Source organism: Ruegeria sp. BHSC037, from assembly GCF_059613045.1.
In genome coordinates, this window is the sequence record NZ_JBXWRT010000012.1 from 1 (window position 1) to 53,602 (window position 53,602).

General features: G+C 64.2%; 58 protein-coding genes (1 of these 58 cut by a window edge). 34 read left to right on the forward strand and 24 right to left on the reverse strand.

Going from position 1 to position 53,602, the window contains the following annotated elements; translation table 11 throughout:
• The 3 genes from AC2FMN_RS12520 to AC2FMN_RS12530 all read left to right on the forward strand — a co-directional run.
• Window positions 1–328, forward strand: a 328-nt coding sequence (locus tag AC2FMN_RS12520) for a metal ABC transporter permease (protein WP_496688532.1), incomplete at its 5' end; no start/stop codon positions are given.
• A 283-nt stretch (window positions 329–611) separates the two neighbouring features.
• On the forward strand, window positions 612–2,474 hold the full coding sequence (gene mutL / locus AC2FMN_RS12525) for a DNA mismatch repair endonuclease MutL (protein ID WP_496688534.1): 1,863 nt from the start codon (window positions 612–614) through the stop codon (window positions 2,472–2,474).
• 57 nt (window positions 2,475–2,531) lie between these two features.
• Window positions 2,532–3,770 (forward strand): DNA recombination protein RmuC, encoded by a 1,239-nt coding sequence (locus tag AC2FMN_RS12530; protein WP_496680618.1) that lies wholly within the window; start codon window positions 2,532–2,534, stop codon window positions 3,768–3,770.
• A gap of 3 nt (window positions 3,771–3,773) precedes the next feature.
• On the opposite strand, the gene AC2FMN_RS12535 is transcribed toward AC2FMN_RS12530, so the two are convergent.
• Genes AC2FMN_RS12535 through AC2FMN_RS12545 form a run of 3 tightly spaced genes read right to left on the reverse strand, consistent with a single transcriptional unit; the run spans window position 3,774 to window position 5,552 of the window.
• Entirely contained in the window at window positions 3,774–4,178 is a 405-nt protein-coding gene (locus tag AC2FMN_RS12535; RefSeq protein ID WP_496688536.1) for a hypothetical protein, read from the reverse strand.
• Between the two features lie 56 nt (window positions 4,179–4,234).
• Entirely contained in the window at window positions 4,235–4,885 is a 651-nt protein-coding gene (locus AC2FMN_RS12540) for a ChrR family anti-sigma-E factor (protein ID WP_496688538.1), read from the reverse strand.
• Window positions 4,886–4,895: 10 nt separating this feature from the next.
• Window positions 4,896–5,552: a sigma-70 family RNA polymerase sigma factor gene (locus AC2FMN_RS12545; protein WP_496680623.1), complete on the reverse strand. Its 657-nt coding sequence runs from the start codon at window positions 5,550–5,552 to the stop codon at window positions 4,896–4,898.
• A gap of 138 nt (window positions 5,553–5,690) precedes the next feature.
• On the opposite strand from AC2FMN_RS12545, the gene AC2FMN_RS12550 reads away from it, so the two are divergent.
• The 5 genes from AC2FMN_RS12550 (at window position 5,691) to AC2FMN_RS12570 (ending at window position 8,631) form a co-directional block, all read left to right on the forward strand.
• On the forward strand, window positions 5,691–6,461 hold the full coding sequence (locus AC2FMN_RS12550; RefSeq protein WP_496688540.1) for a DUF1365 domain-containing protein: 771 nt from the start codon (window positions 5,691–5,693) through the stop codon (window positions 6,459–6,461).
• Between the two features lie 86 nt (window positions 6,462–6,547).
• Window positions 6,548–6,865, forward strand: coding sequence for a DUF3775 domain-containing protein (locus AC2FMN_RS12555; protein ID WP_496680628.1), 318 nt, complete (start codon window positions 6,548–6,550; stop codon window positions 6,863–6,865).
• Window positions 6,866–6,971: 106 nt separating this feature from the next.
• Window positions 6,972–8,024, forward strand: a complete 1,053-nt coding sequence (locus AC2FMN_RS12560; RefSeq protein WP_496688541.1) for a hypothetical protein — start codon at window positions 6,972–6,974, stop codon at window positions 8,022–8,024.
• A gap of 128 nt (window positions 8,025–8,152) precedes the next feature.
• Window positions 8,153–8,386 (forward strand): hypothetical protein, encoded by a 234-nt coding sequence (locus AC2FMN_RS12565; RefSeq protein ID WP_496688543.1) that lies wholly within the window; start codon window positions 8,153–8,155, stop codon window positions 8,384–8,386.
• Between the two features lie 41 nt (window positions 8,387–8,427).
• The gene (locus AC2FMN_RS12570) at window positions 8,428–8,631 is read left to right on the forward strand and encodes a hypothetical protein (RefSeq protein WP_496680635.1); all 204 of its coding nucleotides are present in this window, start codon (window positions 8,428–8,430) and stop codon (window positions 8,629–8,631) included.
• A gap of 81 nt (window positions 8,632–8,712) precedes the next feature.
• Here AC2FMN_RS12570 and AC2FMN_RS12575 read toward each other — a convergent pair whose 3' ends face one another.
• The 4 genes from AC2FMN_RS12575 to AC2FMN_RS12590 are packed head-to-tail and all read right to left on the reverse strand — an operon-like array spanning window position 8,713 to window position 12,219.
• Window positions 8,713–9,855, reverse strand: coding sequence for a saccharopine dehydrogenase family protein (locus AC2FMN_RS12575; protein WP_496688544.1), 1,143 nt, complete (start codon window positions 9,853–9,855; stop codon window positions 8,713–8,715).
• Window positions 9,856–9,858: 3 nt separating this feature from the next.
• Window positions 9,859–10,914 (reverse strand): saccharopine dehydrogenase, encoded by a 1,056-nt coding sequence (locus tag AC2FMN_RS12580; protein WP_496688546.1) that lies wholly within the window; start codon window positions 10,912–10,914, stop codon window positions 9,859–9,861.
• Between the two features lie 12 nt (window positions 10,915–10,926).
• Window positions 10,927–11,544, reverse strand: coding sequence for a glutathione S-transferase family protein (locus AC2FMN_RS12585; protein ID WP_496680641.1), 618 nt, complete (start codon window positions 11,542–11,544; stop codon window positions 10,927–10,929).
• A gap of 24 nt (window positions 11,545–11,568) precedes the next feature.
• Window positions 11,569–12,219, reverse strand: coding sequence for a histidine phosphatase family protein (locus AC2FMN_RS12590; RefSeq protein WP_496680644.1), 651 nt, complete (start codon window positions 12,217–12,219; stop codon window positions 11,569–11,571).
• Between the two features lie 366 nt (window positions 12,220–12,585).
• Here AC2FMN_RS12590 and gcvT point away from each other — a divergent pair, with 366 nt between their 5' ends.
• The 3 genes from gcvT (at window position 12,586) to gcvP (ending at window position 17,066) form a co-directional block, all read left to right on the forward strand.
• Window positions 12,586–13,683 (forward strand): glycine cleavage system aminomethyltransferase GcvT, encoded by a 1,098-nt coding sequence (gene gcvT, locus AC2FMN_RS12595; protein ID WP_496688548.1) that lies wholly within the window; start codon window positions 12,586–12,588, stop codon window positions 13,681–13,683.
• An 18-nt stretch (window positions 13,684–13,701) separates the two neighbouring features.
• Window positions 13,702–14,067 carry a glycine cleavage system protein GcvH gene (gcvH, locus tag AC2FMN_RS12600; RefSeq protein WP_496680648.1) on the forward strand — a complete coding sequence of 122 codons (366 nt, stop codon included), beginning with the start codon at window positions 13,702–13,704 and terminating at the stop codon, window positions 14,065–14,067.
• 143 nt (window positions 14,068–14,210) lie between these two features.
• Window positions 14,211–17,066 carry an aminomethyl-transferring glycine dehydrogenase gene (gcvP, locus tag AC2FMN_RS12605; RefSeq protein ID WP_496688550.1) on the forward strand — a complete coding sequence of 952 codons (2,856 nt, stop codon included), beginning with the start codon at window positions 14,211–14,213 and terminating at the stop codon, window positions 17,064–17,066.
• A 40-nt stretch (window positions 17,067–17,106) separates the two neighbouring features.
• Here the strand turns inward: gcvP and AC2FMN_RS12610 are convergent, their stop codons facing one another.
• Window positions 17,107–18,387, reverse strand: a complete 1,281-nt coding sequence (locus AC2FMN_RS12610) for a cytochrome-c peroxidase (protein ID WP_496688552.1) — start codon at window positions 18,385–18,387, stop codon at window positions 17,107–17,109.
• Between the two features lie 6 nt (window positions 18,388–18,393).
• Here AC2FMN_RS12610 and AC2FMN_RS12615 point away from each other — a divergent pair, with 6 nt between their 5' ends.
• Window positions 18,394–18,864, forward strand: coding sequence for a tetratricopeptide repeat protein (locus tag AC2FMN_RS12615; protein WP_496680654.1), 471 nt, complete (start codon window positions 18,394–18,396; stop codon window positions 18,862–18,864).
• Window positions 18,865–18,904: 40 nt separating this feature from the next.
• On the opposite strand, the gene AC2FMN_RS12620 is transcribed toward AC2FMN_RS12615, so the two are convergent.
• Genes AC2FMN_RS12620 through AC2FMN_RS12645 form a run of 6 tightly spaced genes read right to left on the reverse strand, consistent with a single transcriptional unit; the run spans window position 18,905 to window position 24,481 of the window.
• On the reverse strand, window positions 18,905–19,966 hold the full coding sequence (locus tag AC2FMN_RS12620) for a TRAP transporter substrate-binding protein (RefSeq protein ID WP_496680656.1): 1,062 nt from the start codon (window positions 19,964–19,966) through the stop codon (window positions 18,905–18,907).
• A gap of 25 nt (window positions 19,967–19,991) precedes the next feature.
• Window positions 19,992–21,281 carry a TRAP transporter large permease gene (locus AC2FMN_RS12625; RefSeq protein ID WP_093964183.1) on the reverse strand — a complete coding sequence of 430 codons (1,290 nt, stop codon included), beginning with the start codon at window positions 21,279–21,281 and terminating at the stop codon, window positions 19,992–19,994.
• Window positions 21,282–21,869, reverse strand: a complete 588-nt coding sequence (locus AC2FMN_RS12630) for a TRAP transporter small permease (protein WP_496680659.1) — start codon at window positions 21,867–21,869, stop codon at window positions 21,282–21,284.
• Window positions 21,870–21,921: 52 nt separating this feature from the next.
• Entirely contained in the window at window positions 21,922–22,437 is a 516-nt protein-coding gene (locus tag AC2FMN_RS12635) for a flavin reductase family protein (RefSeq protein WP_496688554.1), read from the reverse strand.
• Window positions 22,437–23,327: an aldo/keto reductase gene (locus tag AC2FMN_RS12640; protein ID WP_496688556.1), complete on the reverse strand. Its 891-nt coding sequence runs from the start codon at window positions 23,325–23,327 to the stop codon at window positions 22,437–22,439. The genes AC2FMN_RS12635 and AC2FMN_RS12640 overlap by 1 nt, the downstream gene beginning before the upstream one ends.
• A complete protein-coding gene (locus AC2FMN_RS12645) occupies window positions 23,327–24,481 on the reverse strand; it encodes an LLM class flavin-dependent oxidoreductase (RefSeq protein ID WP_496688558.1) in 1,155 nt (384 codons plus the stop codon). Before AC2FMN_RS12645 ends, AC2FMN_RS12640 begins: the two co-directional genes overlap by 1 nt.
• Before the next feature lie 104 nt (window positions 24,482–24,585).
• On the opposite strand from AC2FMN_RS12645, the gene AC2FMN_RS12650 reads away from it, so the two are divergent.
• From AC2FMN_RS12650 to serA, 4 genes are all read left to right on the forward strand, one after another.
• The gene (locus AC2FMN_RS12650; RefSeq protein WP_496688560.1) at window positions 24,586–25,296 is read left to right on the forward strand and encodes a GntR family transcriptional regulator; all 711 of its coding nucleotides are present in this window, start codon (window positions 24,586–24,588) and stop codon (window positions 25,294–25,296) included.
• Window positions 25,297–25,309: 13 nt separating this feature from the next.
• Window positions 25,310–26,410 carry a Gfo/Idh/MocA family protein gene (locus AC2FMN_RS12655; RefSeq protein WP_496688562.1) on the forward strand — a complete coding sequence of 367 codons (1,101 nt, stop codon included), beginning with the start codon at window positions 25,310–25,312 and terminating at the stop codon, window positions 26,408–26,410.
• Between the two features lie 182 nt (window positions 26,411–26,592).
• Entirely contained in the window at window positions 26,593–27,747 is a 1,155-nt protein-coding gene (locus AC2FMN_RS12660) for a phosphoserine transaminase (RefSeq protein ID WP_496688564.1), read from the forward strand.
• Between the two features lie 68 nt (window positions 27,748–27,815).
• Complete coding sequence (gene serA, locus AC2FMN_RS12665) at window positions 27,816–29,411, forward strand: phosphoglycerate dehydrogenase (protein WP_496680671.1); 1,596 nt, start codon at window positions 27,816–27,818, stop codon at window positions 29,409–29,411.
• A gap of 480 nt (window positions 29,412–29,891) precedes the next feature.
• Here the strand turns inward: serA and AC2FMN_RS12670 are convergent, their stop codons facing one another.
• Window positions 29,892–30,044 (reverse strand): hypothetical protein, encoded by a 153-nt coding sequence (locus tag AC2FMN_RS12670; RefSeq protein ID WP_496688566.1) that lies wholly within the window; start codon window positions 30,042–30,044, stop codon window positions 29,892–29,894.
• On the opposite strand from AC2FMN_RS12670, the gene AC2FMN_RS12675 reads away from it, so the two are divergent.
• Window positions 30,043–30,198, forward strand: coding sequence for a hypothetical protein (locus AC2FMN_RS12675; protein ID WP_496688568.1), 156 nt, complete (start codon window positions 30,043–30,045; stop codon window positions 30,196–30,198). The two genes, AC2FMN_RS12670 and AC2FMN_RS12675, sit on opposite strands and share 2 nt — an antisense overlap.
• Here AC2FMN_RS12675 and AC2FMN_RS12680 read toward each other — a convergent pair whose 3' ends face one another.
• The 3 genes from AC2FMN_RS12680 to AC2FMN_RS12690 all read right to left on the reverse strand — a co-directional run bounded on the left by AC2FMN_RS12680 (window position 30,199) and on the right by AC2FMN_RS12690 (window position 33,899).
• Window positions 30,199–31,716 carry a malonate--CoA ligase gene (locus tag AC2FMN_RS12680; RefSeq protein ID WP_496688569.1) on the reverse strand — a complete coding sequence of 506 codons (1,518 nt, stop codon included), beginning with the start codon at window positions 31,714–31,716 and terminating at the stop codon, window positions 30,199–30,201.
• An 88-nt stretch (window positions 31,717–31,804) separates the two neighbouring features.
• Entirely contained in the window at window positions 31,805–32,509 is a 705-nt protein-coding gene (gene hutC, locus AC2FMN_RS12685; protein ID WP_496688571.1) for a histidine utilization transcriptional repressor HutC, read from the reverse strand.
• Window positions 32,510–32,537: 28 nt separating this feature from the next.
• A complete protein-coding gene (locus AC2FMN_RS12690; protein WP_496688572.1) occupies window positions 32,538–33,899 on the reverse strand; it encodes a formimidoylglutamate deiminase in 1,362 nt (453 codons plus the stop codon).
• Between the two features lie 81 nt (window positions 33,900–33,980).
• Here AC2FMN_RS12690 and hutI point away from each other — a divergent pair, with 81 nt between their 5' ends.
• From hutI to AC2FMN_RS12730, 8 genes are all read left to right on the forward strand, one after another.
• A complete protein-coding gene (hutI, locus tag AC2FMN_RS12695) occupies window positions 33,981–35,186 on the forward strand; it encodes an imidazolonepropionase (protein ID WP_496688574.1) in 1,206 nt (401 codons plus the stop codon).
• Window positions 35,183–36,721 carry a histidine ammonia-lyase gene (hutH, locus tag AC2FMN_RS12700; protein WP_496688576.1) on the forward strand — a complete coding sequence of 513 codons (1,539 nt, stop codon included), beginning with the start codon at window positions 35,183–35,185 and terminating at the stop codon, window positions 36,719–36,721. Before hutI ends, hutH begins: the two co-directional genes overlap by 4 nt.
• On the forward strand, window positions 36,718–37,533 hold the full coding sequence (gene hutG / locus AC2FMN_RS12705; protein WP_496688578.1) for an N-formylglutamate deformylase: 816 nt from the start codon (window positions 36,718–36,720) through the stop codon (window positions 37,531–37,533). Before hutH ends, hutG begins: the two co-directional genes overlap by 4 nt.
• Window positions 37,530–39,212 carry a urocanate hydratase gene (hutU, locus tag AC2FMN_RS12710; RefSeq protein ID WP_496688580.1) on the forward strand — a complete coding sequence of 561 codons (1,683 nt, stop codon included), beginning with the start codon at window positions 37,530–37,532 and terminating at the stop codon, window positions 39,210–39,212. Before hutG ends, hutU begins: the two co-directional genes overlap by 4 nt.
• A gap of 72 nt (window positions 39,213–39,284) precedes the next feature.
• Window positions 39,285–40,163: a phosphoserine phosphatase SerB gene (gene serB, locus AC2FMN_RS12715; protein WP_496688582.1), complete on the forward strand. Its 879-nt coding sequence runs from the start codon at window positions 39,285–39,287 to the stop codon at window positions 40,161–40,163.
• A 50-nt stretch (window positions 40,164–40,213) separates the two neighbouring features.
• Entirely contained in the window at window positions 40,214–40,543 is a 330-nt protein-coding gene (locus tag AC2FMN_RS12720; protein ID WP_496688584.1) for an ArsR/SmtB family transcription factor, read from the forward strand.
• Window positions 40,531–40,968 (forward strand): SRPBCC family protein, encoded by a 438-nt coding sequence (locus tag AC2FMN_RS12725; RefSeq protein ID WP_496688585.1) that lies wholly within the window; start codon window positions 40,531–40,533, stop codon window positions 40,966–40,968. The genes AC2FMN_RS12720 and AC2FMN_RS12725 overlap by 13 nt, the downstream gene beginning before the upstream one ends.
• Window positions 40,969–40,987: 19 nt before the next feature.
• Window positions 40,988–41,308 carry a YciI family protein gene (locus AC2FMN_RS12730; protein ID WP_496688587.1) on the forward strand — a complete coding sequence of 107 codons (321 nt, stop codon included), beginning with the start codon at window positions 40,988–40,990 and terminating at the stop codon, window positions 41,306–41,308.
• A 3-nt stretch (window positions 41,309–41,311) separates the two neighbouring features.
• Here AC2FMN_RS12730 and AC2FMN_RS12735 read toward each other — a convergent pair whose 3' ends face one another.
• Window positions 41,312–42,310: an asparaginase gene (locus AC2FMN_RS12735; protein ID WP_496688589.1), complete on the reverse strand. Its 999-nt coding sequence runs from the start codon at window positions 42,308–42,310 to the stop codon at window positions 41,312–41,314.
• Window positions 42,311–42,489: 179 nt separating this feature from the next.
• Between AC2FMN_RS12735 and AC2FMN_RS12740 the strand changes: the two genes are divergently transcribed.
• The 5 genes from AC2FMN_RS12740 to AC2FMN_RS12760 all read left to right on the forward strand — a co-directional run bounded on the left by AC2FMN_RS12740 (window position 42,490) and on the right by AC2FMN_RS12760 (window position 45,921).
• Window positions 42,490–43,026, forward strand: coding sequence for an invasion associated locus B family protein (locus AC2FMN_RS12740; RefSeq protein ID WP_496680697.1), 537 nt, complete (start codon window positions 42,490–42,492; stop codon window positions 43,024–43,026).
• Between the two features lie 157 nt (window positions 43,027–43,183).
• Window positions 43,184–43,351 (forward strand): hypothetical protein, encoded by a 168-nt coding sequence (locus tag AC2FMN_RS12745; RefSeq protein WP_496680700.1) that lies wholly within the window; start codon window positions 43,184–43,186, stop codon window positions 43,349–43,351.
• A 139-nt stretch (window positions 43,352–43,490) separates the two neighbouring features.
• Window positions 43,491–43,811 (forward strand): lysozyme inhibitor LprI family protein, encoded by a 321-nt coding sequence (locus AC2FMN_RS12750; RefSeq protein WP_496688590.1) that lies wholly within the window; start codon window positions 43,491–43,493, stop codon window positions 43,809–43,811.
• A gap of 84 nt (window positions 43,812–43,895) precedes the next feature.
• Window positions 43,896–45,083, forward strand: a complete 1,188-nt coding sequence (rlmN, locus tag AC2FMN_RS12755; protein ID WP_496688591.1) for a dual-specificity RNA methyltransferase RlmN — start codon at window positions 43,896–43,898, stop codon at window positions 45,081–45,083.
• Between the two features lie 217 nt (window positions 45,084–45,300).
• The gene (locus tag AC2FMN_RS12760) at window positions 45,301–45,921 is read left to right on the forward strand and encodes a cytochrome P460 family protein (RefSeq protein WP_496688592.1); all 621 of its coding nucleotides are present in this window, start codon (window positions 45,301–45,303) and stop codon (window positions 45,919–45,921) included.
• Here AC2FMN_RS12760 and AC2FMN_RS12765 read toward each other — a convergent pair.
• The 3 genes from AC2FMN_RS12765 to AC2FMN_RS12775 form a co-directional block, all read right to left on the reverse strand.
• Window positions 45,903–47,582 (reverse strand): U32 family peptidase, encoded by a 1,680-nt coding sequence (locus AC2FMN_RS12765; protein WP_496688593.1) that lies wholly within the window; start codon window positions 47,580–47,582, stop codon window positions 45,903–45,905. The genes AC2FMN_RS12760 and AC2FMN_RS12765 overlap by 19 nt on opposite strands.
• An 84-nt stretch (window positions 47,583–47,666) precedes the next feature.
• Window positions 47,667–48,011: a hypothetical protein gene (locus AC2FMN_RS12770; protein ID WP_496688594.1), complete on the reverse strand. Its 345-nt coding sequence runs from the start codon at window positions 48,009–48,011 to the stop codon at window positions 47,667–47,669.
• Window positions 48,008–48,937 carry a DnaJ C-terminal domain-containing protein gene (locus AC2FMN_RS12775; RefSeq protein WP_496688596.1) on the reverse strand — a complete coding sequence of 310 codons (930 nt, stop codon included), beginning with the start codon at window positions 48,935–48,937 and terminating at the stop codon, window positions 48,008–48,010. Before AC2FMN_RS12775 ends, AC2FMN_RS12770 begins: the two co-directional genes overlap by 4 nt.
• Window positions 48,938–49,116: 179 nt before the next feature.
• Here AC2FMN_RS12775 and AC2FMN_RS12780 point away from each other — a divergent pair, with 179 nt between their 5' ends.
• Window positions 49,117–49,500, forward strand: a complete 384-nt coding sequence (locus AC2FMN_RS12780; RefSeq protein WP_496688597.1) for a hypothetical protein — start codon at window positions 49,117–49,119, stop codon at window positions 49,498–49,500.
• 3 nt (window positions 49,501–49,503) lie between these two features.
• Here AC2FMN_RS12780 and AC2FMN_RS12785 read toward each other — a convergent pair whose 3' ends face one another.
• A complete protein-coding gene (locus AC2FMN_RS12785; RefSeq protein WP_496688598.1) occupies window positions 49,504–50,610 on the reverse strand; it encodes a cystathionine gamma-lyase in 1,107 nt (368 codons plus the stop codon).
• Between the two features lie 3 nt (window positions 50,611–50,613).
• Window positions 50,614–51,456 (reverse strand): LOG family protein, encoded by an 843-nt coding sequence (locus AC2FMN_RS12790; RefSeq protein WP_496680717.1) that lies wholly within the window; start codon window positions 51,454–51,456, stop codon window positions 50,614–50,616.
• A 79-nt stretch (window positions 51,457–51,535) separates the two neighbouring features.
• On the opposite strand from AC2FMN_RS12790, the gene AC2FMN_RS12795 reads away from it, so the two are divergent.
• From AC2FMN_RS12795 to dapD, 3 genes are all read left to right on the forward strand, one after another.
• Entirely contained in the window at window positions 51,536–52,453 is a 918-nt protein-coding gene (locus AC2FMN_RS12795; protein ID WP_496688600.1) for a threonine/serine dehydratase, read from the forward strand.
• 45 nt (window positions 52,454–52,498) lie between these two features.
• Window positions 52,499–53,098, forward strand: a complete 600-nt coding sequence (locus AC2FMN_RS12800) for a GntR family transcriptional regulator (protein WP_496680721.1) — start codon at window positions 52,499–52,501, stop codon at window positions 53,096–53,098.
• Window positions 53,099–53,217: 119 nt separating this feature from the next.
• Window positions 53,218–53,602: the 5' portion of a 2,3,4,5-tetrahydropyridine-2,6-dicarboxylate N-succinyltransferase gene (gene dapD, locus AC2FMN_RS12805; protein ID WP_170364205.1), read on the forward strand. 443 nt of this gene lie beyond the right edge of the window; 385 of the gene's 828 nt are visible here — the first part of the coding sequence; it begins with the start codon at window positions 53,218–53,220; its stop codon lies off the right edge, out of view.

Sequence of the window (53,602 nt, forward strand, 5' to 3'; positions counted from 1 at the left end):
TGCGTTGGTGCTGGTCGCGGCGATCTCAGCGGTGGCTGCGTTCGACGCGGTTGGCTCGATCATCGTGATCGCGATGTTCATCTGCCCGCCTGCCGCTGCCCGGATGATGACCAACCGGCTCGAGGCCCAGATCGGCTGGAGCGTCCTGTTCGCGGTGCTGTCGGCCGTGATCGGCTATGTTCTGGCGGGCTATGGGCCGCTGTGGCTGGGCTGGGCCGATGCGGTCAGTGCCGCCGGCATGATCGCCACGGTCTCGGGCGTCATCCTGGCCCTGGCCGCCGCTTGCGGGCCATGCCGCGGGCGGGCGGGGGTGCCAGGCACCAGTTGATTCCGCAGGTTTTCGCCGCCGGGACCCGCACTGCTTCGGCCAAACTTCGCCGAGACCGGGCGGGGCGGAAATCAGGACGCGCTTTGAGCGGCACATCGTGCTACATCCCCAGCCATTGCAAAATGCACGACCACCACTCACCTCGGGTCGTTCGGGCAGTCGCGATGATACAGGCAACCTGTCGAGCTTGCCGGTTTCGATGGCCCGGACGATCCGACCCCCCTCTCCTGAACCTGTCCAAACCTGTGGCAGAATCGCGTGCGATTGTGCTAAGTCTAGCGGTATGGCGCAGGCAAACCCCAATATCAGCGAAAATCGCCCCGTGATCCGGCAACTCGACGAAGCCGCGATCAACCGCATCGCCGCCGGTGAAGTGGTCGAACGCCCGGCCTCGGCCGTCAAGGAACTGGTGGAAAACGCGATCGACGCCGGAGCGACCCGGATCGGCATCGACATCGCCGATGGCGGCAAGACCTTGATTCGCGTCACCGACGACGGGTGCGGCATCGCGCCCGAGGATCTGCCGCTGGCCCTGTCGCGCCACGCGACCTCCAAGATCGACGGGTCGGACCTGCTCAACATCCACACCTTCGGGTTCCGGGGCGAGGCGCTGCCCTCGCTGGGCGCGGTGGGGCGTCTGACCATAACCAGCCGCGCGCCGGGGGCCGAGGCGGCCCAGATCCGCGTGGCCGGCGGCAAGATGGAAGGCGTCAAGCCTGCCGCCCTGCGCGCGGGCACCGTAGTCGAGCTGCGCGACCTGTTCTATGCCACGCCCGCGCGGCTGAAATTCATGCGCACCGACCGGGCCGAAGCGCAGGCGATCTCGGACACGGTCAAGCGGCTGGCCATGGCGGAACCCTCCATCACCTTCACCCTGCGCGATGTCTCGGGCGGGGGCGAGGGGCGCGTGGTGTTTCGCGCCGACCGCGAGAACGGAGACCTGTTCGACGCGCTGCACGCCCGTCTGGCCCGCATTCTGGGGCGCGAGTTTGCCGAGAATGCCTTGCAGATAGACGCTACCCGCGAGGGGATCCGGCTGTACGGATATGCCGCGCTGCCCACCTATTCGCGCGGGGCCGCCGTGGCGCAGTTCCTGTTCGTCAACGGCCGACCGGTGCGCGACAAGATGCTGACCGGGGCGCTGCGGGCGGCCTATTTCGATTTCCTCAGCCGCGACCGGCACCCGGCGGCGGCCCTGTTCATCGACTGCGAGCCCACGCTGGTTGACGTGAACGTGCACCCCGCGAAATCCGAGGTGCGGTTCCGCGATCCCGGTGTGGCGCGCGGGCTGATCGTCTCGAGCCTGCGGCACGCGCTGGCCGAGGCGGGGCACCGCGCCTCGACCACCGTGGCCAATGCGACGCTTGGCGCGATGCGGCCGGAACCGGCCCTGACGGCGCCCGCGCGGGTCTATCAGATGGACCGGCCGTCGCCTGCGGCGCGGTCGGTGGCCTATCAGGCGCAGGCGCCCGGATTTGCCGATCTGGCCAAAGCCTACAGCGGTAGCGTGGTCGAGCCCGTGGCCGAACCCGCCTCTGCACAGCCCGACCAGACGCCACCCGAACATCTGCCCCTGGGGGCCGCGCGCGGGCAGGTGCATGAAAACTACATCATCGCCCAGACCGCCGACGGTATGGTGATCGTGGACCAACACGCCGCGCATGAACGGCTGGTCTATGAGAAACTGAAGAAACAGATGGCTGAGAACGGCGTGGCCGCGCAGGCGCTGCTGATCCCCGAGATCGTCGAACTTTCCGAGGGCGACTGCGCCCGCCTGCTCGCGGTGGCCGATGACCTGTCGCGCCTGGGCCTGACCATCGAACCCTTCGGCGGCGGCGCGGTGGCGGTGCGCGAGACCCCGGCCATTCTGGGCGAGGTCAACGCGCGGGCGATGATCCTGGATATTCTGGACGAATTGGCCGATCAGGGCGAAAGCCAGACGGTGCAGGCGCGGATCGAGGCGATCCTCAGCCGCGTGGCCTGTCATGGCTCGGTCCGCTCGGGCCGCCGGATGCGCGCCGAAGAGATGAACGCCCTGTTGCGCGAGATGGAGGCCACGCCCCATTCGGGCCAGTGCAACCACGGGCGACCGACTTACGTGGAACTGAAGCTGGGCGATATCGAACGGTTGTTCGGACGCAGTTGATCCGGCCGCCGGTCGGCGATAGAAAAGAAGAAACAAAACAAGAACACGCAGGTTGAGATGATCGAGATTGCAGGCACCCGATATTCGCTGGAAGACCCCATGGTGATGGCCGCGCTGATCGGGGCGGGGGTGGTTCTGCTGATCCTCGTCCTGCTGTTTCTGGCCCTGCGCGCGGCCAACCGCTCGGCCCGGATGGCCGAGCCACTGGCGCAGCAGCTGGCCTATCTGGGCCAGCATGTGCAGCAGTTGGGGCAGGGGCAGGAGCAACTGCGCGGCGGGTTGCAGCATGTCTCGGACACGCAGGCCAATGCGCAGGTGCAGGTGATCCAGACGGTCGAGGCACGCCTGTCGGCGGTGCAGCAGCACATGAACGACCGGCTGGCCGACAACGCCATGAAATCCGCCCGCGCGCTGGCCGAAATGCAGGAGCGGATGAAGGAAACCTTGCACGGCACCTCGAAACAGACCGCGACCTCGCTGACCCAGCTGCAAGAGCGTCTGGCCGCCATCGACAAGGCGCAGGACAATATCACCAAGCTGTCGGGCGACGTGCTGTCGCTGCAGGACATCCTGTCGAACAAGCAGACCCGCGGCGCCTTCGGCGAGATCCAGTTGAACGACATCGTGTCCAAGGCGCTGCCCTCGGACAGCTATGTACTGCAGGCAACCCTGTCGAACGGCAAACGCGCCGACTGTCTGATCCGCCTGCCCAACCCGCCAGGGCCCATCGTGATCGACAGCAAGTTCCCGCTGGAAGCCTATGAGGCGCTGGTAGGCGCGGGCAGTGACATGGAGTTGAAGGCGGCGGTGCAGATGTTCCGCAGCACGGTGCGCAAGCACATCACAGACATCTCGACCAAGTACATTCTGGACGGTGAAACCGCCGACGGGGCGCTGATGTTCCTGCCCTCCGAGGCGGTCTATGCCGAACTGCACGCCAAGTTCCCCGAACTGGTGCAGGAGAGTTTCTCGAAACGGGTCTGGATCGTATCGCCCACCACCTGCATGGCCACGCTGAACACGATGCGCGCCATACTCAAAGACGCGCGGATGCGCGAACAGGCGGGCGCGATCCGCAAGGAACTGGGTATGCTGCACAAGGATGTCGAGCGTCTGGGCGACCGGGTGGCCAATCTCGACCGGCATTTCGGTCAGGCGGCCAAGGATATCTCGGAAATCAAGATCAGTGCCGAAAAAGCCGGTCGCCGGGCGCAGCGGCTGGACAATTTCGATTTCGAGGAACTGGCCCCCGAGGACCGCGCCAACGTGGTGCCGCTGGGCAAGTCCGAGGGCTGAGGCCTACTGGATTGACAGGTCTAGATTGTAGCCCACGGTCTTGCCGGTATCCCGGTCATTGCCCATCAGGTAGACGCGGATGGTAAAATCTCCGTCCTCGGGCAGGTTGATCCGGGCGGTATTGCCGTTGACCGAGCCATTGTAGATCGCGACCCCGTCGCTGCCCGGCGGCAGGATATTGAAATAGATCACGCCGTTGCCGTTGGTGTCGCTGACCTGAAGCTCGGCAAACAGTTCCTGCCCGCCCTTCGCACCCAGTACGTAGTCGAAATATTCATCACCCGTGATGGTGCCGCTGACCATAGAGCCGAAATTTCCGGGCTGGAATTTCACTTCGGCTTTTCTTTGGGCCAAGGCGGGCAAGGCCACAACGGCAATGAACAGGGCTGCCAGAGCTTGTTTCAACATTCTGCATATCCTCCCGGTGATTCCCGGCTCCAAGCCTAGCACAACCGAGTGACCGTTCAGATTCGCAGGAAGGGCTGCACCAAACGTGGGATCAGGCTGTTGAACTTCAGCGGAGCGTCGGTCACCGCCAGGCAGATGCAATCCTCGGACATGTCGGCCACGGGCGTGTGTTCTAAGTCCTCGTCTGCGATCTCGACGTCACCGCGGGCGAAATGGTCCACCTCGTCGGAAAACGCGCCTTGCAAAACCATGGTCAGCTCCATGCCTTTGTGGCCGTGATCGGGTACCGCAGCACCGGCCGGGATGAACAGCAAGCGTGCGGATGCTTCGTTGCTGGTCGGAAGTATGGCCTGCTTGACGCCCATGCCAATCGGTTTCCAACGGATGCTGTGCACATCGCCGCCAACGTAATCCTGCAACGGGGCGGGCAGAACACTGCAGGCCTGGCGCTTGGGTGTCGACGCGGGCGCGCTCTGCGCGATCAGCGCCATGGTTGCCGCCAGTGAACCCTGGCTCATCGCCACCGTGTCGTCTTGATCTTCCAGCAGATGCCCGCCGACGGCCTCGTAGCTTTCGGCGCGCGCGCGGCAGTGGTCGCACAGCGAGATGTGCGTGGCGACCATCAGGTCAAATGCCTCGGGCAAGGCGCCCGCGGCATAGGCCATCAGCAGATCGTCTGTCAGGTGGTGTTTGATCGCGTTGCTCATCTTTGTCATCTCAGTTCATCGCGTGGCGCAGGCGATCCAGCGCCAGTCGTATTCTCGATTTGATCGTACCCAGCGGCAAACCCGTCTGCGCGGCAATCTCGCGGTGGCTCAGGTCGCCGAAATAGGCTTTCACGATCAGTTCCCTTTGTGCCTCGGGCAGCTCGCGCAGGGCCGTGCGCAACTGCGCCGTTTCCTGCTGCAACGCAACCACATCAGCCTGTTCGGGCTCCGCCTCGGGGCCCCACGTCAGTTCTTCCGGTTCGGGACGCCGCTGCTTGCGCAGGGCGTCGATGCGTTTGTTCCGCGCAATCGTGAAGACCCAGGTGGATACCGTCGCCCGCGTCGGGTCGAACAGATGGGCCTTGTGCCATAGCGTCGCCATGACCTCCTGCGCGCACTCCTCGGCCAAACCGGCGTCGGACCCCGAACGGATCAGGAACGCCTTGACCCGAGGGGCAAAGTGCTGGAACAGCTCGGCAAAGGCCGTCTGATCCTGCGCTTCGCGGATACGCTTCACGTGGTCGATCCACGGGCACCGCGCTGCGCCATTCGTTTGTGTTGCGTTCACCGAACTTCCCTTGGTTCGTTTGCTACCGCTGCTGGCGCGCCGCGCCGCGGTTTCTGCCGCGGCACTGTCCAAATCAACGGTGTCGATCTCGGTAAACATAACCGCATTACGACGCTTGGCCCAAGCTGGATCACAGGAAACGAGATTTTTGATCCGAAAACGGATAATTTTCGTACACAAAATGAAAGCCGCACGAAAAACCGTGCGACCTCAAGCAGTTGAAGACGGCACCAGTTCATGACTTCGATCGAATTCGTCCCCGCCCACACCTATCACGGCAGGAAAGGTGCGATCGAGAACGCCTTTCGCTATTCAGTCGACTATATTCTGCTCGATCCCGAAGTCCGGCCGCGGACGCCGCTTCTTTTCTCGGTGGACCGCGCCAACATCACCAATTGGCGCATCCGCGACCACGGTGGCCTGCCAGGGCGGGGCAGTGGGGCCGTCTGGCTACGCGCGCGCCTTAAGGAAATGGACATTCCGCAGCCCGCCCGGATCGCCCTGCTGACGCAACCCAGAGTCTTCGGCCATGTGTTCAACCCGGTCAGTTTCTGGTTCTGCCTCGATGATGCGGACCAACCCTATGCAGTCGTGGCCGAGGTCACGAATACCCACGGCACGCGCCACAGCTATGTCTGCCACAAGCCCGGATTTGCACCGATCGGGCCATCGGATCGCATCCGTGCAGAGAAGCTCATGCATGTGTCCCCGTTCCAGAAGATCGAGGGGACATATACCTTCCGTTTCGATTTCCGGCCCAACCGGGTTGGCGTTTGGATCGACTATGGGCGCGACGGGGGCGGACTGATCGCCACGCTTACCGGCCCGCGCCGGGCGCTCACCAACCGAGCGATCCTGTGGTCGTTGCTGCGGCGGCCATTCGGGGCCCGGCGTGCAGTCTTTCTGATCCACTGGCAGGCGCTCAGGCTGTGGGTCAGGAAAGCGCCCTTCCTGCCGTTCCGCACCGCGCCGGTGCCGGCCGACCCCGTGTCGCGGTCGCACGAGTGACCGGCGCAATTTGCGCAAGATCAAGGACGACGCCCGGTGCGGATGGTTCAGATGGGGGGCAAACGCGGACAGAGGAGTTGACACCGATGCTGGAAATCTCGCCCAGAAAAGTGGCTCAGGTTGCCCTGATGGGGCGCGAACTGCACCGGGCCGAAGGCGAACTGCGCGCCTTCATCGACCGGATGAGCGAGGACGAGCAGGCCGAGCTGGTCGCGATCATGTGGATCGGTCGCGAAAGCTTTTTCCCCGAGGACCTGGCCGAGGCGATCGCAACCGCGCGGGCCGAGGCCTCGACCCCCTGCGCCGACTATCTGATCGGTACGCCGCATATGTCTGACCACCTGGAAAACGGATTGGACGCACTTGGAATCTCGGCCGAGGATGTGGAAAACGATCTGATGTGAACCGCTGTCGCCACGGACACGCGCATTTGGTATGGTGAGCTAGGTCCCTGGTTTTTGATGAGGCGGCGTGGTGGAGAGGCGGCACATTTCGAGTCAAGTAACTCTGTTGCAAGCTCTGGCATTGCTGTGCGCCTTTTTCGCCCTGAACAGCCCGGCGCGGGCTTGCACGGTATGCGTGACGCTGCCCGAGCATTCGCTGGCCGACCGTTTGATGATGGCGCAATTCGTGGTTCTGGCCGCACCGACAGCAGACAACCCGTTCCGATACGTGCCCGTCGAGGTGTTGAAGGGCAACAGCAAAGACTTGGCGGTTTTGCCCGAAATCCCATTTTTGGTCGATAGCGTGACGCGGGCGGCGGTGCGAGCGGATCCGGATCGTTCGGTATTGATGATGTACGGCCCCGACAGTCGTGACCGGGCCGGGCGCGCTTTGGTGCATGGCTGGACCAAAGGCTTCTTGATGACGCCCGCGCGGAAAGACTTTGTGGCGTTGGTACTTGCACAGGGGCCGGGCTGGAGCATTGGTGGATCGGCCTCGGCTGAGCGGGTCGCATTTTTTGCAGGTTTTCTTCAGGATGATGATCGCCTGTTGCGCAATACCGCCCTGATTGAATTGCACCGCGCACCTTACGATATCGTGCGCGGGCATCGCGACAGCGCTTCTACCCGGCAGCTGTTGCATGACCTGCGTAATCTGAACCGAATTGCCTATGCACCTGCCTCCATTCGTATGCTGGGTTTGCAATCCGACGACGCGGCCTTGGCTGCTGTAAGGTCCGTCTATCCGGGCGCGTTGGAAACCGGTGGTCTCAACCTGCGGGATTGGGCGCTTGCGGCAATCGAGGTGGATGGCGCAGTCGCGCTTGTCGCGATCGCACAGTCGCTTCGTTCTCCTGTAGCGGCCAGTGAAGACGCACGAGCATTGGTTCGCGCCCTCGTCGATGCTGGCAACGCGTTGCCAGCACATCGCGCGGCCATCGTAGCAATCTTTGCCGAAGTTTTGGAAACAGACACCGAAAACGCGGCGCGTATTGCATTTGCTGTCCGCGATTGGGGCGACGAGACGCTGGTGCCGCGATTGCGCAAGCTGCTGTTTGATCCGGAAACCGATCCCGCCACGGCTTTTGCCCTGCGCGCGACTTTGCCAGCAGGCCAATGACACGCTTCACCTTTCGTTTCGGCAAAGGATTAACTCGGCTTAATGGGTCGGTCCGGAACCGTTAACGTAGGCCTCCTTTATCTAGTGTCAGTGCTGCATCGCAGCTCAGTTTTCAGGAGGACACGACAATGGCAACCGCACGAACAGAAAAGCTTCAATCCGGCCTGTTTAGGGGCATATTCGCCAAATACACGGATGCCAGAGTTGAACGATCCCGCCGCCGTATCCTGGCAAAAACCGTGCGCGATCTCGAGCGGCTCAGCCATGATCGGCTGAAGGACATCGGTGTCGATCGAACGGAGATCAATCGCCGCGCATACCAGAGCGTTTATCGCAACGCACCATATCGGCAGTCGCGCTGACTGACGCCCAGCCCATGCAACCATCCGGGGAGGAAGGGAAAATGTTTGACCGCGTCATACCGACCAGCCGACATGAGCCGACCGCCAGCGCTTTGTTATTGTTTGACAGAGCCATGCGCATTCACGCGATCAAGGGCGATATCGTAAGTGCCGCTCAGCATTTGAATACGTTGAGCGATCATCATCTGTCCGAGTTGGGGATCAACCGCAGCGATCTTGAGGAAACGATCGAGCGCTACATCTGACGCCCGAAGCGACGATCGGACAGTCTTGTCCAGCCGGAAAAAAAGCCATTCCGGTGCGTCCGGAATGGCTTTTTGGTTGGTTCAGGTCAGGTGGTCGACCACCTGCAGGTGCTGCGCCAGCCTGTCAATCTCGGCCATCCAGGCCTGAACCAGTTTCGGGTCGCTGGGGGCGGCGTGGACTCCAGCGGGGATGGCGCGGTTCAAAACCGCCTCGACCGCGAGCGAGACCGGGATTGAGACGAGGCGGGCCATGGCGCTGCCGCGCGCGTCGCCCCAGGCGTCCATCACGTAGGTCTTGTGCCAGGCCGGCCTGCCGTCCTTCTCGGCCTTCAGGCCGACGCAGAGCACAACGCGGTCGGGCTCGCCCTCTTCATAGGCGTTCTCGGCCCAGAACTGGTCGGACATTTCCTTGAGCCGCGCTTCGCCCTCGGGGCCTTCCAGCGTTTCGATTTCGCGGAACACGTCCGACCACGCATCCGACCAGCCGTTCAGCCGAAGGGTGCCGCGGACGAATTCCTTTACCGGCCAGTGCTCCTCGAAATGGTACTGCTGAATGAAGGGGATCGAGTCGCGGTTCGGATAGACCTCGAAACTTTCGGGCGTGGGCAGCGGCGCGACATAGGTGCTGATCGCGTCCCAGGGCCGGGCCACGTCCAGCGGGGCATAATCGCGGATCGACCGCGAGGGCGAGCGCAGCGCCTTGAGCACGCCCAAGGGCGACCAGCTGAACTTGTAGCGGAACGGGTTGGGGTTCTTGGGGATGCCGCCGCAATAGGAAATGAAGCTCAGGTGATTTTCCGGATCGAAGGCGTCGGAGGCGCGGTAATCGTCGACCAGCGCATGGGCCATCAGGTGGTCGATGCCCGGATCCAGCCCAACCTCATTGACCAGCGCGACGCCGGCCTCGCGAGCCTTGTCGTCCAGCGCGCGCATTTCGGGCGCGATGTAGGAGGACGAGACAAAATGCGCGCCCTTCTCGATCGCCAGTTCCGCCAGCGGTACGTGCCAGTCGCCCGGCAGCATCGAGACGATCACGTCACCCTTTTCCAGCACCGCGCCCAAGGCGTCGATGTCGAAGGCCCGGATGTCGTCGGTCAGGTCGCCGACCTCGGCGCGGGCCTTTTCGACGGTCCGGTTCCAGACGGTCACCTTGTGGCCGGCCTCGATCAGGCCTCGCAGGCCGGGAATGGCCGACAGGCCGGTGCCGCACCAATGAATCGTCATGGCTCAGATTCCCTTCATGTGAGTTTCGAATGTCGCCTTGGCCCGGCCCCAGACGCCGCTGTCGATGTCGGTCAGCGCAAGCAGCGAGGGCAGAAGCTGCGCGGCGTAGTCTTCCGAGCTTTCGACAGGCAGCATCGAGGGCAGGTTGTCGATGGCCATCACGTCCAGCACAGGGTCGGTGGCCACGCGCAGGGCGGGTTCTTCCCAAGTGGTGGCGCGGTCATAGACCGGGACCGGGTTGTAGTCGCTGTCGGGGTCGCAGGCCACGTCGCCGATGGCGGTCAGCTTGCGCGGGGCATTCAGCGCCTCGCGCGGGACGAAGACCGGGGTTCCGGGCCGCGCGAAGATGCAGTTCAGGAAGATGTCGTGTTCCAGAATCTCCGGGAACGGCCCGCCATGGGCGGTTTCCGCCATGTCCCATTTCGTCACCTCGACCCCCATTGCCTCGCACAGGTCGGACGCGCCGGTGCCGACCCTTCCCAGCGCGCCGATCACGATGGCGCGGGGGCGGGGCGCGCCGGTGGCGTCCAACTCGGCCAAAAGTTCGGCGTTCAGCGCATCCTTGCCGGGATAGGCGCCGACGAGGCCGCAGATCTCGCCGCGCTGCTGCGCCGCCCAGGTCTTAAGCGTTACCGCCGCGCCGGCATACCCGGCCCAATAGCCGAAGGCCGCGACGCGCCGCCCGGTCTCGTCCACCAGGTATTCCAGGTCATACAGCGTGCCGTCGCCGGCCTTGAACCGCTCCAGCAGCTTTCGGCCCGAATGCTGGCCCTTGAAGGCATGACCGAACATGATGTGGCGATGCGGCAGGGGCGTGCCGTACTCGGGCAATTCCTTGAGGCCGAAGATGATCGCATCCAGCGGCGCCTCCGGCCAGGAGTTTTCCGGCGCGATTTCGCAGCCCGCCGCGCGGTAGCCGTCGATCGGGATGGCGCGGACATGGCTTTCCTCGACCGTCACGCGGATGCCGGCGTCGATCAGTTGCGCCGCACCCTCGGGCGTCAGCCCCACCCGTTCCTCGTTCGGGCGCTGTTCGGCCCGGACCCAGAGATGTGTCATCTGTTCTTCCTGTTATCCCAGCATCCCGGCGGCTCGAACCGCCCTGACGGATGCGCGTGCCTCCATCGCGTCGCGAAACGCGACGATCTTGGGAAAGGCCGAAACATCGACCCCATCCCCCTCGAGCCAGCTGCACACCACGTAAAGATACGGGTCGGCAAGGCTGAACCTTTCGCCCAGCACGAACGGGCCGCGCAGGCCGTTCGTCTCGACATACTTGCAGGATGCGGTCATGGTCTGGGCCACCTTGGCCGCCATGTCCTTCCAGCTGGAATTCCTGTCGGCCCAGCGGTGCCCACGCATCTTGTGCGCATGGTTCACATGCATGGTCGAGGCCAGGTAATACATCACCTCACGCATCCGCGCCGCCTGCAGCGGGTCGTCGGGGACAAGCCCGGCCTCGGGGGCCTTGGCGGCAATGAATTCCATCAAGGCGCCGGTTTCGGTCAGAATGCCGCCCTCGACCACCAGCGCGGGCACGCGCCCCTTGGGGTTGATCTGCCTGTAGGCCGCCGTCGTCTGCTCGCCCGAAGCGAAGTCCAGTCGGACCGGCTGATAGTCCAGCGCTGCCTCTTCCAAGGTGATGGCGGTCGCAACCGATATGGTGTTGGGCGCATAGTACAGCTGCATCGGCGGCTCCGTCGGGTTGGGCGGTTACAGATGCGTCTGGGCGAACTGCCGGTCGGGCGCTTCCAGATGCGGGACCGCGTTGAACAGAACGGGGCTCAGATCGGCCCCGATCGGGTGCAGACGATGCAACGACGTGTTCATGATGGCAAGGGCCACCCGCGCCATCGCCGGAATGTCCAGCCCCATCGCCTGCCGCACCACCATCGAGATCAACCCGCCCGAGGTCACCACGATGGCCGGCCCGTCCCCGGCGTGAATCTCTCGCAGGGCGTCCGAGACGCGGGTTTCGAACTGTTCGAAGGTTTCCGGCGCATCTTTGATATCGCCCCGCGCCCAGGCCTCGAAGGTCTGCGGCAGGTGCCGGACAAAGCCCTCGCGGTCGGTCGGGATCGCTACGCCGTGCTGTTCCTCGAACAGTTTGGCTAGGGTGAAATACTCGATTTCGTTCAGGCGCGGGTCACGGACCGGATCCGGCAAGCCCATGCTGGCCGCCGTTTCCAGGTGGCGGGTCAAGGTGCCGCAGAACACGCGCGGGTAATGCGCCCGCGTGTCTTGCAGATAGGCACCCAGCCACCGTGCCTGCTGATGGCCCAGCGGGCTGAGCTTGTCGTAGTTGACCTCATCGCGCGCGGCGGTGTTGGCCTGTCCGTGGCGAACCAATGTGATGTATGACATGTGCGTCCCTCTTGCTGCGAAGTCTTAGGGCAGGTTTCCGCAAGGGGCCAGAGGCGTTCGACCGGCAGGGCCGTAAATCTCGCGATCACGACACAGGCGGCCCGGATCAATTCGCGTGTTGCTTAACGGAAAAAAGTTTCCTATAGGAACATTGGCTGCCGAATGCGGCCGTATACCTCTTGTCTTGCATCGCGATTTGGGCCGCAATGACCGCCACCCGATTGACGCCACCGCTGATCCGGTCTCACCCGCAGGAATGGGGGTCATGCGTCGCGGTTATTGGGCTAGGATGGGGTCGAGTCGAGACCGCCTTCCCTTCCGGTGTGACACAGCCCCTGCGGTCTTATCCAAGGAAAGGTCATTGAAATGACAGACACGCTCCGCCGCACGCCGCTGCACGCTCTTCATGTCGAACTGGGTGGCAAGCTGGTTGACTTTGCAGGCTGGGAGATGCCCGTTCAGTATCCTTTGGGGATCATGGGCGAGCACAAGCAATGCCGCGAGAAGGCGGCGCTGTTTGACGTGAGCCACATGGGCCAGGTGATCCTGCGGGGTGAGAATGTGGGCGAGAAGCTCGAGGCATTGTGCCCGCAGGCTTTTGCGACACTGCCCGAGGGCAAGGCGCGCTATGGGTTCTTCACCAACGAAGACGGCGGGATCATGGACGACCTGATCGTGTCGAACGCGGGCGATCATTTCTTCGTGGTGGTGAACGCGGCGCTGCGCGATCAGGACATTCCGCACATGCGCGCGCATCTGGACGGGGTCGAGGTGACCGAGATCTTCGACCGCGCGCTGGTGGCTGTTCAAGGCCCCAGGGCCGAAGACGTGGTTGGCGCACTGTGCCCGGCCGCCCGCGATCTGAAGTTCATGGAAACCACCGTGGCCCCGATCAACGGCGTCGAATGCCGGATCTCGCGGCTGGGCTACACGGGCGAGGACGGCTACGAGATCTCGATCCCCGAGGACAAGGCGATCGAGATCACCCGCGCCCTGCTGGCGCATGAGGATTGCGAGCCGGCGGGCCTGGGCGCGCGCGACAGCCTGCGGCTGGAGGCGGGGCTGTGCCTTTACGGCAATGACATCGACCAGAGCACCTCGGCGATCGAGGCCAACCTGGCCTGGGCGATCCAGAAGCGGCGCAAGGAAGAGGGCGGCTTTCCCGGCGCGGCACGCATCCAGAAAGAGCTGGCCGCCGGCCCCACGCGCAAGCTGGTTGGGATCAAGCCCGACGGCCGCGCCCCGGCGCGACAGGGGGTCGAGGTGCAGGATCTTCAGGGCAACACGATCGGTCAGATCACCTCGGGCGGGTTCGGCCCGACGGTCGGCGGTCCGGTTGCGATGGGCTATGTCGCCGCTGGCCACTCCGAGCCGGGCGAACAGGTGAGCCTGATCATCCGGGGCAAGGCGCAGCCGGCGCGGATCGTGGCGCTGCCCTTCGTCAAACAGAATTACAAGCGTTGAAGTCAGGAGAGAGACATCATGGCAACCTATTATTCCGAAGAACATGAATGGCTGACGGTCGAGGGCGACACGGCCACGCTGGGCATCACCAAGCACGCGGCCGAGCAGCTGGGCGAGGTGGTCTTCGTCGAGCAGCAGGAGGTGGGTGAAGAGTTCGAGAAGGACGGCGAGATCGGGGTGATCGAATCCGTCAAGGCGGCCTCCGAGATCTATGCCCCGGTCGATGGCGAGATCCTCGAGGTGAACGAAGCGCTGGCCGACAACCCGGGCGCGCTGAACGAGGATCCCGAGGGCGAAGCGTGGATCTACAAGATCAAGATCACCGATGCCGCGCAGCTGGAAGATCTGATGGACGAGGCCGCCTACAAGACGTTTATCGGGTAAACCCGACCGGAGTCCCGGCATGGGGCTCCATCGTTTTTCATATACCGCCGAATTTGGGCTCCGCCCTTCATCTGGCAAGAAATATCCCCGCCGGAGGCTCCCGCAGTCTCCGCCGGGCCTGACCTATCCATGGGAGCGCTGCAATGGCCTTCAAACTGACCGACTACGAAGCCTATGACTTTGCCAACCGCCGCCATATCGGTCCCAGCCCGACCGAGATGCGCGACATGCTCAAGGTAATCGGCTTCAAGACGCTGGACGATCTGATCGACGCCACCGTCCCCCCGGCGATCCGGCAGAAAGACCCGCTGGACTGGGGTCCGGCGATGACGGAACGCGACGCGCTCTATCACATGAAAAAAGTGGCGGGTAAGAACAAGGTTCTGACCTCGCTGATCGGTCAGGGCTATTACGGCACCACCACGCCTGCGCCGATCCTGCGCAACATCCTGGAAAACCCGGCCTGGTACACCGCTTATACGCCCTATCAGCCCGAGATCAGCCAGGGCCGGCTCGAGGCGCTGTTGAACTTCCAGACCATGGTCAGCGACCTGACCGGGCTGGACGTGGCTAACGCCTCGCTGTTGGACGAGGCGACCGCAGCGGCCGAGGCGATGGCGATGGCCAAGCGCGGCGGCCGGTCCAAGGCCAACAACGCGGCCTTCTTCGTTGACCGCAACTGCCACCCGCAGACCATCGCGGTGATCAAGACCCGGGCCGAGCCCCTGGGCATCGACGTCAAGGTAGCCGATCCCGACGAACTGGATCCCGGCGCGGTCTTTGGCGCGATCTTCCAGTATCCGGGCACCTATGGCCACGTGCGCGACTTCACCAAGGAGATTGCGGCGCTGCATGAACACAACGCGATCGCCATCGTCGCCGCCGACATCCTGTCGCTGGCGCTGCTGAAATCCCCGGGCGAAATGGGCGCCGATATCGCCGTGGGCTCGACCCAGCGCTTCGGCGTGCCGATGGGCTATGGCGGCCCGCACGCCGCCTACATGGCCACCACCGACAAACTCAAGCGCGCGATGCCGGGCCGGATCATCGGCGTCAGCATCGATAGCCGCGGCAACAAGGCCTATCGCCTGGCGCTGCAGACCCGCGAACAGCACATCCGCCGCGAGAAGGCCAATTCGAACGTCTGCACCGCGCAGGCGCTGCTGGCGGTGATCGCCTCGATGTATGCCGTGTACCACGGCCCCGACGGGATCAAGGCGATCGCGCAGTCGGTGCACCGCAAGACCTCGCGCCTCGCGGCCGGGCTGGAAGAGCACGGCTTCAAGGTCGAACCCGAGGTGTTCTTCGACACCATCACCGTCGAGGTCGGCCCGCTGCAGAAGACCGTCATGGAGGCGGCCGTGGCGCGCGGCGTCAACCTCCGCAAGGTGGGCGAGACCCGCGTCGGCATCAGCCTCGACGAACAGACCCGGTCCGAGACGATTGAGGCCGTCTGGGGTGCCTTAGGCATCGACAAGAAGGACGACAGCTCGAACAAGCAGTACCGCCTGCCGGACTATGCGCTGCGCGAGACGCCCTACCTGACCCACCCGATCTTTCACAAGAACCGGGCCGAGGCCGAGATGACCCGCTACATGCGCCGCCTGGCCGACCGCGACCTGGCGCTGGACCGGGCGATGATCCCGCTGGGCAGCTGCACCATGAAGCTGAACGCGACGATCGAGATGATCCCGGTCACTTGGCCCGAGTTCGCCAATATGCACCCGTTCGTTCCGGAAGATCAGGCGCAGGGCTATCACGAGATGATCGCCGATTTGAACGACAAGCTATGCCAGATCACCGGCTATGACGCGATCAGCCAGCAGCCCAACTCGGGCGCGCAAGGCGAATATGCGGGCCTGCTGACGATCCGCAACTATCATATCGCCAACGGGCAGGGGCACCGCAATGTCTGCCTGATCCCGACCTCGGCGCATGGGACCAACCCGGCCTCGGCCCAGATGGTCGGCTGGCAGGTGGTGCCGGTGAAGGCGGACGCGAAGGGCAACATCGATCTGACCGACTTCCGCGAGAAGGCCGAGAAGCACTCGGACAACCTGGCCGGCTGCATGATCACCTATCCCTCGACCCACGGCGTGTTCGAGGAAACCGTGCAGGAAGTCTGTCAGATCACCCATGACCACGGCGGGCAGGTCTATATCGACGGGGCCAACATGAACGCCATGGTGGGCCTGTCGCGCCCCGGCGACATCGGCGGCGACGTCAGCCACCTGAACCTGCACAAGACCTTCTGCATCCCGCATGGCGGGGGCGGCCCCGGCATGGGCCCGATCGGCGTCAAGGCGCATCTGGAGCCCTACCTGCCGGGCCACCCGGAATACGGCACCGCCGTGGGGCCGGTCTCGGCGGCGCCCTTCGGCTCGCCCTCGATCCTGCCGGTCAGCTGGGCCTATGTGCTGCTGATGGGCGGCGCGGGTCTGACCCAGGCGACCAAGGTTGCGATCCTGAACGCCAACTACATCGCCGCGCGTCTGCAGGAGGCCTATCCGATCCTTTACACCTCCGAGTCCGGCCGGGTGGCGCATGAATGCATCCTCGACACCCGCCCCCTGGCCGAGGCCGGCAACATCACTGTCGATGACGTGGCCAAGCGCCTGATCGACAGCGGCTTCCACGCGCCGACCATGTCCTGGCCGGTGGCCGGCACGCTGATGGTCGAACCGACGGAATCGGAACCCAAGGACGAGCTGGACCGCTTCTGCGACGCCATGCTGTCGATCCGCGCCGAGGCGCAGGATGTGATCGACGGCAAGATCGACCCCGAGAACAACCCGCTGAAGAACGCCCCCCACACGGTGCGCGACCTGGTGGGCGAGTGGGACCGACCCTACACCCGCGAACAGGCCTGCTTCCCGCCGGGTTCCATGGGCGTCGACAAATACTGGTCGCCCGTCAACCGCGTCGACAACGCGTACGGAGACCGGAACCTCGTCTGCACATGCCCGCCCATGGAAGCGTACGAGGAAGCCGCCGAATAAAAAAACCTGAAACCCCCGCCCGATCCGGCGGGGGTTTTTCCTAGGGCTTGAAGTCCGCGGGCACGCCAAAGGGCGGCGCGTCCACGCTCATCCCGGTCAGGGCGTGCAGGAACACCACCAGTTGCGCGATCTCATCGTCGCTCAGAGCAACTGGCGTGATGTCGACCTTGGCGCGTTGGCGCGCCATCTCGAACCGGTCCTGCCAGACGATGAAATCGGTCTGTTCCAGCCACGGCACCTTGGGCAGCGCGGCCTGATCGGTTGTCCAGCGCGACAGGCTGGTTGCCGGGTTCAGGTGGTGGCGGATGATCCCTTCGAGGTCGGGAAAGGCGCCGTTGTGGCCATAGGGCGCGGTCAGCGCCACGTTGCGCAGCATGGGCGTGCGGAACCGGTAGGCGTCCTCCAGCCGGTCGCTTTCGCCCATGCGACCCACGTCGCGGGCATAGGCATCCCATTGCCGGGTGCGGCCCGGGCCGAATGGCGGCAGGGCCAGCGCGTGGAATTTCTGATCCGACAGCAGCGGCCCCGAATGGCAGGTGGCGCACCGCGCCTTGCCGTAGAACAGCCGCATCCCGGCCTTCTGATCGGGGGTCAGGGCGGTCTCGTCTCCGGCCAGGTACTGGTCGAACGGGCTGTCGGTGCTGCGCCATTCGATGGCCATGAAAGCGGCCAGAGCGTTGGCGACATGGGTGATGGTTATGTCCTCGGTGCTGTCCACGTCGTCAAAGGCGGCCACCATCGCCGGGCCGTATTTGGGGTCGGTCCGCACCCGCTTGGCCAGAATCGGCCAGCCCTTGTCGATCCGGTCATGCACGGCGCCGGTGACCTCGTTCTCGGCCACGTTCCCGGCCATTTCGAACTGAGCGGTCAGCGGAAACAGCGCTTGCGCGGCCAGCAGCGAGTTCAGCCCTTCGGGCAGCCATTCCTGCGCGGGCGAGTTGAACCCGTTGCCATAGACGTCCGACAGGCTGAGCCGCCCGTCATGGAACATCGTGTGGATGTCGCGCGCGCCCAAGTTCCATAGGCCCGGCGCGTTGCGCGGGATGCGTTTGCGGATGCGGTCCGCCCCGGTGCCGGGTGTGCGGTCGGGGCCAAGACCCTCGCCGCCCTCGCCGATGCCAAGCGACAGGCCATCGGAGGTGCCGAAATCGGGGTGGTGGCAATGGGCGCAGCTGATGTTGCGGTTGCCCGACAGGATCGGGTCATAAAATAGCTGATGACCGATCGCGGCCTGTTCCCTATCAAAGAACAGAAAGTCGTCATCGGTCAGTGGCGCGGGCAGGTCCTGCGCCCAGGCCGCCCCGCAAAACAGGAGACCCACCGCACCATGCGCCAGCTTGTGCTTGCCCTTTGTCTTGCCGCCACGCCCGTTTGGGCCGAACTGGAACAGGCCCGCGACCTGATGGAGGCGGGCAAGTTTGCCGCCGCGCGCGAACAGCTTCTGCCGGCGGCCCGGTCGGGCAACGCCGAGGCCGAGGAGCTGATCGGCGTGATGTACGGCCTTGGCCTTGGGGTTAAGCAGGACTACGAGCGCGCGTTCGAATGGTATCTGCGTGCCTCGATGAAGGGGCATCCGGGCGCGCAATCGGGTGTCGGATGGTATTACGAGCTGGGTCTGGGCCTGCCCGCGCCTGATCTGGTGCGGGCCTACATGTGGTATACGCTCAGCGCCATCGGCGGCGACCCCGATGCGGCGATCAGCCTGGAAGAGGTGGTCAAGAAGATGACGCCCGAACAGATCGAAAAGGCCCATGTGCTGGTCAATGACTACAAGGGGTGGATGTACCCCTTTCGGTAAGGGCGGGCCGGGATGACGCGTCATCCCGGCCCGAACTGTATCAGTTCAGGTCGGCGGCGCGTTCCGCGTTGATCTCGGCCTCGGCCTCGGCCACGGCCGCGGTCAGCGCGGCATAGATCTCGTCCCCGCGCGCGACGTTCTGCTGGAACCAGTCATAGACCGGGGTCGCGGCCTGCTTGAACGCCTCTTTTTCTTCGGGGGTCGGCACGTACAGGTCGCCGCCACCGGCCACGAAATCCTCGTAGGCCTGGATCGACTTGCGCTTGGGCGAGGCAAAGGTGGCCTGCTGCAGCGCATAGAACCCATCGACGACGACACGGCGCAGGTCTTCGGGCATTTCCTGGAACTTGGCGTTGTTCATCCACCACAGCGCGCCCATATAGGCGTGCCCGTCCAGCGTGACATATTGCAGGCCGGCATCGGGGAATTTCATGCCCATGATGTCGGTGATGCCGTTCTTCGAGCCGTCAACCACACCGGTCTGGAAGCTGGTGAACAGTTCCGGCCACGGGATAGGGGTGGGCGAGGCGCCCAGGGCCTTGACCAGTTCCTGCGGCAGGTCTGCGACCACGGTGCGGATCTTCAGCCCGTCCATGTCGGACGGCTGGGTCACGCGGCGCTTGGTGTTGGCGAAGTTGCGCCAGCCGCCGGTGTTGCCGATGGTCATCAGGCGGATCGCGCCGCCCGAATCTTCCAGCGCCATTTCGCGCATCTTGCGGGTGAAATCACCCGACAGTACCCGCTCGGCGATGCGGTCGTCGGCCATCAGATAGGGCAGGTCCAGAACCTGCACGTAAGGGAAGATGCCCGAGGCCCCGCCCGAGGTCGAGATGTAGATGTCGATGGTGCCGTCGGCCACGCCCTGCAGGCATTCGGCGCCGTTCGAGCACAGCTGCGTGCCGATGAACAGTTCGACCTCGATCGCGCCGTTCGAGGCGTTCTCGACGAAGTTCTTGAACACGACCAGGCCGTCATAGTCCTCGTCGTTTTCGTTCGAGTTGGCAGTGGCACGCAGCGTGTAGTCGGCCGCCGAGGCCGCCAGCGCCGAGGCCGCCACCAGCGACGTGGCGAGTGCTGCGGTTTTGAAGAATGTTCTGAGCATGCGTTTCCTCCCTGTGGTACTCAGTCTAGTTTGCAAATCCCGTCAAACGCGGGATCGTCATGGATATTGCGGGGACATAGGTGATCAGGAAGATCACTGCAATTTCGACGGCCAGGAACGGCAGGATCGCCTTGGCGATGGTTTCCACCCTTTCGCGTGACACGGCGGCGGCCACGAAAAGCACCAGCCCCATTGGCGGTGTGGCCAAGCCAACGGTCAGGTTGACGCTCATGATGATGGCGAAATGGATCGGGTCGACCCCCAGGCTGGTGAAGATCGGGCCCAGGATCGGACCCAGGATGATGATCGCCGGGCCTGCATCTAGGAACATGCCCACGACGAACAGCAGCAGGTTGATCAGGAACAGCAGGATCAGCGGATTTTCCGACAGTCCGAGGATCAGCGCGGCCAGTTGCTCGGGCGCGTGGCTGAGGCTGACCACGGTCTTGAACGCCATCGCCGCCCCCACCAGCAGCAGCACCACGGCCGAGGTCATGCCCGCATTGCTGAGGACTTCGGGCACCTCTTTCAAGGTCAGCGTGCGCAGCACGAAAAACCCGATGATGAAGGCATAACCCACGGCAACGGCGGCGGCCTCGGTCGGGGTGAAGATGCCGCCCAGGATGCCGCCCAGGATGATCACCGGCGTCATCAGCGGGAAAAACGCCTTGAGGCTGGCCTGACCGCGCTCGGGCCAGGTGTATTTGCGGCTGGCCACCGGGAAATCATAGCGGTTGGCCATGACCTTGATCATCAGCATCAGGCCGATGCCAACCATGACGCCCGGCACGATGCCGGCCAGAAACAGGGCCGCGACGCTTTCGCCCATGACATAGGCATAGATGATCATGATCCCCGAGGGCGGGATGATCGGTCCGATGACCGAACTGGCGGCGGTGATCGCTGCGGCAAACTTGCGGGTATAGCCCTGCTTCTCCATCGCCGGGATCAGCATCGAGCCCAGCGCCGAGGTATCGGCCACCGCAGAGCCCGACAGCCCCGCGAACAGGATCGAGCTGAGCACATTCACATGCGCCAGCCCGCCGCGCAAGTGCCCCATCAGGGCCTGGCTGAACTCGACCAGACGGATGGTGATGCCGCCGCGGTTCATCAGCTCTCCGGCCAGCATGAAGAAGGGGATGGCCATCAACGGAAAGCTGTCCATCCCGTTGTAGACGTTGCGATACAGCAGTGTGATGTCGTTGGTCTGGCCGTTCAGCCACAGCAGCAGGCCGGGCGCGGCCAGCAGCGCGAAAAAGACCGGCAGGCCGATCAGCAGAAACACCAGAAAGACCGGCAGGAACCAGACCAGCATCTATTCGGCCCCCACGGCGGCTTCGGGGATCTCGGGCAGCAGGTCACCGCCGCCAAGCATGGTGATGATCGAGCGCAGGATCAGTTCGATGTTGACCGACAGCAGCAGGATCACACCCACCAGAAGGGATGCCATCATCCAGCTGCGCGGGATCCGGTACCATTCGTCAAAGCCAAACGAGGTGGGCAGGTACAGCGCGGCGGTGGCGAAACGCCCGCCAAAGCCCGTGACCTCGGACCAGCCGATGCGCACGGCGACCACCAGAACCGTCAGGCTGAGCAGCAGCAGAAACAGGTTCAGCAACTGGCCGGGTACGCGGGGCAGAAAGCGGACCAGCATGTCGATGGCCACGAACCCGCCGCGCCGAAAGGCGGTGGGTGCCATCAGGCCGGTCATCCACAACATGCAGAACCGCGCCGCCTCGTCGGGCCAGGGCAGGGCGTTGCCCAGAACGTATCGGAAGAACACCTGAATCAGGATCGCGATCACCATGAGGGCGATCGCAACGACGCCAACCGCGCGGCCCAGACGCAGTGCGGTTTCGTTCACGAATGCAATCGGCGCAAGCACCGATGTCAATCCGCCCATGCGGATCCTCCCTGTTCAGGCCGCGGGTTTGGCCCGCGACCGTGTCCCGCGCTTATTGGTGCGCGAATTGGCCGAGCTTGCCGGCGTAAAAGGTCAGCGCGTCTCCGTCCGCCATGCTGGCCCGCAAGACCTTGCCCACCACGATAACGTGATCGCCCGCATCGTGATACGCATGTTGTTCACATTCGAACCGCGCCAGGCATCCGCGCAGCAGCGGCGTACCGTTTTCGCAGCGGTCGTGGTCGATGTCACGCAGGGCAAAGGCGTCTTTCGAGCAGCCAAAGCACAGCTCGGCCTGGTCGGCCGACAGCACGTGAATGCTGAAATGCCGGGCCGCGCGGAAATAGGGGAACCGGCGCGAATTCCGGTCTCCGGCCCACATCACCAAAGGCGGGTCCAGCGACAGCGAGGAAAAGCTGTTGGCCGTGATGCAGACCGGCCCGTCGGGGCTGTCGCAGGTCACGACGGTGACGCCGGTGGCGAACCGGCCGAAAGCGTCCCGCAGGGTGCGGGTGTCGTCCTTGTGCGGAATGAAGGTGCGCGCCATGTCGTTCGAAAATGCGTTCATCATGGTACCTCATGCCCCAGCGCCGCCTCGTAGAGGCGGAACCAGGCTTCACGATCCAGATTGACTTTCAGGGCGTCCGAGATGCGCTTGATGCGGTCCAGGCTGTTGGTGCCCAGAACTGGCAGAATGCCGCTCGGATGGGCCAGCAGGAAGGCCACGGCCACCGCGGCACGGTCGACGCCGAACTGCGCGCCGATCTCATCCGCGACCACACCCACTGGAGGATTGCCCGCCATCAGCGCTCCGCCGCCCAGCGGCGACCACGCCATCACCGGGTGGCCGTGCTGCTGGTGAAACGCCAGATCGCCATTGGTGAACGGGGCGATCGCGCCCAGAGAAATCTCGATCTGGTTGGTCACCAGCGGGGTCTTCATGGCCGATTGCAGCAGCTGCCAGTCCCAGGGGCGGAAATTCGACACGCCCACCGCGCGGACCTTGCCGCTGGCCACGACCTCGTCCAGCGCAGCGCCGGTTTCATGGTGGTCCATGAACGGGTCGGGGCGGTGGATCAGCAGCAGGTCGATATGGTCGATCGCCATTTCCCGCAGCGAGGTGTCGACCGATTTCAGGATGTGCGCGCGCGAGGTGTCATAGTATTTCACCTTGGCATCCGCATAGCGCCCGCAGGGGGCGACGATGTCGCATTTGGTGACGATCTCCATCCGATCCCGCAGGCCGGGATTGGCGCGCAGGGCGCTGCCCAGAATCGCCTCGGCGCCATAGTCGCCATAGATGTCGGCCTGATCGAAACTGGTGATGCCCTGATCCAGACAGGCGTGGATCTTGGCCGCCACATGCGCGGCCGAGGTATCGCTGTCATCGCCCAGCCGCCACATGCCATAGACGAGGCGGCTCAGCTCCAGGGTGTCAGAAAGCTTGATACGTTGCATCAACGACGAACTCCGTTGCCCAGCGGCGTCGCCGGGGTGTCAGCAGGGACCCTTCCATAGGCTTCGGGAAGGGAGCAGGTTTTCAGATGTGGCATCACACGGGTGCCGAAATGGCGGGCCTCGTCCATATGCGGATAGCCCGAGAAGATGAAGGCGCGGATGCCCATCTTCTGATACTCTTCGATCTTCGACAGCACCTGGTCTGTCGACCCCACCAGCGCCGCGCCGCAGCCTGACCGCGCCCGGCCGACGCCCGTCCACAGGCCCGGCTCGACATAGCCGTATTTGTCCGCCAGCTCGCGGTTCCTGGCCTGATGCGAAACACCTAATGAGGTGGCGTCCAGCGCCCGTTCGCGGATTGCGCGGCCGTATTCGTCATCCAGTTTCGACACGATAAAATCGGCATATTCCTTGGCCTCGGCCTCGGTGTCGCGCACGATCATGTGTACCCTCAGGCCATAGTCCAGCGTGCGGCCGTACTCGTCGGCCACCGCGTGTACGGCCTTCATCCGCTCGGCCAGCTGGTCCTTGGTTTCGGGCCACATCAGATAGACGTCGCAATGCTGGCCGCACAGCTTCAGCGCATCGGGAGAATAGCCCCCGAAATACAGCAGCGGCCCGCCGGTCTGATAGGGTTTGGCCGGATCGGTCGTCAGGCCCGAGAAATTGTAGACCTGACCCTGATAGTTGATCTCATCCTGCGTCCAGGCCTGTTTCAAAATCTCGACCACCTCGCGCGAGCGCTGGTAGCGATAGCTGCTCTCGGCCTTTTCGCCCGGAAAATCCGACGAGATGATGTTGACCGTCAGCCGCCCCTTCAGCATGTGATCCAGCGTCGCGATCGTGCGTGCCAGCATGATCGGCTGCATCTCGCCGCAGCGCACGGCGGCCAAAAGGTTGATCTTTTCTGTGATCGGGGCGCAGCCGGCCACGAAACTCAGCGTGTCCTGCCCCACCTGATACGAGGACGGGCACAGGATGTTGCGGAAGCCCTGCGCCTCGGCCTCTTTCACGATGCCCGAGCAATGTTCCCAGCTGGAGCGCAGATCGCCGTCGGGCACACCGAGAAACTGATAATCGTCCGAGCACAGCGCCGCGAACCACGAAACCTCGGCCGCATCCAGATCGGGGGATGTGATGGGGACGATCGTCATCTGATTCTCTCTCCTGCCGGGCTCAACTTTTCTCTTGCGTAGCAACCACATTGATGTAGATCAATAGTGTATCAATTTTTTCTGCGACCAAGTGAAGCGCCCGCGTGCCCCCATCCACCAGAAACCCCAACGCCCTGCCGATCTATGTGCAGATCGCCGAGCTGCTGATCCGCGACATCGCCGCCGGCCGGCTGATCGACGGCGAGCGTCTGCCGCCCGAGCGGGACATGGCGGCGCAGCTGAACGTCTCGGTCGGAACGCTGCGAAAATCGCTCGCCGAGCTGGAAAAAAAGGGGATGCTCGAGCGGATCCAGGGCTCGGGCAACTATGTGCGCGAGACCGGGGCCCAGAACAGCGTCTATGCCATGTTCCGGCTGGAACTGCCCGAGGGCGGCGGCCTGCCGCGCGCCGACATCCTGTCGGTCGATCACCTGGACAAGCCCGCCGACCTGCCCGATTTCGGCACCTCGCGGCGCGGGTCGCGCGTGCGGCGGATGCGCTATCTGAATGACACAATCATCGCGGTCGAGGAGATCTGGCTGGACGAATCAGCCGGTCTGATCGACCGGCGGCTGCTGTCGGACTCGCTCTATCGCTATTACCAGCAGCAGCTTGGGTTCTGGATCACCCGCGCCGAGGATCGGGTTTCGGTCGGGCGGCTGCCCGACTGGACCCCTGCGAACTTCACCCGGCCGGCGGGCGAGACCGTCGGTTACATCGAGCGGTTCAGCTGGTCGGAACGGCCTGAACCCGTCGAGTTTTCGAAAACCTGGTTCGACCCGGACCGGGCAACTTACGTCCAACGACTGAAATGACGAGGAAACGCGCATGACCCGGACCATCAATTACGGGCTGATCGGATGTGGCATGATGGGGCAGGAACACCTGCACAACATCGCCCTGCTGGAGGGCACGCAAGTGGCCGCCATTTTCGAGCCCGACCCCGAGATGGCGCGCGCCGCGCAGGCGATTGTGCCGGGGGCCCGGATGATGGCTTCGGTGCAGGACCTGCTGGCGGTCGAGGCGCTGGACTGCCTCGTCATCGCCAGCCCCAACCATCTGCATGTGGATCAGATCGCCCAGATCGCCGAAACGCGTCCCTTGCCGCTGTTGGTGGAGAAGCCGCTGTTCACCAACCCCGACGATGCGGCCCGTCTGGCCGAGATCGAGCGCAGCTATCCCTGTCCGATCTGGGTGGCGATGGAGTACCGCTATATGCCGCCCATCGCCGCCCTGATCGCCGAGGCGCAGGACACCAGCGGCGGGGTCAAGATGCTGAGCATCCGCGAACACCGCTTTCCGTTCCTCGAAAAGGTCGGCAACTGGAACCGGTTCAACCGCAACACGGGCGGCACCTTCGTCGAGAAATGCTGTCATTTCTTCGACCTGATGCGCCTGATCCTGCAATCCGACCCGGTGCGCATCAGCGCCAGCGGCGGTCAGGCCGTGAACCATCTGGACGAAACCTATGACGGCGAAACGCCTGACATCCTCGACCACGGCTATGTCATCGTCGATTTCGCCTCGGGTGCGCGGGCGATGCTGGAACTTTGCATGTTCGCCGAGGGCGCGCGGTATCAGGAGGAAATCTCGGTCGTCGGCCCCAAGGCCAAGATCGAGGCGCTGGTCCCCGGGCCGGGCCGGTTCTGGCCCGAACATCTGGGCGAGCCGCCGGTGCCGCAGCTCATCGTCAGCCCGCGCGACCCCAAAGGTCCGATCGCCCGCGACATTCCCGTCGATCCGCGCCTGCTGGCGGCGGGCGACCACAACGGCTCGACCTTCTATCAGCACCAGGGCTTTCTGGCGCTGGTGCGCGGTGAGCGCGACGCCCCGGATGTCAGCCTGACCGACGGCATGTGGGCCGTGCGCATGGGGCTGGCGGCACAGCAATCTCTGGCCACGGGTGAAACCGTCTGGCTGGATCGCTGAGGTCTTTCTGCGGGTGCAAAATGCGCCGATCGGAAACCTGTGTTCCGATTTGGCGTCACAGTCCATGTCGTTTTTGATATTCAAAGCGTCTTTTCCGCTTGCCCGTCCATCTGCGGCCCCCTAGGTCTGGCCGCGGGACACCCCTCCCCAACGAGGGGCGTATATCTGGAAGGGTAACACCAATGACCATCGAACGACCGGCAGCGCGGCCGGCCAATCCGCGTTTTTCCTCGGGCCCCTGTGCCAAACCCCCCACATTCGAGCTGAACAAGCTGGCCGGTGCCGCGCTGGGCCGGTCGCACCGCGCCGCCATCGGCAAGGACAAGCTGAAAGCGGCGATCGAAGGCACGCGCGAAGTGCTGGGCATTCCGGCCGACTATCGTATCGGCATCGTTCCGGCCTCGGATACGGGTGCGGTGGAAATGGCGCTTTGGTCGCTGCTGGGCGAACGCAAGGTCGAGATGCTGGCCTGGGAAAGCTTTGGCGCGGGTTGGGTCACCGACGTGGTCAAACAGCTGAAGATCGATGCCGAGGTGAAAACCGCCGATTACGGGCAGATCGTCGATCTGGCGACCATCGATTTCAACAATGACGTGGTCTTTACCTGGAACGGGACCACCTCGGGCGTGCGGGTTCCGAATGGCGACTGGATCGCCGATGACCGCGCCGGCCTGACCATCTGCGACGCCACCAGCGCCGCATTTGCGATGGACCTGCCCTGGGACAAGCTGGATGTCACCACCTTCAGCTGGCAGAAGGTTCTGGGTGGCGAGGCCGCGCATGGCATGCTGATCCTCAGCCCCCGCGCGGTCGAGCGGTTGGAAAGCTATACCCCTGCGTGGCCGCTGCCGAAGATCTTCCGCCTGACCAAGGGCGGCAAGCTAATCGAGGGCATCTTTACCGGCGCAACCATCAACACGCCGTCGATGCTTGCGGTCGAGGATTACCTTTTCGCGCTGGATTGGGCCCGCTCGGTCGGCGGGCTGCAGGGCCTGATCGCCCGCGCCGATGCCAATGCGCAGGCGATTTTCGAATTCTGCGACCAGAACGACTGGATCGACAACCTGGCCGAGGACCCGGCTACCCGGTCGAACACCAGCGTCTGCCTGAAATTCACCGATCCGCGCATTCGCGACGGCGCCAGCTTTGCCAAGGCGGTCGCCAAGCGGCTGGAGGCCGAGAACGTGGCGCTGGACATCGGCGCGTATCGCGATGCGCCGGCCGGGCTGCGCATCTGGTGCGGCGGCACGGTCGAGACGTCCGACATCCAGGCGATGCTGCCCTGGCTGAAATGGGCATTCGAGGCCGAGATCGCAGCCCAGGCCGAAGCCGCCTGACCCCTTTCCCTTACAAGATCCGGGCCGTGTCCGGCCCGGAGTTATCATTCCATTCAAGGACCACGCACATGGCCCCCAAAGTACTCGTATCCGACAAGCTCAGCGAAACCGCGGTTCAGATCTTCCGTGACCGCGGCATCGACGTGGATTTCATGCCCGACGTGGGCAAGGACAAGGAAAAGCTAGCCGAGATCATCGGCAACTATGACGGCCTGGCCATCCGCTCGGCCACCAAGGTCACCGAGAAGATCCTGGAAAAGGCCGACAAGCTGAAGGTGATCGGCCGCGCCGGCATCGGCACCGACAATATCGACAAGGAAGCCGCCTCGAAAAAGGGCGTGATCGTGATGAACACGCCGTTCGGCAACATGATCACCACCGCCGAGCACGCCATCGCGATGATGTTCGCCGTGGCGCGTCAAATCCCTGAGGCCAATGCTAGCACCCATGCGGGCAAGTGGGAAAAGTCCAAATTCATGGGGGTCGAGCTGACCAACAAGACGCTGGGCGTGATCGGTGCCGGCAATATCGGCGGCATCGTCTGTGACCGGGCGCATGGCCTGAAGATGAAGGTCATCGCCTATGACCCCTATCTGGGCCAGGAGAAGGCCGACAAGATGGGCGTGGAAAAGGTCGAGCTGGACGAGCTGCTGGCGCGGGCCGATTTCATCACCCTGCACGTGCCGCTGACCGACCAGACCCGCAACATCCTCAGCCGCGAGAATCTGGCCAAGACCAAGAAGGGCGTGCGCATCATCAACTGCGCCCGCGGCGGTCTGGTCGACGAAGAGGCGCTGGCCGAACTGATCAAATCCGGCCATGTCGCGGGAGCAGCCTTCGACGTGTTCAGCGAAGAGCCGGCCAAGGAAAACCCGCTGTTCGACCTGCCCAACGTGGTCTGCACCCCGCATCTGGGCGCGGCGACTACCGAAGCGCAGGAAAACGTGGCGCTGCAGGTGGCCGAGCAGATCTCGAACTATCTGCTGACCGGCGCGGTCGAGAATGCGCTGAACATGCCCAGCGTCACCGCCGAAGAGGCCAAGGTCATGGGGCCGTGGATCAAGCTGGCCGGCCATCTGGGCAGCTTCATCGGCCAGATGACCGACGAGCCGATCAAGGCAATCAACATCCTGTATGATGGTGTTGCGGCGCAGATGAACCTGGCGGCGCTGAACTGCGCGGTGGTAGCGGGGATCATGAAGCGCTCGAACCCCGAGGTGAACATGGTCTCGGCCCCGGTCGTGGCCAAAGAGCGTGGGATCAAGATCTCGACCACCAATCAGGACAAGTCGGGCGCCTTCGAGGGCTATATCAAGGTGACCGTGGTGACCGACAAGCGCGAACGCTCGATCGGGGGTACCGTGTTCAGCGACGGCAAGCCGCGCTTCATCCAGATCAAGGGCATCAACATCGATGCCGAGGTCGGCGCGCACATGCTCTACACCACCAACGAGGACGTGCCGGGCATCATCGGCACCCTGGGGAAGACCATGGGCGAGCATGGCGTGAACATCGCCAACTTTACCTTGGGCCGCGCCCAGGCGGGTGGCGAGGCGATCGCGCTGCTGTATGTTGACGAGCCGGTTCCGGCTGAAGCCCGCGCCAAGCTGGCTGAAACCGGGCTGTTCACCCAGATCAAGCCGCTGGAGTTCGACGTGATCTGATCTGGCAAGACCCGGATGAAAGCGATTGACGCCTGCACCCGCCCGGTGCAGGCGTTGTCGTTGCAAAGGCCCGCAAATCCAACCCGGCCCGGAACGGAGACATCGGCATGACCGCGCCCTGTCCCTGATCGAGCAGTATGGCGGACGCGATGTGCGGATCGTGTTTCTGGGCGACTACGTCGATCGGGGCCCCGACAGCAGGGGTCTGTTGGACCGACTGATTGCGGGGGGCGCGACGCGGGGCGAAACTGGGCCACGCTGCTGGGCAACCATGACCGGATGTTCGCGTGGTTCCTGCAGGATGAGCCGCGCCATGATCCGCATCTTCTAGTCGGCTACCACTTGCTGCACGCGCGGCTGGGCGGAACCGAAACCCTGCGCGGCTATGGTGTCGAATTCGAAGATCGCATCCGGCTGCAGAATGTGCATCGCGCGGCTCACGCGGCGGTGCCGGCTGCGCACAAGGCATTTCTGCGCGACCTAGTGCGGAAGCACCAGACCCCCGAGCTTGCTTTTGTTCATGCCGGCATCCGGCCGGGCGTGCCGCTGAGCGCGCAGGCCGAGGATGATCTGGTTTGGCTCCGTCAGAGCTTTCACGCCCGTCAGACCCCGCACCCCAAGCTGATCGTGCATGGCCACACGGTGGTGGACCACCCCACACATTACAGGAACCGCATCAACCTGGACATCGGCGCGGGCTATGGCCGCCAAACCGGGGGTCGCCGTGTTCGGGGGGCGCGACTGCTGGCTGCTGACCGAAGCCGGGCGCGTGCCGCTGCGCCCCTGATCAGCCGCCCGCGAACATGTCCTTGTAGGTCTCGCGCAGAACGTTTTTCTGCACCTTGCCCATCGTATTGCGGGGCAATTCGTCCAGCAGGATCAGCTTGCGGGGATGTTTGAAACGGGCAAGGCTTTGGCTCACCGCATCCATGATCGCACCCAGATCCGGTGCCGCGCCGGCCTCGGGCACCAGTATGCCCAGAACGGTTTCCCCGAAATCCGGGTGCGGCACGCCGATCACTGCGCTTTCCAGCACGCCGGGCTGTTCATCCAGAACCAGCTCGATTTCCTTGGGATAGATGTTGTAGCCGCCCGAGATGATCAGGTCTTTGCCGCGCCCGACGATATGCACATAGCCGTCAGCGTCGATGCGGCCCAGATCACCGGTGATGAAGAACCCGTCCTCGCGCAGCTCGGCGGCGGTTTTCTCGGGCATCTGCCAATAGCCCTTGAACACGTTCGGGCCGCGCACCTCGATCATGCCGATCTCGCCCTGCGGCAGCGGATCGCCCGTTTCGGGGTCGGTGATCTTCAACTCGACCCCCGGCAGCGGAAAGCCCACCGTCCCGGCGCGGCGCTCGCCGTCATAGGGGTTCGAGGTGTTCATGTTGGTCTCGGTCATGCCATAGCGTTCCAGGATCCGGTGGCCGGTGCGTTGCTCGAACCGCGTGTGGGTTTCGGCCAGCAACGGCGCCGAGCCGGAAATGAACAGCCGCATGTGTCGGGCCAGATCCCCGGTGAATCGGTCGTCGTTCAGGAGGCGAGTATAGAAGGTCGGCACCCCCATCATCGAGGTGGCCTTGGGCATCAGGCGAAGGATGTCGTCCAGATCGAAGCCCGGCAGAAAGATCATCGACCCGCCGGCCGACAGCATGACATTGGTGGCCACGAACAGGCCATGGGTGTGAAAGATCGGCAGCGCGTGCAGCAACACGTCATCCGCGGTGAAGCGCCACTCCTGCACCAGCGTTTCGGCGTTCGAAAGCAGGTTCGCCTGCGTCAGCATGGCGCCCTTGGACCGCCCGGTAGTGCCCGAAGTATAAAGAAACGCGGCCAGATCGTCCGAAGTGCGGCGCACCGGTTCAAACGCCGGTAGCATCCCCAGCGCGCGCCGCATCAGGCTGCCCGAGCCGTCGGCGTTCAGCGTTTCGACCCGCGCGCCATGCCCGTGTGCGATGGTCTCCAGTTCGGACAGCGCACCCGCATCGCAGACCACCAGCGCAGCGCCGCTGTTATCGATGAAATAGCTCAGCTCGGCGCCGGTATAGGCGGTGTTCAGCGGCAGAAAGATCAGCCCGGCTTGAACGCAGGCCGCATACAGCGCCAGCGCCTCGGGCGATTTGTGGACCTGTACCGCCACCCGGTCGCCCGGTTCCAGCCCCAGCCCCGTCAGCGCATTGGCCACCCGCGCCGCCATGTCCAGAAACGCGGCATGGGTCAGCGTACGGCCGTCCGGAAGATGCAGAAACGGCGTGTCTTTGCCCGCATGGATGCCGAACAGACGATCATAAAGCGGGTTGGCCATTTCGGGTCCTCCTGATTGCGGTGCTGCCGATCCGGACCCTGTATCGGATTGCGCCGCTGGTAAAGACCCTGTTGTGGGCCTTTTTGCATCAGAGCCGGGTGGTCATGCGATAGCCAGCGGCAAAATACATCTTGGCCAGCGTCACAGGTGCGCCCTGCAGCCATGTGATGCGTTCGGCGGTAAAGACCGGCTCGCCTTCGGTCACGTCCAGAAAACCGGCCAGCGTGGCGTCGGCCCGGCTGGCCAGAAAGGACAGTTCGACATTGGTGAAGGGGACCGTCTGCACCAGCCATTCATTCGGGCCGATGGCGGAGAAATCGGCCTGTTCGACCTGCGGCACGCTGTCGATGACGATCCAGCGGTCCTCGAACTGAAAGGGGGTGTTGCCGGAGTAGTGCATGCAGCGCACATGCACCACGCGCTGCCCCGGTGTAAGCGCCAGCCGCGCCCCCAGCCATTCTGGCGCGGTCTCAGTCAGCGCCGAGACCAGTGCATACCGATAGGTGCCGCCCATGGCCTCGACCTCGTCGCGTACCAGCGGGATGGTAAAGCGGGCCTGCCGCTGCGGGGCGCTGGACACGCGGGTGCCCGCCTTGCGGCGGCGTTCCAGGAAACCCTCCTCGGCCAGTTCGCGCAGCGCGCGGTTCACCGTGGTGCGGGTGCAGGAAAACTCGACCGCCAGTTCCTCTTCGTTGGGCAGCAGCGTGTCGGGCCGCCATTCGCCGGAACGGATGCGGCCTAGCACGGTCTGTTTGATGTCCTTGTAGCTGGTGGTCTCGGGGCTTTGGGTCATAGGGCGCTCGGCTTGGTGTTGGAGTTGATTAGACTCGGGACAGCAGATCGGCAATGGCCCGGCGATAGGCGGGGATGATCGTGTCGCGCGCGACGTGGCGCCCGGCGCGGACCATGTGGCGGCCGGCCGACCACAGATCGGTTACCAGCCCGTCGGGGGCCGCGAAACACAGCCCGTCCAGCAGTTGGTCGTCTCGCAGTGCGCACAGGGTCGGGTGCGCGCGGTCGATGGCCACCAGATCGGCCAGCTTGCCTGGGGCGATTTCGCCGGCGTCGCGCCCAAGCGCCTGCGCGCCGCCTTGGGCCGCACCTGTATACAGTGCATGCCCGACCGAGCCTTCGCCCCGCACCAGAACCGCCCGCGTGCGGTCGCGTAGGCGTTGCGAATATTCGAGGGTCCGCAGTTCCTCGGGCAGCGAAATCCGAATGTTAGAGTCTGATCCAACCCCGAACCTCCCGTTCTCACCAACAAAGGTCGGACCTTCGAAAATACCGTCGCCCAGATTGGCCTCGGTGATCGGGCACAGCCCCGCCACGGCGCCCGACCGTGCTAGGGCCCGGGTTTCGCCGGGCGTCATATGGGTGGCGTGGACGAGGCACCAGCGGTCATCGACCGGCAGGGTGTTCAGCAACCACTCCACCGGACGGCTGCCCAAAGCGGCCTGCACGTCCTGAACCTCTTTCACCTGCTCGGCGATGTGGATGTGAACAGGGCCGTCCGGGACGTTGTCGATCAGGGCGCAAAGGTCGCCGGGGCGGGTGGCCCGCAGCGAATGCGGGGCGATGCCGACAACGGTGTCGGCCGGGGCCTGTCGGGCCCGGTCCCGGGTCGCGTCGAGCAGGTCCAGATAGCGGACCAGATCGTTGCCGAACCGCATTTGCCCGCCGGTCAAAGCCTCTTGCCGGACTCCGCCAAAGGTATAGAGCACCGGCAGATGGGTCAGCCCGATCCCCGTCTGCTGCGCGGCGGCAAAGATGCGCTGACTCAGTTCGGACAGATCGGCATAGGGCGCGCCGCCGGGTTGGTGATGGACATAGTGGAACTCGCCGACCGCAGCATATCCGGCCTCCTGCATCTCAAGGAAGGTCAGGGCGGCGATGGCCTCGATATGCCTAGGCGTCAGGTTCTCCAGAAACCGGTACATCAGCTGCCGCCAGCTCCAGAAGCTTTCCCGGCCAGCGGTCCGGGTCTCGGTCATCCCGGCCATGGCGCGTTGAAAGCTGTGGCTGTGCAGGTTCGACAGGGCCGGCAGCAAGAGATCGACGCATGTATCACCGGGCGCGGGCGGGACGTTGGCCTGCAGCCCGGCAATCCGCCCTTCGGTGATTTCCACCCGCAGGTTCGGAACCCAATTAGAGCCTAACAAGGCGGTTCTTGCGTGTATCGTCATGCAGCACTCAATTTGTGTAGACTTTAGATTTTTACCCGTATACGAAAAATCCACCTGCAACGGGAGTCCAAAAGAATCGCCATGGCCGAAAAAACTGTCCTCCGCTGTCAGCACGTTGCGACCATGGCCAAGGGCGCGTCGCCCTATGGCCTGATCGAGGATGCCGCCATCGTGGTGGGCGGCGACCGGATCGACTGGGTGGGATCTTGGCAGGACCCCTTGGCGCGACAGGCCGGCCCGGTCATTGATTACCGGGATCGCCTAATCACGCCGGGTCTGATCGACCCGCACACCCATGTCGTGTTTGGCGGCAATCGCGCCGCCGAGTTCGAGATGCGTCTGAACGGTGCCTCTTACGCCGATATCGCCCGGGCCGGTGGCGGTATCCTGTCCACGGTGGCGGCCACTCGCGCGGCCAGCCAGCAGGAGTTGCTGGACACCGCCTTGCCCAGCGTCGATGCCCTCATTGCCGAAGGGGTGACCTGCATCGAGATCAAATCGGGTTATGGCCTGGAGCCCGAGGCGGAGCTGCGCATGTTGCGCGTGGCGCGTCAGATCCCGCAGCTGCGCCCGGTTCGGGTAATGACCAGCTTTCTGGGCGCGCATGCGATCCCGCCCGAATTCACCGGGCGCGCGGATTCCTATATCGACACGGTCTGCATCCCGACCCTGCGCGCGGCCCATGCCGAGGGGCTGATCGACGCGGTCGACGGGTTCTGCGAGGGAATCGCCTTCGATACGGCTCAGATCGCGCGGGTGTTCGACGCCGCGCGTGAGCTGGGGCTGCCGGTCAAGCTGCATGCCGAACAATTGTCGAATCTGGGCGGGGCCCGGCTGGCGGCGTCCTACGGCGCCCTGTCGGCCGATCATCTCGAATATGTGGACGCCGCAGGGGTGGACGCCATGGCCGAGGCCGGAACGACTGCGGTTCTGCTGCCCGGCGCGTTCTACACGCTGCGGGAAACGCAGGCACCGCCGATCGACCTGTTCCGCAAGGCCGGGGTGCCGATGGCCCTGGCCACCGATTGCAATCCGGGGTCCTCGCCGCTGACGTCGCTGCTGCTGTCGATGAACATGGGCTGCACCCTGTTTGGCATGACCCCGGCCGAGGCACTAGCCGGGGTCACCCGCAATGCTGCCCGCGCGCTTGGGCTGGCCGATGCCGGTACGATTGCGCCTGGCCAGCGGGCGGATCTGGCTGTGTGGGACGTCTCTCACCCGGCCGAGCTGGCCTATCGGATCGGGTTAAACCCGCTGCACGCACGCATTTTCGGAGGGGAGGCATGAGCGCTCTGACCTTGGTTCCGGGGCAGGTCTCGCTGACTCAACTGGCGGATATCTACTGGAACGAAACGCCGGTGGTTCTGGATCATTGCTGTCGCCCGGCTGTCGAGGCCGCCGCCGCCCGCATCGCCGAGGCCGCCGCCGGTGATCAACCCGTCTATGGCGTTAATACCGGTTTCGGTAAGCTGGCCAGCCTAAAGATCGCGGCCAAGGACACCTCGGCGCTGCAGCGCAACCTGATCCTCAGCCATTGCTGCGGGGTTGGCCCGGCGGTGCCGCGGCGGTTGGCGCGCCTGATGATGGCGCTCAAGCTGTTGTCCTTCGGGCGCGGCGCATCCGGCGTGCGGTGGGCGCCGGTGGACCTGCTGCAACAGATGCTCGCCCGAGGCGTGACCCCGGTGATCCCGGCGCAGGGCTCGGTGGGGGCCTCGGGTGATCTGGCGCCGCTGGCCCACATGACGGCGGTGGTCATCGGTGAAGGCAAAGCCGAACTGGACGGTACGGTCATGCCGGGCGCCCAAGCCTTGAAAAAAGTTGGGTTAGAGCCTGTTCAGCTGGGGCCGAAGGAGGGCTTGGCCTTCATCAACGGCACCCAGTTCTCGACGGCCTACGCCTTGGCGGGCCTGTTCGAAGGCTGGCGCGCGGCGCAAAACGCGCTGGTCGTTTCGGCCGTTTCGACCGATGCCATCATGGGGTCCACCGCGCCGCTTCAACCCGAGATTCACGCTCTGCGCGGTCATCGCGGCCAGATAGAGGCCGCCAGCGCCATGCGCGCCGTGTTGCAGGGCTCGGAAATCCGTGAAAGCCATCGCGAGGGTGACAGTCGCGTGCAGGACCCGTATTGCATCCGCTGTCAGCCGCAGGTCACCGGTGCCGCGATCGACGTGATCCGGCAGGCCGCCGCGACCTTGCAGACCGAGGCCAACGCGGCCACCGACAACCCGCTGGTGCTGTCCGATCCCGACATGATCGTCTCGGGCGGCAATTTTCACGCCGAACCGGTGGGGTTTGCCGCCGACATGATCGCACTGGCCTTGTCCGAGATCGGTGCCATCGCGCAGCGCCGGATCGCCTTGATGGTGGATCCGACGCTCAGCTTCGACCTGCCGCCATTCCTAACCCCCGACCCGGGTCTGAATTCGGGCTTCATGATCGCCGAGGTCACGACCGCCGCGCTGATGAGCGAAAACAAGCATCTGGCCAACCCGTGCGTCACCGACAGCACGCCCACCTCGGCCAACCAGGAAGATCACGTCTCGATGGCCGCCCACGGTGCGCGGCGTTTGACGCGTATGGTGGAAAACCTCAACCACATTCTGGGGATCGAGCTGCTCTGCGCCGCTCAGGGCGTCGAGTTCCGCGCCCCGCTAGTCACCAGCGCGCCCTTGCAGCGGGTGATTGCGCGGCTGCGCGCCGACATCCCGCCTTTGGCCGAGGACCGGTACCTGGCCCCGGAACTGGAACAGGCCAAGGATCTTGTGGCCAGCGGCGCGATCCTGGAGGCGCTGGGCGTACCGCTCCCGGAGGTGACGGCATGATCGTGGTCGAGGTGCAGCAAGGGCAGAGCCCGATCGTGCTGGGCCAACCGCATGGCGGAACCTTCGTGCCCGAGGAGATCCATGCGCGCCTGAACCAGACCGGCCGGGCGTTGGCCGACACGGATTGGCACATAAACAGGCTCTATGAAAGGCTCTTGAGCGATGCGACGGTGGTTCAGTCCCGCGTGCACCGCTATGTGATCGACGCCAATCGCGATCCGGCGGGCGTGTCGCTCTATCCGGGGCAGAACACGACGACCCTGGTGCCGCTGACCGATTTCGACGGGCAACCCATATGGCTGGAAGGACAGGAACCGTCGGAAGATGAAATCGAGGAGAGGCGCGAAAAGTTCCACGCTCCCTATCACGCCGCGTTGCAGGAAGAATTGGAGCGGGTGCGGGCCAGGCATGGCGTGGTGATCCTGTTCGACTGCCACTCGATCCGGTCCCTGATCCCCTTCCTATTCGACGGAGAGTTGCCGGTGTTCAACACGGGCACCAATGACGGCACCACCTGCGCACCCGAGGTCGCGCAGGCGGTGGATGCCGTGGCTCAGGCGTCGGGCTGTACCGCGGTGCTGAACGGCCGATTCAAGGGCGGCTGGACCACCCGGCACTATGGCCGCCCAGACAAGGGTATACATGTGATCCAGATGGAGATCGCCCAACGCGCCTATATGGACGAGACCCCGCCCTGGACCTGGCGCGCGGACCGGACTGAACGCCTGCGCCCGCACCTGCAAGAGATGCTTGACCGCCTGCGTGCCTTGGCCTTGTCGGGCGCGCTGGCCGAAAAAGGAGCCCCGAAATGAGTGACCCGCGCAAGAACACCCGTGACGTCTTTCCACCGACCGGGCCGGACCTGAATGCCAAAAGCTGGCTGACCGAGGCCCCGTTGAGGATGCTGATGAACAACCTGCACCCCGACGTGGCCGAAAACCCGCACGAATTGGTGGTCTATGGCGGCATCGGCCGTGCGGCGCGGACCTGGAAGGATTTCGACACTATCGTGGCCAGTTTGAAGGATCTCGAGTCCGACGAGACCCTGATCGTGCAGTCCGGCAAGCCGGTGGCGATCATCCGAACGCACAAGGACGCGCCGCGGGTTCTGATCGCCAATTCCAACCTCGTGCCGCATTGGGCGACCTGGGATCATTTCAACGAATTGGATCGGAAGGGCCTGATGATGTACGGCCAGATGACGGCCGGGTCGTGGATCTATATCGGCACGCAGGGCATCGTTCAGGGCACCTATGAAACCTTCGCCGAGGCCGGGCGCCAGCACTATGGCGGCGACCTGACCGGGCGATGGATCCTGACCGGTGGGCTGGGCGGCATGGGCGGGGCACAGCCCCTGGCGGCAGTCTTCGCCGGGGCCTGCTGTCTGGCGGTGGAATGCAACCCCGACAGCATCGATTTCCGTCTGCGCACCAAATACCTGGATGAGAAGGCCGAAACGCTGGACGAGGCGCTCGCCATGATCGACCGCTGGACCAAGGCGGGCGAGGCGAAATCCGTGGGTCTGCTGGGCAATGCGGCCGAGATCTTCCCCGAGATTTACCGCCGCATGGCCGCGGGCGGGATGCGCCCCGACATCGTGACCGACCAGACCAGCGCCCACGACCCGATCAACGGGTATCTGCCGCTGGGCTGGACTCTGGCGCAGTGGCGCGAAAAGCGGGAAACAGACCCTAAAGCAGTGGAAAAGGCCGCGCGCGCCTCGATGAAGCAGCATGTCGCGGCGATGGTCGATTTCTGGAACGCGGGCGTGCCGACGCTGGACTACGGCAACAACATCCGGCAGGTGGCGCAGGACGAGGGGCTTGAGAGCGCCTTTGCCTTTCCCGGTTTCGTCCCGGCCTATATCCGCCCGCTGTTTTGCCGTGGCATCGGCCCGTTCCGCTGGTGCGCTCTATCGGGCGACCCCGAGGATATTTACAAGACCGATGCCAAGATGAAGGAGCTGTTCCCCGAGAACGAGCATCTGCATCGTTGGCTGGACATGGCCCGTGACCGGATCGCGTTTCAGGGTCTGCCCGCGCGGATCTGCTGGATCGGGCTGGGCGACCGGCACCGGGCCGGGCTGGCCTTCAACGAGATGGTCGCGAATGGAGAGCTGAGCGCACCGGTCGTCATCGGCCGAGATCACCTAGACAGCGGCTCGGTCGCCAGCCCAAACCGCGAGACCGAGGCGATGCTGGATGGGTCCGACGCCGTGTCGGACTGGCCGCTGCTGAACGCATTGATCAACACCGCCAGCGGCGCGACCTGGGTGTCGCTGCATCACGGCGGCGGGGTTGGCATGGGCTTCAGCCAGCACGCGGGCGTGGTGATCTGCGCCGACGGCACCGAGGACGCCGCGCGGCGGCTGGAGCGGGTGTTGTGGAACGACCCGGCCTCGGGCGTGTGGCGCCATGCGGATGCGGGTTATGACATCGCCAAGGACTGCGCCCGCGAACACGGGCTGCGCCTGCCGGGCATTCTGGGTTAGCGGCGCGGAATTGGCCTCTGGCGGAAATGCTGCGCCTGCGATATGCGCAGGGCAGGCTGCCGGAGGATCAAGATGTACGTTGCCACCCTGTTGACCAACCCCAAGACGCCGTCGCTGGACGGGGCGCTGATCGACGCGTTGCGCAATGCCTGGGGTGGGGGCGACATCCAGTGGCTGAGCCCCGACGAAGCGGCCGAATTCGCCCTGCCGGCGGTTCCAGCCAACCGCTGGGATGTCTGGGCCGACCTGCAGAAACTGGGCGTCGATCTGGCGGTGCAGCTGGCCGAGGGCCGCCGCAAGAAGATGCTGTTGGCCGACATGGACAGCACGATGATCCAGCAGGAATGCATCGACGAACTGGCCGACGAGGCCGGGGTGGGCGAGCGGGTCAAGGACATCACTGCCCGCGCCATGAATGGCGAACTGGATTTCGAAGGCGCGCTGACCGAGCGGGTGGGCCTGCTGAAGGGGCTGGACGTGTCGGTGATCGACCGGGTGCTGAACCAACGCATCACCCTGATGCCGGGCGGCCGAGAACTGGTTGCTACGATGCGGGCCAATGGCGGCTATGCCGCGCTGGTCTCGGGCGGGTTCACCGCGTTCACGGCCCGCGTGGCCGAGCTGCTGGGTTTTGACGAGAACCGCGCCAACACGCTGCTGGCGGCGGACGGCAAGCTGACAGGCGACGTGCAGCGCCCGATCCTGGGCCGTCAGGCCAAGGTTGAGGCGCTGGAACAGATCTCGGCCCGGCTGAACATTTCCGAGGCCGAGGTGATCGCCGTGGGCGACGGGGCGAATGATCTGGGCATGCTGGAGCGTGCCGGGACGGGGGTGGCCTTGCACGCCAAACCCTCGGTCGCCGCGCAGTGTGACGTGCGCATCAACCATGGCGACCTGACCGCGCTGCTGTACCTGCAGGGATATGCCCGATCGGATTTTGCGCAGGGCTGATCCGACGGTTTCGGGTTTTCATTGTTTAACATTCGTGTTAAACAATGGGTATGAACACGCTGCTCGATACCTTTTCGGCCCTGTCCGACCCGACCCGATTCACGATCGTTGAACAACTGATGGATCAGGGCGAACTGCCCGCAGGCGACCTTGCCCGGGGCAAGGGTATGTCCGGCGCCGCCATTTCCCGGCACCTGAAGGTTTTGCGGCAGGCCGGGCTGGTGAGCCAGCGCGTCAACGGCACCCAGCGGATCTATTCGATCCGCCCCGAGGGGCTGCGGGCGATTGCCGAATGGACCATCTCGAAACGCCAGTTCTGGGAGGCCAGCCTGGACCGCCTGGGCGACATTCTGCAGGAGGACCCCTCATGGCCGACCTGAAGCTGGTGCGCGACTTTCCGGTCAGCGCCGAAACCCTGTTCGTCTGGATCAGCGACGGAACCAGATTGTTGCAGTGGTGGGGCCCTGAAGGGGTCGAGGTGCCGGAGCACGACCTGGATTTCTCGCGCCTTGGTCCGTGGTATTCGGTCATGGTCAATGGGGACGGGCAGCGGTTCAAGGTGTCCGGGGATGTGACCCATGTGGACCCGCCGAACTCGGTCGGGTTCACATGGGGCTGGCATGACGACCAGGACCAACGCGGCGCCGAGAGCCATGTAACGCTGACGGTCGAGCCGACCGGCACCGGGGCGCGCCTGATCCTCGATCACCGCGATCTGGGCGATGACGACGTCTCGGCCAATCATGAAAGCGGCTGGACCTCGTCGCTGCGCAAGCTGGAAGCCCGGCTTGCCAACCCTGTCTGACCAAAAGGGAGACCAGAAAATGCCTCAGTACCTGTTTGTCTATCACGGTGGCACCACGCCGACGGACCCGGCCGAGATCGAAGCCGCCATGGCCGCTTGGGGCGCGTGGTTCCAGAACATGGGGCCGGCGCTGGAAATCCCCGGCAACCCGGTGGGCCAGTCCCATACCGTCAGCGCCGATGGCGTGGCCGATAATGGCGGGCCGAACCCGGTCTCGGGCTTTACCGTCGTCAAGGCCGACAGCATCGAAGCCGCCACCGAGATGGCCAAGGGCTGCCCCATGGTGGTCAACGGCTCGGGCTCGGTCGAGGTGGCCGAGATCCACGAGATCGAGATGTGACCCTTACCCGGGGAAACCCGGCGCGGGGCGGATCACGCCGCATTCCAGCCCGCGGCGGCTGTATTGCGTGGCGTTCATGAATTTGCGCGTGGCCGGGTGATCGGCTTCGAGCACGCCGAGGCTGGCGAGAATGGCGGCGATCGCGCATTCGCTGGCACGGGTGGCGCCATCGGTGATCTTCAACGCCACGCCCATCTTCTTTTCCGGGATGATCGCGACAAATACGGCCTCGGCCCCGGTCTTGATCGCGGCACGCCCGTTCATCGCGCGCATCAGTTCGGTGCAGGCGCGGGTTTCCCCGGCCACCAGCTCGGGGTGGGCGACCATCGCCCGGGTCAATTGCAGGGCCGCATCGCTGGCCCGGTCCGACCGGTCGCCGGCCGAGGCAAACCACGCCATCGACCGTGCCAGCCCCACCAGCGAAGTGGCGAAATTGGGCGCCGAGCAGCCGTCGATCCCGTAGCATGGGCTATCCTCGCCCGTGGTCTCTTCGAAAGCCGACAGGCAGGCCTGCTGCACGGGGTGGTCGATCTCGATATATTCGGGGCCTGCCCCCATGTGCCGGGCCAGGGTAAGGAACCCGCAATGCTTGCCCGAGCAGTTGTTGTGGATCTGGCAGGGCGTGTCATCGGCCAGGATCAAGCCGTCGCGCGCGGCCATGTCGGCCGGCTCCTGCGGGCCGCAGCGCAGATCAGGCTCGGACAGGCCCAAGTGATCCAGCCAGGCGGTCACGCGCTCGGTATGGATCGCCGCGCCATTGTGCGAGGCGCAGGCCAGTGCTAGGTGCTCGGAGCCCAGCCCGTATTTGGCCGCCGCGCCCGAGGTGACCAGCGGCAGCGCCTGGATCATCTTGGCTGACGACCGCGGATAGATCACCGCATTCGGATCGCCCCAGCTGCGCACGATCTGACCGCTGTCGTCGCAGATCACCGCATGGCCCAGATGAAGGCTCTCCAACAGCGGTCCGCGCCATAGTTCGGTCATCGGTACGGGTTGCGTCATGTCGTCCCTCCGGAATGTGCGCAAAATTCTGCCAATCGCCCTTTCGCCTGTGGCGAAACCTGCGTTAGTGTGTGTATGTCGGCAATCATCCGGATGCGCAACTGCAACAGACGGACCGTCAGGGTTCGCGGCCATCCGGGGTGGAGTTGAGGTGTGGGTCGAGCCAGGAGGCTGAACAGATGAGATCGAAGCTCGTCCGCGTGATCGCGGGCCTTTGCGTGGCGGGGATGGCCACGACCGCAATCGCCCAGCAGGCGACAAGCACGAACCGGGTGGCGGCAAAGACCGACTGGAGCGTCTTCGTCGAGGACGATCCGACCGAATGCTGGAGCGTCTCGGCGCCCAAGGAAACGGTGAATACCCGCGGCGGGCGGGTCGTGTCGGTGCGGCGCAGCGACATTCTGCTGTTCGTGTTCTACCGTCCGAATGCCGAGGTCAAAGGGCAGGTCACCTTTACCGGCGGATACCCGTTTGCGCCGGGATCGACCGTCAACCTGAAGATCGACGACAACGAATTCGAGCTGTTCACCGAAGGCGAATGGGCGTGGCCGGCCAGCGCCGCGGATGACGCCAAGATCGTGACCGCGATGAAACGCGGCACCGAAGCCGTTCTGACCGCCCGGTCGGCGCGCGGAACCCAGACCAAGGACACCTTTTCGCTGCTGGGCTTCACCGCGGCCATCGAAGAGGCCGAGAAACGCTGCACCCAGCAGTAAGAACCGTTCTTGGCTCCATGCGAAAGCTCCGCCCATCCGGCGGAGCTTTTTTCGGTGCAGGTTTCCGCTACGTCGCCGGCTCGATTTGATCCGTATCAAGGCCGAAGCGGCTTGAACCTGAACAATCCGGTTCAGTTCAAACCAAAGGAGCCACGCCATGACCACCAAACCATTCCTTGTTCTTCTGGTCGCTGCCGCCGCCGTTCTGAGCGCCTGCGAGAAATCCGCCGACACCTATCCGGTCACGGGTGAGCAGTGCGGCCCGAACGATCCGGTCAAGAAACTGGACGCCGAGGATTGTTACATCCCGCCGGCGGGGCTGTAATAGCAACGGACGCATGAATCGTGCCCAAACCCTTCTGCCGTGCTAACGTTCGTTTCAGTGCACAGCGATGAAAGGGTTAGCCATGCGTTGGGTTTGGGCAGTGATATGTGTGCCGGCATCGGTTTTCGCGGACCCCGCATTGGAATGCATCGATGCCGGATCGCAGGTTGAGATCGGCGCCTGCGTCGGTCAGGCCGAAACAAATGTCGAGGCCGCTTTGGTGCAGGCCTTCGGTCTCGCGGCCGATGCTGCGAAGGAACTGGACGAGGTCACCGGGCGCACCGTCGCGCTGCCTGCGCTTGAGGCCTCTCAGACCGCGTGGCAGGCCTATCGCGACGCGCAATGCGAGGCGGTGGGTGCGTCCTATGGTGGTGGATCGGGAACGGGTATCGCGATCACCTCGTGCCGGGTCGAGCTGGGGCGGACCCGGGTGACCGAACTGCTGCGGTACGTGAACTGACACCCGGGTTGCACGAATCCTTTTGATCTTTGCCGGCGTTCCTATATAGAGGCGCATCCCAAGCCAGAACGCCCGAGAACCACCATGACCGCCAAAGCGCCGATCACCCAGGATGTCGTGACCATTCCCCGCAAACTGCCCGAGGGAAAGATCAACCTTGTCGGTCTGACCCGCGACCGGCTGCGCGAGGTTCTGATCGAACACGGCACCCCGGAAAAGCAGGCCAAGATGCGGGTGAACCAAATCTGGCAGTGGATCTATCAATGGGGTGTGCGCGACTTTGACCAGATGACCAATCTGGCCAAGGCCTATCGCGCGCAGCTGGCCGAGCATTTCGTGATCGAAATCCCCGAGGTCGTTACCCGCAAGATCTCGTCCGACGGCACCCGCAAGTACCTCGTGCGCATCGCCGGTGGGCACGAGGTCGAGGTCGTCTACATCCCCGAAGAGGATCGCGGCACGTTGTGCATCTCTTCGCAGGTGGGCTGCACGCTGACCTGTTCGTTCTGCCACACCGGAACGCAGAAGCTGGTGCGCAACCTGACTGCCGCCGAGATCATCGGTCAGGTGATGATGGCGCGCGACGATCTGGACGAATGGCCCACCCCGGGCGCGCCCAAGAACGAGACGCGCCTGCTGTCGAACATCGTGCTGATGGGCATGGGCGAGCCGCTTTACAATTTCGAAAACGTCCGCGACGCGATGAAGATCGCGATGGACCCCGAGGGCATTTCTCTGTCGCGCCGGCGTATCACCCTGTCGACCTCGGGCGTGGTTCCCGAGATCGTCCGCACGGCGGAAGAGATCGGTTGCTTGCTGGCGATCTCGTTCCACGCCACCACAGACGAGGTGCGCGACGTTCTGGTGCCGATCAACAAGCGCTGGAACATCGAGGAACTGCTGCAGGCTCTGGCTAGCTATCCCAACGCGTCGAATTCCGAGCGGATCACCTTTGAATACGTGATGCTGGACGGCGTGAACGACAGCGACGAGGACGCCCATCGCCTGATCGACCATATCAAGCGCCACAACATTCCGGCCAAGATCAACCTGATCCCGTTCAACGAATGGCCGGGCGCGCCCTACAAGCGCAGCTCGAACAACCGGATCCGGGCCTTTGCCAACATCATCTATCAGGCCGGGTACGCCTCGCCCATCCGCAAGACGCGGGGTGACGACATCATGGCCGCCTGCGGTCAGTTGAAATCGGCCACCGAGCGCGCCCGCAAATCGCGCCGCCAGATCGAGGCCGAGGCCGGGCTGAAAGGTTGATTCGACGCCCGCGGGTTCGCGGGCAAATGGTCTGTAATTTTATCGCCGGATTTGGTAGTCTTGAGCCATGAGACGTGCGCTGTTGCGCGCACGTGAAAACTGCGCACAAGACGGTGAGTTGGACAGTCCGTTTTCTGGTGCGTTTCGACCAGTCCGCTCCTATTTGTCGGGGAAATCTGCGGAATTCAGGCAAGCCTTGAACAGGGTGGGCCAATACATGAACGCACTGACGAAACTGTCAACGATCTGCATGACCGCCGCGTTTGTGGCATCGGGCGCCGCCATTTCATGGGCGCAATCCAACGAGACCGAGGCGCATCTGGCGATCGAGAACCCGGCGGAGCTGAGCAAAGAGGACGCGCAGCAGCATTATCGCGCCCTGAAGAAACAGATGGATCGCGGATATGCCACCGCGCATCTGGATCAACTGATGAACTATCAGCAGTGGCCGCTGTTCAACGACGCACCGTACCTGTCGGCCACGCATGGGCAGCGCTACGTCAACAGCTATGCCAACCGGATGGCCCACAATTATGGCACGTTGCAACCGGGGGAAGATTTGCCCGTGGGCTCGGTCTTGGCCAAGGACAGCATGACCGTCACGGATGAGGGCCGGGTGCATCCCGGCGCCCTGTTCGTGATGGAGAAACTGCCAGAAGGCACCAGCCCCGACACCGCCGACTGGCGCTATGTCATGGTGATGCCCGACGGGTCGCTGTTCGGCGACACGATGGGGGATCGCGCGGGGGCGGTTGCCTATTGCCATGTCTGCCACGAAGCGGTCGCTGACCGCGACTATACGTTCTTCGTGCCCAAGGATTACCGTGTGGGCAACTGAACGCGGGCCGCGTCGCCTGGCAGTTTCAGGGCGGCGGCCTCGCGCCGGCTGAGCTGTTCACCCTGCTTGCGTTTCGACAGAACCTCGCGCGCCAAGGCGTATTTGTCATCCTGCCAGAAGATCAAGCAGCCGTTGCAGCCCTTGCCGCAGCAGCCCTCGGTGCCCACGCGGTTGGTCTTGAACCGGCGCGCGGTGCCGTCTTGGCCAATCTTCGCCACCAGCTCGTCCCGGCGGCGGGCATAGGCGGCGGGATTGTCGCGCCCCGAGGTTTCCAACCCCTGCACCAGCTTGTCAAAGCGGATGCGACTCCAGTGCTCGTCGGTCAGGGCGCGTTCCTTGCGCAGGACCGAATATACGGGGAAGCGGGCGCGAAGGTCGTCGGGGTCTTCGTGATCGAACAGCGAAAACGGCAGACGGATCACGGTTTTCGTGCTGCCATGCACCACGTCCAGCTTGGCTCCGTCGCTGGCGCGTTCGAACTCGTAGACGCGCAGCAGGACCGTCTCGCGCGATATGGGCGAGACGAAATCCAGCACGTCGCCGGGTTCGAGCTTGTTCTTCACCTCGACCAGGAACGCATCCTCGGTCACGTCGGTCACCAGCCCGGCATATTCCCATTGGGCGATGGTCGCGGTGTGCTCGTAATCATGCGCGTAATTGGTCAGCCGCCCCTCGTGAAAGGCCAGCGTATAGCCGCGGTTTCCCACGGTCTCCAACTCGCGCATGTAGGGTTTCGGGTCCCAGTTCTTGGGGTCGGCATAGCAATCGTCGATCGCCATGCGATAGGCGCGGGCGACGATGGCGGCGTAATATTCCGACTTGCCGCGTCCCTCGACCTTGAGGCTGTCCACACCGATCTTCAGGTATTCGTCCAGCTTGGGCATGATGCACAGATCGCGCGAATTGAGGATGTACGAGCCGCGATCATCCTCTTCGATCGGCATCAGTTCACCCGGGCGGCAGCCTTCTTCCAGCAGGAATTCGAACAGGTCGGCGTTTTCCTCGGTGATCCGCAGTTCCTGATGGGTGCCGTCCTTCAGGCGCAGCTTCAGCGCATAGTTCCAGCGGCAGGAATTGGCGCAGTTGCCCTGGTTGGCGCCGCGCTCGGCCATGAAGTTCGACAGCAGGCAGCGGCCCGAATAGGTCATGCACATTGCACCGTGCACGAAGGCCTCGAGCCGGATGTCGGGGCATTTCTCGCGGATCTCGACCAGTTCGGGGTACGAGACCTCGCGCGCCAGCACCACCAGTTCCGCGCCCTGATCCTGCCAGAACTTCACCGACAGCCACGAACAGATATTGGCCTGGGTCGAGATATGCAGCGGCAGTTCCGGCGCGCGTTCGCGCACGTACTGGAACACGCCGGGGTCGGCGATGATCAACCCGTCGGGCCGCACCTTGCGCACGGTGTCGATGTATTCGTCCAGCTTGGGGATGTCCTTGTTGTGCGAGAACAGGTTCAGCGTCAGATAGGCGCGCCGGCTATGCGCGTGGCAGAACTCGACCCCTTCGATCACCTCGTCCAGCGAAAACTCGGACTTGGTGCGCAGGGACATGTCGGGCGTGCCCAGATACACCGCATCCGCCCCGTACAGGACGGCCAGTTTCAGCTTGCGCAGATTGCCCGCAGGCATCAGCAATTCCGACTTGGTCCGTGTCATCGCAGCACCCGGTTCTGAATCGATGGCGCCTTCTAAGGCAAAACCATCGAGTTCAGAAGGGCAAACCTACCTTGCAGACAGGTCCTAGCTGCGACGGAACCGCGCTGTTCCGATCCGTTCGACCAACTGGTTGCGCACCGGGTCGGGTTGGGCGTCGATGGCGCGCAGCACCTCGCGCAGTTCCGCCCGCAGACCGTGCATCTGGTCGATCAGCGACAGCACCATCGACAGGGCGTCGGGCTCCATCTCGTACTGGTCGTCCAGCTCGCAGGCCAGTTGCAGGCGCGCCATGTCCAGCCGCTCGTAGACCAGCCCCTGGTCGGACTGGCGCGGGATCACGATCCGGGCGGACAGGAAACGGGACAACCGCTCCGAGGTCAGGTTCTGGACGGCTTCGATCAGTTCGGCTTCGGTCAGAGAACGGGTCATGCCGGCATTCCTTTCCGCGGGTCATAGCTGTGCGAATTGCGCCAGTTCTGGATGAACTGCTTCAGTTCGTCGTCGATCTTGTCGGGCATCACCACGCTCAGCTCGATCAGCTGGTCGCCGCGTTTGTCCGAGCCGCGTTTCCTGACGCCCTTGCCCCGCAGACGCAGGGTCTTGCCGCTACTGGTGCCCTCGGGCACGGTCACGTTCACCCGGCCGTCGATCGTGGGCGCGGGGACCTTGCCGCCCAGAACGGCCTCGTCGATGGTGATCGGCAGGGTGATGCGGATGTCGTCACCCTCGCGCTTGAATACCGGGTGTTCAGCCACGCGGATCGTGACCAGCGCGTCACCCGGTGGCCCCTCGCCATAGCCCGGCGCGCCCTTGCCGCGCAGGCGGATGGTCTGGCCGTCTGTGATGCCGGCGGGGATCTTCACCTCGATCCGGTCGCCATCGGGCAGGGTCAGCTTTTGCATGGCGCCAAAGACGGCATCCAGGAAACTGATCTGCAGGCTGTAGTTCACGTTGTGACCAGGCGCATGAAACTCGCGCGCACGCCCACCGCTGAAGCCACCGTTGCCACGGTTGCCGAAGAATTGGGCAAAGATGTCGGACATGTCGTCGTCCTCGACCCCGCCGCCCGAGCGATAGGGGTTGCCCGCGGTTTCGGCATATTCGCGGTAGTATTGCTGCTGCGGGCGTTCCTGGCCCGAGGCGTCGATTTCGCCCCTGTCGAACTTGGCCCGGGTTTCGGGGTCCTTCAGCAGGTCATAGGCGGCTGCGGCGGCCTTGAATCTGGCCTCGGCATTGGCGTCGCCGGGCTTGAGGTCGGGGTGGCAGTCTTTGGCGATGCGCCGGTAGGCTTTTTTGATTTCGGCAGCACTGGCGTCTTTCGAGACGCCCAAAACCGAATATGGATCGTCGCTCATGTATCTCTCGTTTCTGATTGGTTTCGCCAGTGGATGTTGTTGGCAGTTAACCCTTCAGATTGTGTCGTGTCATGGAATTTCAACAAGGCCGAATACCGAGGAGATTGAATTCTCTCGAAAAATTCCGGCATCCTGATACTATCCGCATGTTTCGAACCGTTGCGGATGGAGTCAAACGCATGTCACGCAGAATCAAGTCGGCCCTGGCCCTGTTGGCGGGCAATGCCATCGGTCTGTTGCTGGCCAGCCTGTTGCTGACCGGCTTTTCGATCAAACCGGTATCGTTCATCGTGGTTGTGATCGTGTTCACCTTGGTTCAGGTCGTGGCCGAGCCATTGATCCTGAAGATCGGGGAAAAGAACGTGCCGGCGCTGAAGGGCGGAATCGCGCTGGTGGTCATCTTCGTGGGCCTGCTGGTCACCGATCTGGTCACTGAAGGGCTGACCGTGGGCGGCATCTCGAACCTGCTGGCGGCGACGCTGCTGGTGTGGCTGGGCGCCCTGATCGCCGGGGTTCTGCTGCCGATCTACGTCTTCACCGAACTGCGCGAGCCCAAGAAATAGGGCCTAAGCCAGCGCAGTCAGGCTGTCGTTCAGAGCCTGCCACAGCTCATCCACCGGCTCGCACCCGATTGAAAGACGCACGAAGCCGGGATCGACCTGATCTCCCCAACGCGCGCGCCGCTCGGCCGAGCTGTGCACGCCACCAAAGGAGGTGGCCGGGCGCAGCAGCGGGCAGCCATTGATGAACCGCTCGGCCTGGTCCTCGGAGGCCAGCGTGATCGTTAGCAAAAAGCCGAACCGCGTGGTCTGTTTGCGGGCCAGATCGTGCGACGGATCCGACGGAAGGCCGGGATAGCGGATCTGCTTGACCTTCGGGTGATCGGCCAACCGTTCGGCCAGAACCTGCGCCGAACTGCACATGCGATCGAACCGGACGTCCAGCGTCTCCAGCCCGCGATGCAGCAGCCAGGCCTCATGCGGTCCGGGGATCGCGCCCGAGACGCGGCGCCATTCCTCGACACGTTCCATGATGTGGGTGTCACGGCCGGCCACATGGCCCATCAGCAGATCGGAATGCCCGCCCATCGCCTTGGTGTCCGAGGCGACGACGATGTCGATACCCAGGTCCAGCGGGCGTTGTCCCAGTGGGGTCAGCGTCGTATTGTCGGCGATGGTGATGCCACCCGCGGCGCGCACGTCTCTCGCCACCTGCGCCAGGTCGATCATGTCGAGCCCGGGGTTGGACGGGCTTTCGACGAAAACCACATCGAACCCGTCGAACCCGCCCTGCGCGAATGCGGTCGTGGGGCGCTCTTCGACCGACACGCCCAGCTTGGCGAGGAACCGGTCGGCCAGCAGGCGGGTGACATAATACCCGTCCGACGGGATAAGGATGCGCGACCCCGCCCGCACGGTGGCGAACAGCGCGGCCGAAATCGCGCCCATGCCGGACGGAAAGATCAGGCAGGGTGCGTCTTCGAGATGCGCCAGCACGTGCTCGACCTGCGTCCAGGTCGGGTTGTCAACCCGGCCGTAGGTCGGGTGCCCGTCCGGCGCGCCGGGCAGGTGGAACATGCTGCTTTGGGTCAGCGGCAGGGCCACCGGCTCGCCCTTGCTCAGCGCGTTGCCGCGCAGATGCAGCATCTCACCGGTCTTGGGAGGGCGCGCCATCGCTCAGCGCCCCGGAATGTCGCTGCGCGGCGGGGCGGGTTCCCAGCGCTCGATGATGTCGACCGCCTCTTGCGCGGTTTCGACAAAGCGGAACAGGTCCAGATCCTGTTCGGAGATCGTGCCGGCATCGGCCAGGGCTGTCCAGTTGATCACCCGTTCCCAGAATTCGCGCCCGAACAGCAGGAAGGGCACGCGCTCCATCCGGCCGGTCTGGATCAGCGTCAGCGACTCGAACATCTCGTCCAAGGTGCCGAACCCGCCGGGGAAGATGGTGATCGCGCGGGCGCGCATCAGGAAATGCATCTTGCGGATGGCAAAATAGTGGAAGTTGAAACACAGATCCGGCGTGACGTACTGGTTCGGGGCCTGTTCGTGCGGCAGCACGATGTTCAGCCCGATCGAGCAGCCGCCAGCATCATGCGCGCCGCGGTTGCCGGCCTCCATCACGCCGGGGCCGCCGCCGGTGACGATCACGTTCTCGCGGCAGCCGCACAGCTTGGATTTCTCGGTCATCAGCCGTGCGAATTCGCGCGCCTCGTCATAATATTTCGAAAGTTCGGCCAGGGTCCTGGTCCGCGCGCCGTCTTTCTTGGACGGTTCTGGTATGCGCGCGCCGCCGAACATCACGATGGTCGACGTGATCTCGCGCTCGGAAATGTTCAATTCGGGCTTCAGCAACTCCAGTTGCAGCCGCACGGGGCGCAGCTCGCTGCGCAGCAGGAATTCTTCATCGGCAAAGGCCAGCCGGTACGAGGGCGAGCGTGTCTGCGGGGTGTCCGGAACCTCGCTTGCGGTCGAGCGGTCGGTCTGGGCATCGCGGAAGGGGCTGAGGCGTTGATCTTTCATTGCTGGGCGTTCCCTGCTTGCGTGTTTTCCAAACAGCTATAGGGTTCGCGGGCGGAGTGCCAGTCACGGAAAGATGAGAATGGATTGGAAACACGAGATTTCGGCGGCGGCCCATAGGATTGCCGGTCATGCGCAGGTGACGCCGGTCATGACCAGTGCTGGTCTGGGGCTGGGCTATCCCGTCGAGCTGAAGCTGGAGCACCTGCAGCACACCGGCAGTTTCAAGGCGCGCGGCGCCTTCAACACTTTGCTGAGCACGGATGTGCCCGCGGCCGGAGTGGTGGCGGCATCGGGCGGGAATCACGGTGCGGCTGCGGCCTATGCCGCGCGGGCGCTGGGCCATCCGGCCAAGATCTTCGTGCCCGAGATGGCCGGTCCGTCCAAGATCGCCCTGATCGAACGCATCGGGGCCGATCTGAGCGTCGTGCCGGGCGAATATGCCAATGCCCTGACGATGGCGCGTGAACACGAAGACCGAACGGGTGCGATGCAGATACATGCCTATGACGCGCCCGCAACGGTGGCCGGGCAGGGTACCTGTTTCGCCGAATGGGACAGCCAAGGCTTGCAGGCCGATACCATATTGGTGGCGGTGGGCGGCGGCGGGCTGATCGCGGGGGCGCTGGCCTGGTTTCAGGGCGCGCGCAAGGTCGTTGCGGTCGAGCCGGAAACGTCACGTGCGTTGAACGCCGCGTTGCAGGCCGGTGCGCCGGTGGATGTTCCGGTGTCGGGTATCGCTGCCAACGCGCTGGGCGCGCGGCGGATCGGCGACATCTGTTTTGGGCTGGCAAAGGGGATGACGTCGGTGCTGGTCAGCGACGATGCGATCGCCGAGGCGCAGCAGCGCCTGTGGCAGGCGCACCGTATTCTGGTCGAGCCGGCGGGCGCGACGGCACTCGCGGCTCTGACCTCGGGCGTTTACACGCCGGAACCCGGCGAGCGGGTCGCGGTTCTGGTCTGCGGGGGCAATATCGCACCTGATCCTCTCACCGCTTGAATTTGCGCCTTGAGGGCCGAGCCTTGGGATTATAGATAAAATCCCATGACCGCCACGATTGCAGATTCCATCTATGCCCGGCTCAGCCAGCGCATCATCACGGGCGAGCTGCCCGCGGGTGAGAAACTGCGGCAGGACCATATCGCGCGGGCGTTCGACACCAGCCATGTCCCGGTGCGCGAGGCGCTGTTGCGGCTTCAGGCGCATGGTCTGGCCCACAGCGAACCACGGCGCGGCATGCGTGTCACCGCGCTGGACCCGGCCGAGGTGCGCGAGGTGATCGAGATGCGCGTGGCCCTGGAATCGCTGGCCCTGCAACATGCGATCCAGAATTTGACACCGGCGGATCTCAAGGCGGCCGACAAGGCCCGCATCGCCTGCGACGAGGCCCAGGACATGCCAACATGGGAAACCCGGAACCGCGCCTTCCACCGGGCGATCCTGACACCCTGTGCGCGGCCGCGCCTGCTGCATACGATCGACGATCTGCACATCGCCAGCGCCCGCCATCTGTTCGCCCATTGGCGTCATCGCTGGGTCCAGCGGAAAGACACCGACCACGCCGCCATCGTGCAGGCGATGAAGCGCCGCGATACCGCCACGGCCACAGCGATTCTGGTGCGCCATATCCGCCGCGCCAGCTGAGACCGGCGGGTTTTGGCACCGGGTGGCCGCAAATGGCCCCGCCAACGTCGCATTGCGCATTGGCCCCGGCTTTCATATAGGCAACACCAACCAAACGAGAGTCAGCACGGAGTAACCCCATGTCCAACGCCCAACTGGAAACCGCCATCGAGGCCGCATGGGAGGCCCGCGACACGATCACGCCCGCCACCACCGGTGAACAGCGCGAAGCGATCGAGGACACTTTGAACGCGCTGGACAGCGGCGCGCTGCGGGTCGCAGAGAAGCAGGCCGATGGCAGCTGGCATGTGAACCAGTGGGCCAAGAAGGCGGTCCTGCTGGGCTTTCGCATCAAGGACATGGAAATCCAGTCCGGAGGCCCGCAAGGTGGCGGCTGGTGGGACAAGGTCGACAGCAAGTTCGCCGGCTGGGGTGAAAACCAGTGGCGCGCGGCCGGTTTCCGCGCTGTGCCCAACTGCGTGGTGCGCAAGTCGGCCTATATCGCGCCGGGCGTGGTACTGATGC

What these genes read in the sequence shown, in the direction of transcription:
- AC2FMN_RS12775 (WP_496688596.1), bottom strand. Translation starts at nt 48,937, where the DNA reads ATGAGCGACGATCCATATTCGGTTTTGGGCGTCTCGAAAGACGCCAGT.
- AC2FMN_RS12740 (WP_496680697.1), top strand. Translation starts at nt 42,490, where the DNA reads ATGAGATCGAAGCTCGTCCGCGTGATCGCGGGCCTTTGCGTGGCGGGG.
- AC2FMN_RS12540 (WP_496688538.1), bottom strand. Translation starts at nt 4,885, where the DNA reads ATGAGCAACGCGATCAAACACCACCTGACAGACGATCTGCTGATGGCC.
- rlmN (WP_496688591.1), top strand. Translation starts at nt 43,896, where the DNA reads ATGACCGCCAAAGCGCCGATCACCCAGGATGTCGTGACCATTCCCCGC.
- AC2FMN_RS12590 (WP_496680644.1), bottom strand. Translation starts at nt 12,219, where the DNA reads ATGTCATACATCACATTGGTTCGCCACGGACAGGCCAACACCGCCGCG.
- AC2FMN_RS12760 (WP_496688592.1), top strand. Translation starts at nt 45,301, where the DNA reads ATGAACGCACTGACGAAACTGTCAACGATCTGCATGACCGCCGCGTTT.
- AC2FMN_RS12680 (WP_496688569.1), bottom strand. Translation starts at nt 31,716, where the DNA reads ATGGCCAACCCGCTTTATGATCGTCTGTTCGGCATCCATGCGGGCAAA.
- hutU (WP_496688580.1), top strand. Translation starts at nt 37,530, where the DNA reads ATGAGTGACCCGCGCAAGAACACCCGTGACGTCTTTCCACCGACCGGG.
- AC2FMN_RS12675 (WP_496688568.1), top strand. Translation starts at nt 30,043, where the DNA reads ATGGCCACACGGTGGTGGACCACCCCACACATTACAGGAACCGCATCA.
- AC2FMN_RS12770 (WP_496688594.1), bottom strand. Translation starts at nt 48,011, where the DNA reads ATGACCCGTTCTCTGACCGAAGCCGAACTGATCGAAGCCGTCCAGAAC.
- AC2FMN_RS12625 (WP_093964183.1), bottom strand. Translation starts at nt 21,281, where the DNA reads ATGCTGGTCTGGTTCCTGCCGGTCTTTCTGGTGTTTCTGCTGATCGGC.
- AC2FMN_RS12630 (WP_496680659.1), bottom strand. Translation starts at nt 21,869, where the DNA reads ATGGGCGGATTGACATCGGTGCTTGCGCCGATTGCATTCGTGAACGAA.
- AC2FMN_RS12800 (WP_496680721.1), top strand. Translation starts at nt 52,499, where the DNA reads ATGACCGCCACGATTGCAGATTCCATCTATGCCCGGCTCAGCCAGCGC.
- serB (WP_496688582.1), top strand. Translation starts at nt 39,285, where the DNA reads ATGTACGTTGCCACCCTGTTGACCAACCCCAAGACGCCGTCGCTGGAC.
- gcvT (WP_496688548.1), top strand. Translation starts at nt 12,586, where the DNA reads ATGACAGACACGCTCCGCCGCACGCCGCTGCACGCTCTTCATGTCGAA.
- AC2FMN_RS12670 (WP_496688566.1), bottom strand. Translation starts at nt 30,044, where the DNA reads ATGCACGATCAGCTTGGGGTGCGGGGTCTGACGGGCGTGAAAGCTCTG.
- AC2FMN_RS12580 (WP_496688546.1), bottom strand. Translation starts at nt 10,914, where the DNA reads ATGACACATCTCTGGGTCCGGGCCGAACAGCGCCCGAACGAGGAACGG.
- AC2FMN_RS12635 (WP_496688554.1), bottom strand. Translation starts at nt 22,437, where the DNA reads ATGAACGCATTTTCGAACGACATGGCGCGCACCTTCATTCCGCACAAG.
- AC2FMN_RS12545 (WP_496680623.1), bottom strand. Translation starts at nt 5,552, where the DNA reads ATGTTTACCGAGATCGACACCGTTGATTTGGACAGTGCCGCGGCAGAA.
- AC2FMN_RS12785 (WP_496688598.1), bottom strand. Translation starts at nt 50,610, where the DNA reads ATGGCGCGCCCTCCCAAGACCGGTGAGATGCTGCATCTGCGCGGCAAC.
- AC2FMN_RS12570 (WP_496680635.1), top strand. Translation starts at nt 8,428, where the DNA reads ATGTTTGACCGCGTCATACCGACCAGCCGACATGAGCCGACCGCCAGC.
- AC2FMN_RS12660 (WP_496688564.1), top strand. Translation starts at nt 26,593, where the DNA reads ATGACCATCGAACGACCGGCAGCGCGGCCGGCCAATCCGCGTTTTTCC.
- hutH (WP_496688576.1), top strand. Translation starts at nt 35,183, where the DNA reads ATGAGCGCTCTGACCTTGGTTCCGGGGCAGGTCTCGCTGACTCAACTG.
- AC2FMN_RS12530 (WP_496680618.1), top strand. Translation starts at nt 2,532, where the DNA reads ATGATCGAGATTGCAGGCACCCGATATTCGCTGGAAGACCCCATGGTG.
- AC2FMN_RS12720 (WP_496688584.1), top strand. Translation starts at nt 40,214, where the DNA reads ATGAACACGCTGCTCGATACCTTTTCGGCCCTGTCCGACCCGACCCGA.
- AC2FMN_RS12585 (WP_496680641.1), bottom strand. Translation starts at nt 11,544, where the DNA reads ATGCAGCTGTACTATGCGCCCAACACCATATCGGTTGCGACCGCCATC.
- gcvH (WP_496680648.1), top strand. Translation starts at nt 13,702, where the DNA reads ATGGCAACCTATTATTCCGAAGAACATGAATGGCTGACGGTCGAGGGC.
- AC2FMN_RS12690 (WP_496688572.1), bottom strand. Translation starts at nt 33,899, where the DNA reads ATGACGATACACGCAAGAACCGCCTTGTTAGGCTCTAATTGGGTTCCG.
- AC2FMN_RS12555 (WP_496680628.1), top strand. Translation starts at nt 6,548, where the DNA reads ATGCTGGAAATCTCGCCCAGAAAAGTGGCTCAGGTTGCCCTGATGGGG.
- AC2FMN_RS12550 (WP_496688540.1), top strand. Translation starts at nt 5,691, where the DNA reads ATGACTTCGATCGAATTCGTCCCCGCCCACACCTATCACGGCAGGAAA.
- AC2FMN_RS12640 (WP_496688556.1), bottom strand. Translation starts at nt 23,327, where the DNA reads ATGCAACGTATCAAGCTTTCTGACACCCTGGAGCTGAGCCGCCTCGTC.
- AC2FMN_RS12535 (WP_496688536.1), bottom strand. Translation starts at nt 4,178, where the DNA reads ATGTTGAAACAAGCTCTGGCAGCCCTGTTCATTGCCGTTGTGGCCTTG.
- serA (WP_496680671.1), top strand. Translation starts at nt 27,816, where the DNA reads ATGGCCCCCAAAGTACTCGTATCCGACAAGCTCAGCGAAACCGCGGTT.
- gcvP (WP_496688550.1), top strand. Translation starts at nt 14,211, where the DNA reads ATGGCCTTCAAACTGACCGACTACGAAGCCTATGACTTTGCCAACCGC.
- AC2FMN_RS12795 (WP_496688600.1), top strand. Translation starts at nt 51,536, where the DNA reads ATGGATTGGAAACACGAGATTTCGGCGGCGGCCCATAGGATTGCCGGT.
- AC2FMN_RS12620 (WP_496680656.1), bottom strand. Translation starts at nt 19,966, where the DNA reads ATGCTCAGAACATTCTTCAAAACCGCAGCACTCGCCACGTCGCTGGTG.
- AC2FMN_RS12790 (WP_496680717.1), bottom strand. Translation starts at nt 51,456, where the DNA reads ATGAAAGATCAACGCCTCAGCCCCTTCCGCGATGCCCAGACCGACCGC.
- mutL (WP_496688534.1), top strand. Translation starts at nt 612, where the DNA reads ATGGCGCAGGCAAACCCCAATATCAGCGAAAATCGCCCCGTGATCCGG.
- AC2FMN_RS12730 (WP_496688587.1), top strand. Translation starts at nt 40,988, where the DNA reads ATGCCTCAGTACCTGTTTGTCTATCACGGTGGCACCACGCCGACGGAC.
- AC2FMN_RS12575 (WP_496688544.1), bottom strand. Translation starts at nt 9,855, where the DNA reads ATGACGATTCATTGGTGCGGCACCGGCCTGTCGGCCATTCCCGGCCTG.
- AC2FMN_RS12725 (WP_496688585.1), top strand. Translation starts at nt 40,531, where the DNA reads ATGGCCGACCTGAAGCTGGTGCGCGACTTTCCGGTCAGCGCCGAAACC.
- AC2FMN_RS12565 (WP_496688543.1), top strand. Translation starts at nt 8,153, where the DNA reads ATGGCAACCGCACGAACAGAAAAGCTTCAATCCGGCCTGTTTAGGGGC.
- AC2FMN_RS12645 (WP_496688558.1), bottom strand. Translation starts at nt 24,481, where the DNA reads ATGACGATCGTCCCCATCACATCCCCCGATCTGGATGCGGCCGAGGTT.
- hutI (WP_496688574.1), top strand. Translation starts at nt 33,981, where the DNA reads ATGGCCGAAAAAACTGTCCTCCGCTGTCAGCACGTTGCGACCATGGCC.
- AC2FMN_RS12735 (WP_496688589.1), bottom strand. Translation starts at nt 42,310, where the DNA reads ATGACGCAACCCGTACCGATGACCGAACTATGGCGCGGACCGCTGTTG.
- hutG (WP_496688578.1), top strand. Translation starts at nt 36,718, where the DNA reads ATGATCGTGGTCGAGGTGCAGCAAGGGCAGAGCCCGATCGTGCTGGGC.
- AC2FMN_RS12780 (WP_496688597.1), top strand. Translation starts at nt 49,117, where the DNA reads ATGTCACGCAGAATCAAGTCGGCCCTGGCCCTGTTGGCGGGCAATGCC.
- AC2FMN_RS12615 (WP_496680654.1), top strand. Translation starts at nt 18,394, where the DNA reads ATGCGCCAGCTTGTGCTTGCCCTTTGTCTTGCCGCCACGCCCGTTTGG.
- hutC (WP_496688571.1), bottom strand. Translation starts at nt 32,509, where the DNA reads ATGACCCAAAGCCCCGAGACCACCAGCTACAAGGACATCAAACAGACC.
- AC2FMN_RS12655 (WP_496688562.1), top strand. Translation starts at nt 25,310, where the DNA reads ATGACCCGGACCATCAATTACGGGCTGATCGGATGTGGCATGATGGGG.
- AC2FMN_RS12765 (WP_496688593.1), bottom strand. Translation starts at nt 47,582, where the DNA reads ATGACACGGACCAAGTCGGAATTGCTGATGCCTGCGGGCAATCTGCGC.
- AC2FMN_RS12745 (WP_496680700.1), top strand. Translation starts at nt 43,184, where the DNA reads ATGACCACCAAACCATTCCTTGTTCTTCTGGTCGCTGCCGCCGCCGTT.